A 57,671-nucleotide genomic window follows, 5' to 3' on the forward strand; every position below is an offset into this window, starting at 1 on the left:
TTGACTTTCGTTTGGCAAATATGAAGTGAATTATTCAGGCTTACACACAAGTAAAGCCCAAGTTGGGTGATTTTATCTACTCATTTTTAATGACTTACATTCATTTCATTTGATTTCGTAATAACATAATTTATCACATAAATAAGAGCAAAATATATGACATAAAGTTTCTTTCAAAAACACTCAACTTGGGCTTTACTCGTCTGCATAATCCATTCTAGAAATTATAGAATCTTTCATTTTGTCTAAAAACTTCGTTCGACTTGTCTTTCTAGAACGAATTTCTAAATAGGCTCTATAATAATCCCCTAAATCGATATTGAATAATTGTTCACAAGCCGTTGCAATTTCCTTAATGTCGGCTGTACCACTATTTACTGCACTACTACTGTGCAAGGCGTAAATAAGCTCTATCAAATCCGTCTTATTTGCTGTCCAAAACAGTCTTGATTGCTCCACACTTGTTTGGCATGATGTTTCCATATAGCTTTTGTTTTCGAGTCTATCTATCTCTTGTTTTAAATATACTATCAACATATCATAAGCTACAATGATTGCTACTGTAGAATCGTGGCTTGTAGAGAATTTTTCGTCAATAAAAAAATGGAAGTTGTCTGGATGCAACCTGATATCATCTTTTCCCCTTATAAAATATAAGGCATCCAATGATGTTCCTCCCCTTCTAAAGTATTGGTAAAACTCAAGGTTATCGTTAAAGTAATTTTGGAGTTTACATATATGATAATCTAAATACTTTTTTTGAGGTTTTGAACTGCCTCTAGGGCGTTTACTCTCAATATTAAATAGTATTACATAGTAGATTAACCGGCTATAGATTTGAGGTTTGATGTTTTTAAAAAACTGAATCTCATTTTTGGCGTTTTTAAACCCATTTTCAATAATTAGAATACGTAATCCTATCAATGCTTGCTTTGACAACTTAATACCTTTCTCTGCTTTGAATAAAACATCCTCTATATCTTTTTCAAGATTTTCTATCTCTTTATCAAAGTCTTTTAATATTTTATCGATTTTTATCAATTTTTAAAAAAACATAACATACGTTTCATCTTTAAATGCCCTGATCTATAGCATCCATAAAATGGTTGTGCTTAATTTTTGTCATAACTAATAATTTACTAATTATACAAATTTTTATTCCAACCACAGAATTCTGTTAAAAGCTATAAAAAAAATGAAAGCTCATAAAATGGTAAGAGACCTTTTCCTGTAATAAATCCCTAAGAGTGAAAAAGTTATCCCTATAAACAAAAACACACTAACAAAATGTCCAAATAAAGCCTAAAACAAATGACCTTCAATTAAATAAAAGCACTAATGATTATATTTTGTATAAATTAGATTGTCCTACCAACGCATTTGAGTTATGAAAGAAACTGCATACGCTAAGTTTTGGGTATCTGATGACATTTTGTTTTTCATTTATAAACCTATGATCTACTTAGACTATCCAACAGCAAAAAAAGTTGTTGACGACAGATTAAAATTTCAACAAGAGATCTGCTACCCCATTCTTTGTAATACTCAGGGTATTAAGAATACTGTAAAATCAGCTCGTGATTACCTTGCAAATGAAGGATCTGCGTTAACCAATGCTGTAGCTATAGTGGATAATAGACACATTTCAACAGTCATGCTTAGATTTTATCTCATGAAAAATAAACCTATTGTGCCTTCACAAATATTTAATTTACAAGAAGACGCCATAACATTTTTAAAATCATTGAAATAATGTTAAGACCTATTGACAAAAATAGATTGGAACACATTTATGAGCTATTACTTAAAATAGCAGACGGTGATTTCGCTTTCGAAATAGAACGAACGGATGAAGATGATGAAATTGAATCCATTTTAATACTGGTCAATCTATTAGCTGAAGAAATGAAAGAAACCTTACGATACTACAATTTCTTGAAAATCTCCGAATCTTCCAAAGAATATGTGACTATGTTAATTATCTTGGATAGCTCTTTCCAAATACAGTTTAGTAACCAACAAGTCCAAAAAAACTTGGGATGGTCAACCCTTGAAATAAGGCATAAATCTTTTGCTTCTCTTTTGAGTAATGACTCTCACCAAAACTGGACCAACATCGCTGAAAATGTCTTATTCCAACCAGAGTATCACATCATAACCAAATTGACATTTATATGCCCAAAACAACTCGCAAAAACCTTTACCACAGCCATCAATGTCATCCCAGGACATATTCATGGTTCACCTTTTATTATCATTTCTACTTTTGAAACACTTCTTAAAAGCCAGCTGATAGAAGAGGGCCTGAAACAAGCCTTAAAAACTGTGCATAACAAAGACCCTAATAAAACGAAAAGACCTAATGTCCTAGTCAAGAAACAAGACATTTACATCATGCAACAAATTAGGGAGCATATCTTACAAAACCTCGAACATCCCTTACCTAATTTGAGAACATTAGCCAACCAATTTGGAACTAATGAATACAAATTAAAATCCGGCTTCAAACAACTATATGGTATTACCGTCTTTCGATTTTTAACCCAGGAACGACTCAAACGAGCTAGTTTATTAATACAAAACACCTCCCTATCAATAAAGTCCATTGCTCAAATGACAGGCTTTAAAAATGTATCTCACTTCTCCAAAACCTTTAAAGACCGCTTCGGTGTTAAACCTATAGATCTTAAAAAAAGACAGGACTCCCTATAAACACAACCTGTAATTCTTTGATAAGATTTGGTCGATTTTAGTTATTAATCCCCTCCTCTAAAAAATTAAATCCCTCCAAGAAAACCACTTCTCCCTAAAAAACAAATAGAATCCCCGAATTTTATAGAGTATTAAAATAAGGAGATGCCATTCAAAAAACACATATCAAAAAAAGGAATAGTGGAAATCATTTCCATGCTGTTTATATTACTATTTGTATATGCCAGTATCAGCAAACTCTTAGAGTTTAAAGATTTTCAAACTCAATTAGGACAGTCGCCTTTATTAGGTGCCTTTGCTATTCCTATCTCATACGGTGTTATTTGTATTGAACTAGTCACCTCGATACTATTAGCCTTCAAGAAAACAAGAATACAAGGATTATATATAGCCTTTATGCTTATGGTTATGTTTACAACCTACATTATCATTATTCTAAACTTCACCTCCTTTACCCCTTGTTCTTGCGGTGGCGTTTTGGAAACTTTAGGATGGACTGAACATCTCATATTTAACACCGTTTTTATTGTATTGGCGCTTTGGGCACTTTATTTAATTGAACAAGTAACAACGAAACAAATAGCCTTAAAATCAATTTCTTTGGCCATAATCGGTTTTGCATTTGTATTAGGACTTTTTGTATCCTCTGAAAAGGAGATTAAGCGTAATAATGCTTTTCAAAGAAAATATATGCCACATCCTATTGAGAAAATAGGTGAGTTTGATTTAAAGTACAACTCATATTATATCGCAGGAATTGATGATAATACTATTTACCTTGGAAATTACACGACTCCCCTTTCTGTCACAGAACTTAATATTTCTCACAAACTATTCAAAGAATATAAAATTTCAATAGATAGTATGCATTTACCTTATAAAAGGGTAAGAATATCTATAAAATCACCACATATATTTTTAGGAGATGGTACGATACCAATAATGTTCCGAGGTAATATTAATGATAAAAATGCTAGTGTGTTTTCATATAATGATGCTTACTTTATGGAGTTTATTGTCATTGATTCTACAAATATTGGCATTACAACTAAAAGTAGTAAAAACTTATCCGATGTTGTAGGACGACTCTATAAAACAATTGAATCAAACAGTATTACATTAAATCATGATGTACTTACTCAACAAGGAAACTATGGTACATTTGACACTAATGGGATGCTACTTTGGAATGCGAAACATCAAATGTTTATTTATACATATTATTACCGAAACAGTTATGCCATAACTGACAAGAACTTTTCATATCAATTAACAAGTAAAACCATAGACACCATAAGTAGAGCCGTATTAGATATTGCCCATTATGCTAAAACAGATATATATAAATTGGGCGGAAAGTCTATAATGGTAAACCGAAAAAGTACTACCTATGATGATTTTCTGTATATAAATAGCGACCGGTTAGGAAAATTTGAAGATGATAAAGTATTACGTTCTGCTGGGATTATCGATGTGTATAATATTACAAATAACACCTATGAATTTAGTTTTTATCTCTACCACCAACCTGACAAAGATCTAAATCATATTCAAGTGTACAAAGATTTATTAGTGGCCATAGTAGATAATAAGTTATGGCTCTATCATTTAAAACCGAAGTATTTCAACAATGGTTTTAAAACAAAACATACTGTGCAGTATCAGGAATAAGACCGAACACCTGTAGAAAAAAGTAGGTCAAAAAACTCACTTTATAATTAAATATTATGAAAACTAAAATTTTAAAAATCGGAATGCCAATTATGGCATTTATGTTGGCAATAGTGTTTGCTTTTGCCACTGAAAAACCCATTACAGAGAATGAGTCCATGTTAATAACAGGATACATTTATAAGGATGGTAAATGTGAAAACTCTACAAGAAATTGTAGCAATTCAGGCCAATATCCTTGTACAGACGGGATCAATCAAGTCTATATGCACAAGCTTAGTGAAACTGTTTGTTCACAAGAGTTGTTTAATTGGACTCCTTAATTTCTAAATGAGTAGGGTGATTAAATTTACCCTACTCATTTTTATTCGCAATATTGGTTAAACCAATTAAAAACCTCTTTTGACAGTTGTTTTTGATTATCTCTCTTCATTATTACATGTGTTTCATTTTCAAACAACAATAATTTACTCTTTTTACCCTGTCTTTTCAATGCTAAAAACATTTCAACACTTTGTGTCCAATGTACTTGGTAATCCTTTTTACCCGTCCAAAGTAATAAGGGAGTCCTAACATTTTCTATATGTTGTAAAGGAGAATTTCTTAAATATGCATCCTTAATATTATAGTAAGAATCTCCCATACGCCACTGTTGACTTTCATAACGCCACATCTCAGGTTGTTTCCAATTCCATCCCACACTATGATAATGACTCGTGAAATTGGTTACGGAAGCGCCTGCAACAATCGCTGCAAACATATCTGTCTGTGTAGCTATAAAAGCACTTTCATAACCTCCAAACGAATGCCCTATGAGTCCAATTTTATTCTTATCAATAAATCCAGAATCCAAAACTTTATTTACAGCCGAAATAACACAATTCAATGCTGAAATTCCTGGGTCTTGAATAGTATAGGATATATCTGCATATAACACAAAATAATCATTGGTTGTATATTTTAGAGTATTAAACCCCATAAAATCATTATAAGTCGGCGGATTAAAAATATTTATTTTTCCAGATAATTTTTCATAAATAAAAACTATCATCGGATACTTTTTTTGAGGGTTAAAATTTGCGGGATATATTAAGGCTCCTGATAATATCTCTTCACCTACTTGATACTTTATAAGTTCAGCTCTCCCAAGATCATAATCCAACAGCTGTTCATTACTTTGATATATAAGGTATTCCTCATTTGTATTTAGATTTAATCCATAGATACCAGGTGGTTCATCAAATTTTTGTTTTCGTAAAACCATATAACTATAGTCTCTTGAAGTCAGTATACCATCCAAATTTCTTTGTTCAAAAATCATCTTTTTAATATTTTTATTCTTTTCCCATAGTGCATAACCTGTTTTATGAATTCTACTATCATACAATTCCAAAATTAATCCTTTGTTCATATTTAAAGGAGAGCTCGAAAAGTTCACATTTATTGTCAAAAAATAATATTCATTTCTGCGATAATCTTTGTTAATCCTATACTTGATTTTTTCCTCTCGTCCTTTCGTAATTCTTTTTTTATAATTACCGCTAGGGGATAACAACCAAATATCATGCTGGTCATAGATAATAATATACTCATCATTTTCTGCCCATCCTGGGTTTCCCGAAGGGAAAATATCGCCTGCTTTATCCCTTTCTAAATTTTCAAATGAACTCCCAATCTCTTTGGTTATGTTTAAAGTTTGTTTTTTCTTAATATCATATACCCACCAATGTTTGTTTTTAAAGTAAGAAACATACTTTCCATTCGGAGAAATAGTAACAAAGCCAGGACCTGTATACTGGTTTTCAACAACCAAATACTCATCCCCTGTTTCCATATTCTTTATGTATATATCCGTATTTGGAAATTCTTTATACAGTGGTTCGTATTTTATTTTATTAAATACTATCGCATAATCATGATTAACGTCTAAGGCAGAAGTAGACTTTTCTTTTGTCTCTATTTCTACAATTTTATTTGTTTTAGGATACCAAGCGGTCAATAAATAGTCTACCTCTCTTTCTTCAAAATCCTTCATTCTAGGATAAATCCAAGGGTCTTCTGTATTCCAGATTTCAATCGAATTAATATCTTCTTTATTACCCTTCTTAATTTGCCTATAAAAAAGAATCTTTTCACCATCTTTACTAATATAAGGAGCCTTATTGCTTATCTTAAACGCTGAGTTTTCTTGCTCTATTGTTGCATCATCTAAAGTTTTTAAAACACCATTGTTTGAATAATAATGAATGTAGTTCTCCTGGTTTATTTGTTCTGTAAACACTACATCATGCCCAGCATCACTCCAAAGTAAATGACTAAAGCTCCCATTTAAACTTTCCTTTAAAGCTTTAAACTTTAAATTTTCAACATGATAGAGTTCAATTTTGTTTAAATTCCCATCTTGATTGGTTATTAATAAACAGTTTTGTTTTGGATGCCACTCATATTTCTTTACATCTTTGATGGTAGTGGTAATATGGCTATTTAAGTTTACTACTAATAGAGTTCCCATCGCTTGGTTATTTTTCTGTAATGCAACCAAATAATCTCCTGTTTTTGAAAAACTATAAGATTCGATGTCTTGATAAATATCTTTAGTATATTTTTCTAAATCAATAATATGCAATTCCTTATTCGAAGTAATGCACCCAAACCATCGATTGTTATCCGAAATCCGGATCCATTCACCTCCATGAAACTTGAAGGTAATGGAATCCATGGTGTGTTTTAAAAATAACATATTTTCCTTGGTATCAAAATGTTCCGTAAAGACCAGCCATTTACCATCTGTAGTTAATTTATTTATATAAGTACTTCTACTCCATAAGGAGTCCAAATCTGAAGTGTATATTTTCTTTTTTTGTATTTGAGCAAAAACTTCGAATGAAGTAAGTAGAAGTACAAATATCCAAAAGACTTGTTGACACTTTATCAAGTTTGTTTTCATGTAAATCAATTTAATTAACTACTAATACCCAGGATTCTGTGGATTTAAATTTGGGTTCATCAAAAGTTCGGTCTCTGGAATAGGTAAAAGAGTGTCAGCAGCATCCCATCCTGGTTTAATAGGTGATAATATATCTTCGGCTAAACCAAGTCTTCGCAAATCAAACCAACGATGTCCGTGTTCTGTAAACAACTCAAAACGTCTTTCCTTAAGGATTTCTTCTAAAAACCCTTCTAATGTTGTAGCCACTGTATCTATCAATCCAGCACGTCCACGTATAATATTTAAATCCTGTTGAGCCCCCATTAAATTGTTTTGTCTAGCACGTGCTTCGGCACGAATCAAATACTGTTCTTCCAAACGGAAAACGACGGAGTATTGTGAACTACTGCCTTGTTTATATTTATTAGGATAATACCAAAAATTCGTACCATCAGTTACTACCCCCACCCAATGCAATCTTCTTAGATCATTACTTTCCATCTCTTCTACTAAATCTTCATTTAATGATCCAAATGGAGGGGGACTCGATGCGAATACAAAAGTCATCGCTTCTGTTGTACTAATGCCTTCCATCTTTGTTTTTAGCTGGAGAATTGCAGATGGGCTAGTGTTTAAAAACGTTTCATCTAGACTCGTAGGTAGATTATATAAACTAGTTGTATTAATAAGCAAACTACTCTCATTTTCAGCATGTTCCCATTGGCCTAGGTATAAATAAACCCTGGCAAGTAATGCAGATACCACATATTTATTTGCTCGTACACGTTCCCCAGTAACATAATCAGCGTCCAAAAGGTTTTTTGCTTCGTCTAAATCTGTCAAAATTTGACTGTAAACAAGTGTTTCTGACATTCTTAAAACCTCTCTGTTTATTTCATAATCTGTAGTTTTTATGTATGGAACATCTCCAAATAAATTAACCAAATAGAAATGCGTCAAAGCTCTTATAAAAAGAGCTTCTCCAAGAAGTTGATTTTTTATATTTTCAGATAATGTTTGTGAGGCTTCTAAACCTTCAATAGCAGTATTTGCTAAATAAATCAGATTATAACAGCTATTCCATGTATTTAAAACTAAAATATCACTTGCTATTATTTGATGATTAAAAAAATTTTCTAAAGATTCCCCAGGAATACCATAATAATCTAATTCATCGGCATAAAAACCCATCAAAACTCCAACCCCAAATGTTGTTCCTGTTACTAATACCTCATCTCGGAGCTTGGCATACATGGTTGTTACAGCGGCTGTGGCTGTAGCCTCATCTTCAAAAACATCTTCAGCTGGTATTTGTCCTGTAGGGTTATCTGTTTCTAGAAAGTTTTCACATCCTGACATCAGGAATAAACAAATCAACAAACTAAAAGTGTGTTTTATTTTTAAAAATCGAAGGTATATACTTATTGTATTCATAATATTGTTTTTTTAGTTTATAAATCAAATTGCACCCCAAGACTAATCCTTCTAAGAGGTGGCAAAAAACCAGTTATTTGCTCAGGATCTCCTCCATTAAATTTTGTAAAAGTTAATAGGTTTTGTCCTTGTAGGGATATCCTACAAGAGCTATCTCCGCCCTGCCCAAAAAAGAGTGAATAAGAAAGTGCCAGAGTCTTTAAACGAATGAAAGAAGCATCTGAAATAATTCCATTACTTTGAGTGAATTGTGAATAAGCCAATGTTGCACTCGGATTAGCCCCAGCGGTATACTGTTGCATCATTGTTTGATCTCCAGGTACCTGCCAATGTTCTAATACAGAAACTGGTTGATTAAACATAGTCCCTGGCGGTTGACTACCATAAAATTCATTAAACCCTTTTTGCTTTACAAATTGAAATAGAAAATCAAGACCCCAGTTTTTATAACTTAGGCTGTTAGAAATACCTCCATAAAATTTCGGATTTAAGTCGGCAACATATTGCTTATCTTCAGCACTTGTTATTAAGCCATCTCCATTGTAATCTTCAACCTCAAAAAGACCAGTATCCGGATTTACACCTTGCAAATGATACAACTTAAAAATGGACAAAGGTTTTCCTATAACATACTGATTGGCATACGAAGAATCTTCTAATCCCGGGAACTCTAATAATTTATTTTGAGGTAAAGACAAATTTATGGAGGTATTCAATTTAAAATTTGTGCTTCGAAAAACGGCTCCACTTAACTCAAATTCCCAACCTGAATTTTCTACTTTGGCATCTAAGTTTGCTTGAATGGAATTAAACCCTGTAGTACCAGGTAGGGCGTAATTTATCAACTGATTTGTAGAACGGTTATTGTAATAAGCAACAGATAAAGATAAACCCTGTTCAAAGAAACCTAGTTCCATGGCAACTTCTTTCTTAACATTCTCTTCCCATTTAAAATTCGGGTTGTATAAACGAGCAGGTACCAAGCCAATATTCCCATCATAAGGATAATCCCCAATGATATATGTTTGCAAATATTGATAATCCCCAATTTGGTCATTACCTGTAAGCCCATAACTTCCTCTTAGTTTACCAAGGTTTAACCATGGTAACTTCAATTCTTCTGAGAAAAGCCAAGCGACTCCAATAGCTCCAAAATTTCCAAACCTATTCCCAGGACCGAAACGACTGGAACCATCACGCCTCCCTGTAGCATTTATAAATATTTTATTCTTATATGCATAATTTATCCTAGCAAAAACAGATTGATAGTTGTATTCCTGTTCTGTCTCATTTAATATGATCAGATTTTTTGCTGCATTTAAATTCCCTAAAAAACTATTGTTGGCATAACCTATTCCTAAAAGAGTAAGCATATCCTGTTCTTGACTTTGAAAAGTAGCTCCCAATAAGAAGTTCCAGGTATGTTTCTCACCTTTTCTTGTCCAGTTTAATTGGGGTTCTACAATGAAAGAATGTCTATTTCCACTATGAGAATAAGATTGAGATACACTACTGTCCAACCCATAAGCAGGATTGTAAATTGTATGAGGAATGATTCTATGATCTTCAAGTTTAGTATTTGTATACCCCGCACTTAATTTTACTTGAAAATTTTCAAATAAGTTATAGCTGACTACCGTATTTGCAATTAAATTATTAGACTGATTTGTGTATTTCCCTTCTAATTGAGCTAAGGGATTTGTCCATGTACTATTCTCCCAATTTAAACTTCCATCATCATTGTACAAATTTGGAGCATTTGGTGACAACCTGTAAGCATCAGATGTTAAATCTTTTCCAGGGAGTAAATTGTCCTCTACAGTATACCCTGCGCTAAAATCCAATTGGATTTTTTTGTCTGTACTACTGTGACGGATGTTAGAATTAAACGTAATGCGATCATAATTAAAATCCCCAGGAAACACGGTCGTTTCATTTTGATACATCCCACTTAATAAAAACTGTGTGTTTTCACTACCGCCAGAAACAGAAGCCATGAATTGTCGTGTACTAGCAGTCCCACCTATCAGCTCCTCCTGCCAGTCTGTATATCGGTTTGGATCCCAAGTCCCATTCACATCATAAGCGTTTGCTGGGTATGCTGTAATCCCATCATTCTCAAAGGCTTCACGACGCATATCCAAGTATTGCTCGGTATTCATCAAATCTCTTTTTTGAGTAATATTGGCAATTCCTGTACTACTATTAATAGTAAATTTAGTTTTACTTTGTTGACCTTTTTTTGTGGTAATTAGAACCACTCCATTAGCCCCTCGCGAGCCATAAATAGCGGTAGCATCAGCATCCTTCAACACCTCTATACTTTCAATGAATGAAGGATTTATAGCGTTTAAAGGACTGATGTTTCCTCCGGGAATTATTGTACCAGATGAATTTCTTGACCCTAATGTTTGTTCATTAAAAGGCACCCCATCCACAATATAAAGAGGTGCATTACCAGCCATAATACTGTTCTGCCCGCGTATGCGTACCTCAAAACCACTTCCTGGTACGCCCGAAGTTTGGACGATGTCCACGCCTGTCATACGTCCTTCCATAGCTGCTAGTGGGTTGGTAACAGGCTGTGTTTCTATTTCTTTAGTCGTCATTCTAGCTATGCTTCCAGTTTTTGCTCTTTCAGTAGTGTTATAATACCCTGCATTAATAGTCACCTCCCCCAAAGCAGTGGCATCCTCCTGCAAAACCACAGCAATGGTCCGTCGGTTGCCAACAGCCAACTCCATAGGCTTGTACCCCAAATAAGAAATAAGTAAAGTGTCAGTTTTTTCGGCATATAACTCAAACCGTCCATCAAAATCCGAAACGGTTCCCTGCACCGTGTTTTTAACAAGAATACTAGCCCCAGATATGGCTGTTTGCCCATCTGTAATCTGCCCTGAAACTTGAATCTGCTGGGCATCTGCAGAAAAATAAAAAATAAAGAACATGAGGCAAGAGCTAAAAACCTGCCGTGGCTTAAACAAATAATAAAATTTTGTCATAACTTTGTAATGGTTAAATGGTTTATATAGTTTTAACTATCGACCTGCTCCTTCGTCGTCCAAAACTCAAGAGTGGGTCTTTTTTTTATTATAAATGGAGATAGATTTTTCTATCAGTACTTGCTAGACCAAGCCTGTACAGAGCGTACCAAAGCAGCTAGTAACAAGTAAACATCCATAATGCACACCCCTAAAAGGTTAGTGCTGTATATCGTAATTTTAAATCACATCATAGGCATCCAAGGGTTTTAATTAAATGGGGACAGGCCGTTTACTAGAGTCAAGTGTCCAACCAACCCAAACGGCCAGTAACTCCCCAAAAAAACTAATTCATTAAGGTTTAAATTGCAAGACTTTTTTAGAAGTATGGAAGTATCGCGAAGAATCAAAAGCCAGTATCAAGAACGCATAAAAAAGGCGTGGAACTCAACTTACCGAACTGGGGTACTGGTATACCTTGCAACGATAAGAGAGCCCACGCCCGGGTCGTGAGCATCTTACTTATCCTCTCGTTGCACAAAAATTACCAGTTTTCAGTTCGAGATTCAAAGCGAATGCTTCAATATTTTATTTGAAGAATCGCAAATTTATGTTATTGGGGTCTAATATAATAATTATTTTTTAATGTGGGCTATAACACCCACATTATTTTTTGAGAATTTAACCAATTTGCAGTTATATGATTAAAGATACTAATAAGGTTAATTTTCAACTTTTATTTGGAAAACGAATAAAAGAACTAAGAAAAATTAGAAACTTGAGTTTAAGAGAGCTTTCGCAAAGGTGTAATTTAGACTATAGTGATATTGCTAAATATGAAAAGGGTGAAGTAAATGTTCAATTATCTACAATTTATGAATTAGCTAAAGGTTTACAAATTTCCCCAAAAGAATTTTTCGATTTTGAATTTGATTCTCAAACTGACTATGTTTAAAATATTTTTATTTAATAAGTTTGACATCCATAACAATACTTTCAGGTAAGTAGTAGAAAAAAAAGCTAAATACAAACCAATTTAATCCTGTAGCAATTGACAATGATACTGAACCTATTATTGTAGAACATTACCGTTAACTAAATATGATTAAACTTTAGTTGTCTTTTGTAAAACACATTTAACTTCCTTAATAATAGAAATTATCTGACTAATTCACAGAAATAAGACATGAGCAATACAGAAACCCATAGCATCATAGTCTTACTTTTTAATTGACTTGTCTAATATTTGATTTATTATCTTTACTTATTAAAACACTTCTTAAATTGAGCATATCCTCACTCACTTTTCTTTCAATTACCTTTGCATAAATTTGAGTTGTGGCAATTTTTGAGATAGTCAACTACTATCAGCTTTATATTTTCTGGATTCTAAAGAGTCGCGAATTAAATTTTACCATATATCAATTTACACTTAAAGTCAGTGATTTTGACTGGTGGGATAGTTTGGAAAACTTTTACACTTGGATAATGTTGCTTTACAGTTTCTATTATTTGCTCTAAAAAGTCATTTTCTGCTTGGTCACCAATAATAATGCTTTGTAAGGCTTCTCTTTTAAATGGCATTCTTCCAATCTGGTCTTTCAAAAGTCTTAATTCCTTTTCGTAACTCCAAGCCTTTGTTTTCTTATAGAATAAATCAATGATATGGTTTGGTTTAGATATTGAATTATATTCTCGCTCAAAGATTTCTGGCACATAGTGAATAGGAAGCACATTGTGAAAAAATGTCTTGTCTTTGGTAATATCGAATTGCAAGCATAACCCACTATTATTTTTAGCATAGATTCCCCAAAGCTCTTCATTCATCGGATACATAGTAAAACAGGCTATGCCAAAACTATTGACAAATTGTTCCTGGTTTCTTCATTCTTAGGTCTTCTATAAAATTGAAAAGTTAAAAGATAAAAATATTTATTCGTTACCAGCTCGATTAGTACTAGAATTTTTATTTAGCTTAATTCTTAAATTAGACATATCATCACTTACTTTTTTCTCAATCACTTTAGCATAAATTTGTGTGGTTGAAATTCTAGAATGACCCAATAGTTTTGAAACTGTTTCAATAGGCACTCCGTTTGATAGTGTTATTGTGGTTGCAAACGTATGACGTGCTAAATGAAAAGTTAAGTTCTTTCTAATTTTACATAAATCTGCAATTTCCTTGAGATAGGAGTTTAATTTTTGATTGGACATTTTTGGGAAAATCGTCCCATTGGCTATGGATTTCGGGGTTTCTTTATATTTATTAATTAAATCCAATGCTTTAGGCAAAATTGGGATTCGTAAAGCATTATTTGTTTTCTCTCTTTTCATGATGAGCCATAGTTCACCATCTATTCCGTAATTGATGTCGTTAGTAGTCAAGTTAACAACATCTATATAGCTTAACCCCGTATAACAAGCGAATATGAATAGATCTTTGACTAATTGTAATCTTTCAATGGAATAATCTTTCTCTTCAATATTCAACAATTCAAGTTCTGTTAAAAACCCTCTTTCTACTTTTTCAAATTTGGATTGGAAATTAATAAATGGGTCTCTATCACTCCATTCTAACTTATAGGCAAGCGTTATTATTTTTCTAAAACGCTCGATATGTTTCATCACCGTATTATTGCCCATCGGCTTTTGATGGTCTGTTGGTATGTGGTTTCTTAAATAGGTTTCAAACTTTAAAATGAAGTTATAATCAAGTTGCTTTAAGTACATATCAGTTACTTTAAACTTAGTAAGTAAAAAATCTGTTATATAACCTTGAGTCGTGTAGTAATTTTTTTGAGTGCCCCACTTTAATTTCCCTACCATATCTTCATTATGATATTTTGTAATATCATTTAAAGAGTAGTTCTGCTCATCTTCCTTTAAATAGCGTGCCTTGATCATTAGAGCTGAAATAATTTTACCCTCTGATTTTAATTCGTTCTTGGATTTGTGAAGTTCTGCAGAAACCTGGTCCAAAAATTCATTAATAATTCGTGCATCTTGGTTGGTGCCTTTGACCTTATTCTTGGTCGAGCTCCAGCATTCAATAATGATTTTTCTTTTAAGGCTTATTTCTGCTCTTTTTCCATTTACTGTAATGCGAGCATAAAGGGGTGCTTTTCCATTATTGGCTTTCGAAAGTTTTAGCCAAAACAGAATACTAAACGTGGTTGAAGTTTTCATGTCTTTCGTCTTTTAGTTAAACATTTGTTTACTGACGAAAGTCAAATCAATTATTCGGTTACCTTTTCAATTAGTATTAAATGGTAACCGAATAGGTCACTTATTTAACCAAATAATATCAATTCTTATGATTGCCTAAAAACCATAAAACCTCGATAATCTTACGATTAACAAGGTTTTGATATTAATTGATTATTAATTTTGTCGGGGTGGCAGGATTCGAACCTGCGACCTCCGCGTCCCAAACGCGGCGCGATAACCGGGCTACGCTACACCCCGAAACAGTTATCTGTTATTAAAAAAAAGCGGAGAGACAGGGACTCGAACCCTGGCGACAGTTACCCGTCGACAGATTAGCAATCTGCTCCATTACCACTCTGGCACCTCTCCGAAATTAAATATGAACTTAGCAACAAAATTGCGGTTGCAAATGTAACACAACATCTTCAAGAACGCAACTATTTAATTCAATATTTTTAATAATTATTCAGGATATTCAATTCGTAAATGATAAATGTTTGCAAGCTTGCGCTTTAGCACTTTTTTTATTGTTTGAATTTCTTTAAAAGTTATGTCCGCATTTAAGAATTGTTCGTCAACCATTTGCTTATTTATAATATTTTCAACAAAAGCATCAATTTTGGTCGATGTTGGTTCTTTTAAACTTTTTGATGCCGCTTCTACACTGTCGCACATCATCAATATAGCAGTTTCTTTACTAAATGGCTTAGGTCCTGGATATTTAAAGAGACGTTTGTCTATTAAAGGATCTATATCTTTTTCCTTTTTATAAAAATAATAAACCAAACTGGTTCCATGATGGGTTCTAATAAAATCAATGACACGATCTGGCAAATTATATTTCTTACCTATTTCAATGCCATTAATAACGTGGTCTATAATAATTTTAGCACTTTCTTTAGAAGATAACTCGTCGTGAGGATTGATACCTGTAGACTGATTTTCCGTAAAATACGTAGGATTCAGCATTTTTCCAATATCGTGATACAAAGCCCCTACTCTAACCAACATGGCATTTGCTCCAATTTCGTTTGCAGAGGCTTCGGCCAAATTAGCCACATTTAAGGAGTGATGAAAAGTTCCTGGGGCTTTATTGGACAATTCCTTCAGCAGCTTTGTATTGGTGTCTGAAAGCTCCAAGAGGGACACGTCTGAAACCAATCCGAAGATTTTTTCGTAAGCATAAATTAAAGGCTGCACAAATAGGGTTGCCAAACCACAAAGTACAAACATTCCAAAGGTTTCCCATTTTAAGGTATCGACACTTCCTTCGTGAATTACAAAAAATGCAAAATATGCAATGATATAAATTAAAGTGATTTGACCCACCGAAATAAACAAATTCGCACGTTTATACAGCTCTGAAACCGTTAAAATAGTTACAATTCCCGCTATTATTTGAAGAAACATATATTCGTAACTATTGGGAACAATGGAGCCCAGTAATAGCACTGTTATTACGTGAGTGAACAATCCTAGCCTTGCATCAAAGAAAGCCTTTAAAACCAACGGCAAAATACACAGGGGAACAACATAAATATATTGTGAATTATAGTTGATAACCAAAGTGGTTAAAAAGACCATTAAAAATACATTGAAAAATATAAAAGTGACCTTCGTGTTGTTCTCAAAAATATCATTTCGATATTTTCTTAAAAATAAAAGCAACATCAATAATGCCAAGGAAACCAATAAGGTATAAGCGAAGACAATCCAATAATAATTGGATTTCGTCCAAATCTGGGATTCATATTCAGATTCCAGGGATTTTAATTTTTGATATTTATCGCCTTCTACAACTTCGCCTTTAGATATAATCAAGGTTTCCTTTTCCACACTGCCTCTTGTGAATGAGATTTTCTCCAAATCGTTTTGAACAGCTTTTTCTGTAAATGTTTTATCGAAAGTAAGGCTCGGCTCTACAATATCAAAAAACAGAGAGGTAATGGGAATTTGAAATTCACTTAAACCTTCATTGGTTAGTGCTTTTTCAACGATATCCTTAACATGGTTTTGCTTTATTAATTCGGAGTATTTTACAGTTTGTTTTTCAATTCTTCCTTCCAATAAAACAACTTTCTTATCGTCCGGAAAAATGTAATCTTCATCCAAAACACCATTGGCATAAAGTGTATTTATAAGGTTTAAACCAAATTTAAATAGTTTATTTTTATTTGAAGCAATTATAGAATCTGGTAATTCAATTTTAAATTTAGAATTAAATCCCGAGACAACTCTTTCTTTTGTTGTGGTATCCACATTAAAATAGAGAAGTGAATTATCTGTAATATTTTTCTTTTCTGCATTAATTTCTTCATCGGTTTTTTTTATGGCAAAATCGAAAGGCGCGTATAAATTTTCGGATTGCCAAGGCTTTCCTCTTTCAAAATTATATTTAAACTTACCGCTCTTAGGAAACAAATAAACAATTAAAAATGTGGCACTTATAAAGAGAATCACTTTATAAGCCAGGGAATGATTTCTATAAAAATAATTGATAAAGTCTTTCATTGATTAGGTTCAAGTATTCAAATGTAATAAAAATAACAGCGAAATTGATTACTTATATTGCTCTAAACATTCTAAATTCTCTGAAAAAATGATTAATTTTGCAAGAATAAAATTTAAACCCATAGAAAATGAGCAAAGAAGTTGTAATTGTATCTGCAGCAAGAACACCAATAGGAAGTTTTTTAGGAGCTTTATCTAGCATTCCTGCACCAAGACTAGGCGCAGTAGCTATAAAAGGCGCATTGGATAAAATAAACCTAGATCCCAGTTTAGTTCAAGAAGTTATCATGGGGAACGTGGTACAAGCTGGAACGGGTCAAGCACCTGCAAGACAAGCAGCTATTTATGCTGGGATTCCAAATACCGTACCTTGTACTACAGTTAATAAAGTATGTGCTTCTGGAATGAAAAGTGTGATGCTAGCTGCTCAAGCCATTGCTTTGGGTGAAGCTGATATTATTGTGGCCGGAGGTATGGAAAACATGAGTTTAATTCCACATTACTACCATGCACGAACAGGAACAAAATTTGGGCCTGCCCAAATGGAAGATGGGATGCAAAAAGATGGCTTAGTAGATGCTTACGATAATAATGCCATGGGTGTTTGTGCCGATACATGTGCTACAGAATACAAGTTTTCTAGAGAAGATCAAGATAATTTTGCCATTCAATCTTATAAACGATCTGCTGCTGCTTGGGAAGCTGGAAAATTCGACAACGAAGTAGTTCCAGTTGAAGTGCCTCAACGTCGTGGAGATGCTATTATCCTTTCTAAAGATGAAGAATTCAGCAATGTTAGAATAGATAAAATACCTGATTTACGTCCAGCCTTCACAAAAGATGGCACGGTAACTGCCGCCAATTCTTCAACCATAAATGATGGTGCTGGAGCTATGGTTTTAATGAGCAAGGAAAAAGCTTTGGAACTAGGTTTAAAACCCTTGGCAACAATTAAAGGATATGCCGATGCTGCCCATGAACCTGAATGGTTTACTACAGCGCCTGCAAAGGCTTTACCAAAAGCCTTGGATAGAGCTGGAATATCCTTGAGCGATGTGGAGTATTTTGAGTTCAACGAAGCTTTTGCTGTTGTTGGTTTAGCCAATATGAAAATTTTAGGTCTTAACGATCACAATGTAAATGTTAACGGTGGCGCTGTATCTTTAGGCCATCCACTTGGATGCTCAGGAGTTAGAATTTTAATTACTTTATTAAATGTATTAGAGCAAAACAATGCTAAAATTGGTGCAGCTGCTATTTGTAATGGTGGTGGTGGTGCTTCGGCCGTTATTATTGAAAGAAACTAATTAGTATTATTTTTTTATTGTTATTATTTATTGATTATGAGATTTCAATTAAATTATTTTTTTTGTTTTTATTTGTCTTACAAACTAAATAATTAATAGTAATAGCAAATAAAGAATCATTTTATGCAATACGGAATTTGTAATTTAAGCATTGTTCCTTTAAGATTAGAACCAACTGATACGAGTGAACTTGTTTCGCAAGTGTTGTATGGCGATTATTTTAAAGTATTGGAGCATCGTAAAAATTGGAGCAAAATTCGTCTAGGTTTCGATACTTACGAGGGTTGGGTTGACAATAAACAGTATTTCGAAATTACCGAAGAGCAATACAATGTTATTCATCAGGAAACTCCTATTCTTTCAACAGATTTAGTTGAATTTGTTGAGGATAAAGACCAACAACTCTATGCGATTCCTCTGGGCGCTTCGCTAAACGGACTTTCATTGCTAGGACATATACATGATGGTCAGGTTGTTAAAGCTCAAAAACCTAAGTCACACATCTTGGAGACAGCTTTTATGTATATAAACTCACCTTATCTATGGGGAGGAAAAACGCCTTTTGGGATAGATTGTTCTGGATTTACCCAAATGGTTTACAAATTGAATGGCTATAAGCTGTTACGTGATGCGTCACAACAAGCAACCCAAGGGGAAGCTTTAAGTTTTATAGAAGAAAGCGAACCTGGAGATTTAGCCTTTTTTGATAATAGCGAAGGACAAATTGTTCATGTCGGCATTATTATGGAAGACAATTATATTATTCATGCGCATGGCAAAGTACGAATTGATAGGTTGGACCATTCGGGAATCTACAATCACGACAAGCGAATGCACACACATAAATTACGAGTTATTAAAAAAGTGATATAATAAAAAAAGCTGCAAATTGCAGCTTTTTTTATTACGTTTATTTTTGAAATAAATTAATTACCTCCAAGAGATTCTACAGTAGCTTTCATAGCTTTAAACTTCACAGTATCGCCAGTTGCACTATAAATATTCATAAGGGTTATAGCGGCATCTATTTGGGCTGGATCTGTTTTCATTACAGCCTCCAAATATGGAATAGCGCTTTTATAAATTTCTGTACGTTGAGATTTTAGTTGGTCGTAACGCTTATTATCAGCTGCAGATCCACCAAGGTTATTCATTTCTTCAATTAAAGTTTTCTCTTTTTCCAATAACATGGCAGCCATGTTAATTTGAGCACTTACATAAGTTGGATCCAATTCTATGGCTTTGTCATAATATTTTTTGGCCATATCGAAATCTCCAGATTCCTGAGATAAAACTCCTAAATTAAATTGTAATTCCGGATTCTTAGGATCTTTTGCTGTAGCAACTTTTAATAACTCTTTAAATTTATCATTATCTCCTAATTCAAAATATAAATTAGCTTCAGAAATCAACAAACTTAAATCTTCAGGATTTTCTTTTCTTGCTTTAGATATCGCATTCAAAGCTTTTTCGTTTTCACCTTTACTTTTATAAATAGATGCTATAGCTTTTACTATTTCCTCTCTTTTAGATTCTGTAGTACGTTGTCCTGGCTTAATTACAGCGCCTCCTTTAACGGATAAGTCTCTAATAGTTTTACTTGAAAAAAGCTCCTCTACTCCAGTTGTTTTGTCTATTGCAAAATATTCTGTTTCAATACCAGTATAGCCTACGTCGTCCAATTCTTCATATAGAACCAATGCTCTATCGAATTCTTGTACTCCAGAAGCTGTTATTGCAGCATAATATAAATACAAAGTATCTTTAGGAGATACTCTGTAAGCATTTTCGAAATTCTTTGATGATAAGCTATAATCCTGACTCTCGTATGCTGCGTTTGCATTTGTAACGAAAGATTCGATCATGGTCTTCTTCAATGCGGCCGATTCTGCATCTAAGCTTCCTTGTACCAAGCCCAAACTTTTTAAGGCTTTTGATACATCGTCGTTATTTGCAGATCCATTGGCATATAAAGCTTCGGCATTTAGATAATAGAAATTGGCTTTATATTTATCTTCCATTGAATTAGGATCTAACTGACGCAAAATAATTTTAGCTTCTGCAAAATTATTTTTCTTAATGGCTTTCTCTGCATCTTTTAATTCCTTTTTTTGAGCAAACGAGAAAGTAGTGATTAGGATTGCAAAAGCAGCTATAAATTTTGTTTTCATAATTATTAAAAGTGTTAAATTATATGTTATTCTTCTTCTGAATTACCGATATTATCAAGAGTTGTGCCATCTTCATTCTGATTAGATTCCTCTGTAGACTCCGAAATAATGATATCGCCATTTTCATCTAATTCTACCTCATCTTCATCATGCATGACTTTAGCTACAGCTGCTATGGAATCGTTTCCTTTTAGGTTGATAAGTTTCACCCCTTGAGTAGCTCTTCCCATAACTCTTAAATCTTGAACAGCCATTCTAATTGCGATTCCAGATTTGTTTATAATCATTAAATCATCGCTATCTGTTACGTTCTTAATAGCTACTAAATTACCGGTTTTTTCTGTAATTGAAATGGTTTTCACTCCTTTTCCTCCACGGTTGGTAATTCTGTAATCTTCTAAACTAGAACGTTTTCCATAGCCATTTTCTGAAACCACTAGAATGTCGTTTTCCATATCGTCCACGGCAATCATCCCGATTACTTCGTCTGTTTTCTCATCAGCTAAACGAATACCTCTAACTCCAGAAGCATTTCTTCCCATTGGGCGAGTTTTAGCTTCTTCAAAACGGATGGCTTTACCAGATTTTAACGCCAACATTACTTGACTTTCGCCAGTTGTTAACTTCGCTTCTAATAATTCATCATCTTCTCTAATGGTAATGGCGTTAATTCCGTTGGCTCGTGGTCTTGAATACTGCTCTAAAGAGGTTTTCTTAACCTGGCCTTTTTTGGTTGCCATGATTACATAGTGACTATTGATATATTCTTCATCTTTTAAATCTTGTGTCGAAATAAAAGCTTTAACAGAATCGTCTTGCTCTATATTGATCAAGTTTTGAATAGCACGTCCTTTAGACGTTTTACTTCCTTCAGGGATTTCGTAAACGCGCATCCAGAAACATTTTCCTTTTTGAGTGAAGAACAACATATATTGGTGGTTTGTACCCACAAATAAATATTCTAAGAAGTCTTCGTTCCTAGTAGTCGAACCTTTTTGCCCAACTCCTCCTCTATTTTGAGTTTTATATTCTGTAAGCGAGGTACGTTTAATATATCCAGCATGCGAAATAGTAATAACTACTTTTTCGTCTGGAATCATATCTTCAATACTTAAATCACCTCCAGCATATTCAATTATAGATCGACGTTCGTCTCCATACTTGCTTTTTACTTCTTCAAGCTCTGTTTTAATGATTTCCATACGACGATCTTTTTTCTCAAGAATGTCTTTTAAATCTTCAATGGTCAACATTAACTCATCATATTCAGAACGCAATTTATCTTGTTCTAAACCGGTAAGCTGACGTAAACGCATTTCTACAATGGCTTTGGCCTGAATTTCTGAAAGCTTAAAGCGTTCTATTAATTTCTCGCGAGCTTCATCAGCATTTGAAGATGCACGAATGATTTTGATTACTTCATCTATATTATCTGATGCAATAATTAAACCTTCAAGGATGTGCGCACGCTCTTCAGCTTTACGCAATTCGTAAGTAGTTCTTCTAACAACCACCTCGTGTCTATGCTCAACGAAGTAATGGATTAGCTCTTTTAAATTTAATAACTGAGGTCTTCCGTTTACTAAAGCAATATTGTTTACACTAAAAGAAGACTGTAAAGCTGTAAATTTAAATAACCTATTTAATACGATATTAGGAATAGCATCTCGTTTTAAAACATAAACAATACGCATTCCGTTTCTATCGGATTCATCACGAATGGTAGCAATACCATCCATTTTCTTTTCGTTAACTAAATCGGCAGTCTTTTTAATCATATCTGCCTTGTTCACTAAATAAGGAATCTCTGTAACAATAATACACTCACGTCCTTGAACCTCTTCAATAACAGCTTTTCCACGCATCATAACACGTCCACGGCCAGTATGAAAAGCTTCTTTCACACCATCATACCCGTAAATGGTTCCTCCTGTAGGAAAATCTGGGGCTTTTATGTGCGTAATCAACTCATCGATGTCAATATCGCGATTGTTGATATAAGCAATGGTACCATCTACAACCTCACTTAAGTTATGAGGAGGCATATTAGTAGCCATACCAACGGCAATACCAGAAGCTCCATTAACTAAAAGTCCAGGGATTCTTGTTGGCAATACGGTAGGTTCTTGTAAAGTATCATCGAAATTCAACTTATGATCTACGGTTTCTTTATCAATATCTGCCAACATGTCTTCAGATATTTTTCGCATACGTGCTTCTGTATAACGCATAGCTGCCGGACTATCTCCGTCCACAGATCCAAAGTTACCTTGTCCGTCTACAAGCATATAACGCAAACTCCATTCTTGGGCCATACGTACCATCGCATCGTAAACCGAGGTGTCTCCATGTGGGTGATACTTACCTAAAACTTCCCCAACAATTCTCGCAGATTTTTTATGTGCTCCAGTCGCTCTAATTCCTAGTTCGTGCATTCCGAAAAGCACACGTCTGTGAACAGGTTTTAAACCATCTCTTACATCTGGTAAGGCACGTGACACAATGACTGACATTGAATAATCAATGTAAGCCGATTTCATCTCATCTTCAATATTAATTGGAATGAGTTTTTCTCCTTCTGTCATATATAAATTAAATTAGTTTTTCAAGTTTTTCAAATCGTGCTAATATAACCATTTCAGTAGTTATAGTAAGTCTTTCTTGCGCTTTTTTTGAAGTTTTTTATTAACAATACAAAGATAATTTATTTAATAAGTAAGCTGTTAAATATTTTGATATTGTAAAGAATTTTTTGTCTATTAGCACAAAACCTATATATTAAGGTACGGTTTTTGTCTTTAGTTAGTAGAATTTAGTATTTTTAATGAAGAAAGGAATAAAATATGGATGATAATTTTTCCCCAAGAGTAAAAGATGTGATTGCCTATAGCAAAGAAGAAGCCTTGCGCTTAGGTCATGACTTTATTGGTACTGAACATTTGATGCTTGGTTTACTAAGAGACGGAAATGGCAAAGCCATAAACATTTTAAATGCTTTGGACATCGATCTAAATCATTTAAGACGTAAAGTTGAAATATTAAGTCCTGCAAACCCTAATGTAGCAGTAATCTCTAATGAGAAAAAAAACCTACACTTAACCAGGCAAGCAGAACGCGCTTTAAAGACCACCTTTTTAGAAGCGAAATTATTTCAAAGTACTTCTATAAATACAGCACATTTACTGCTTTGTATTTTAAGAAATGAAAACGATCCTACCACGAAGCTTTTAAATAAGCTGAAAGTAGATTATGATAACGCAAAAGAACAATTTAAGTTTATGATAACTAACGAAGAAGATTATATAGAGCCAAAAGCAGAATCATTTCAAGATGATGATTCTAATATGGACGACGATACCTCTAAAGACAATTTATTTAATACCCCAACCTCTAAAGCCAATAAAAAATCCAAAACTCCTGTTTTAGATAATTTTGGACGCGATTTAACCGTCATGGCCGAAGAAGGCAAACTAGATCCAGTTGTTGGGCGTGAAAAAGAAATAGAGCGTGTATCTCAAATTTTAAGTAGAAGAAAGAAAAACAACCCGCTTTTAATTGGAGAGCCTGGAGTTGGTAAATCGGCTATTGCCGAAGGTTTGGCCATTAGAATTATAAAACGAAAAGTATCTAGAATTCTATTTAACAAACGTGTTGTTACTTTAGATTTGGCCAGTTTAGTCGCTGGAACAAAATATAGAGGCCAGTTTGAAGAGCGTATGAAAGCCGTAATGAACGAACTGGAAAAGAATGACGATATCATTCTATTTATAGACGAAATCCACACCATAGTTGGTGCGGGTGGAGCAACAGGAAGTTTAGACGCTTCAAACATGTTCAAACCTGCTTTAGCACGTGGAGAAATTCAATGTATAGGCGCTACAACTTTGGATGAATATAGACAATACATCGAAAAAGATGGCGCTTTGGAACGTCGTTTTCAAAAGGTAATTATTGAACCTACTACTGTTGAAGAAACCATAGAGATATTAAACAACATTAAAGACAAATACGAAGCTCACCATAATGTAGAGTACACTCCGGAAGCTATTGAAGCTTGTGTGAAGTTAACAAATAGATACATGACGGAACGCTTTTTACCAGACAAGGCCATTGACGCTTTAGACGAAGCTGGATCGCGTGTTCATATTAAAAACATCAATGTTCCTAAACAAATTTTAGAACTTGAAAAACAATTGGAAGCTGTTAAAGAATCCAAGACTTCGGTTGTTAAAAAGCAGAAATACGAAGAAGCAGCTAAGCTTCGAGACGACGAAAAACGTTTAGAAAAAGATTTGGCCATAGCCCAAGAAAAATGGGATGAGGAAACCAAATTGCATCGCGAAATCGTTACCGAAGAAAGTGTGGCCGACGTGGTATCCATGATGACCGGAATTCCTGTTAACAGAATTGCTCAAGCCGAAAGCTCGAAATTAGCGCAGCTACCAGAATTAATTAAAGGTAAAGTAATTGGGCAAGATGAAGCAGTAGCTAAAGTGGTAAAAGCCATTCAAAGAAATAGAGCTGGACTTAAAGACCCTAATAAACCTATTGGATCATTTATCTTTTTAGGACAAACTGGGGTTGGTAAAACCCAATTAGCTAAAGTACTATCTAAACAATTATTCGATAGCGAAGATTCTCTTATTAGAATAGATATGAGTGAATATATGGAGAAATTTGCTATCTCAAGATTGGTTGGAGCACCTCCAGGATATGTAGGATATGAAGAAGGCGGACAATTAACCGAAAAAATAAGACGCAAACCTTATGCGGTTGTTTTATTGGATGAAATTGAAAAAGCCCATCCAGACGTTTTTAATATGCTTTTACAAGTATTAGACGATGGTTACTTAACTGATAGTTTAGGAAGAAAAATTGATTTTAGAAATACCATCATTATAATGACTTCCAATATTGGATCTAGAAAACTAAAAGATTTTGGTGTTGGAGTTGGGTTTGGAACTGCTTCGCAAAAAGCACAGGAAGATTCCAATGCAAGAAGTGTTATTGAAAATGCACTTAAAAAAGCCTTTGCACCAGAATTCTTGAACAGAATAGATGACGTAATTGTTTTCAACGCTTTAGAGAAAGAAGATATCAATAAAATTATCGACATTGAATTAGATAAATTGATAGATCGTTTAAAATCTCTTGACTATACTTTAAAACTAAGTAAAAGTGCCAAAGATTATATTGCCGACAAAGGTTTTGATAAGCAATATGGCGCTAGACCTTTAAAGAGAGCCATACAAAAATATGTGGAAGACAAATTAGCCGAAGAAATAATAAGCTCTAATATTCAAGAAGGAGATACTATTATTATGGATTTGGACAAAAAGTCCCAAGAGTTAACAGTAAAAATTGAAAAGGCTAAAAAACCTACGGAATCGTAACCAAGATTTTTATACTAATTATAAAAACGCCATTGAAAATAATTAATGGCGTTTTTAATTTTATAATTTGTTTATTTACTAATTTTACTAGAGTTAACAAGCTAATTGTTACTAAAACGCTATGCCTAAAAAATTAATTTTACCATTTGGAAATGTCACTCTTTATTCTCAATATATGGTTGTGATTATGAATGAAGGCATTACCGTTACACCCAAATACAATTCCGTTTTGGAGGGTTTGGTGGAGAAATATTACAAGAATAAAAAACTGGTTTATATTACCTATAGGCTGAATTCATATTCCGTAGATCCAAATGTATATTTTAAAACCTCACAAATTTCAAATATATTAGGTTTTGCCGTTGTTACAGGAAACGAAATCCGACTAGACAATACCGCCATAGAAAAAATGTTTTACACAAAACCTTATCAAATCTTCGAGTCTATTGAGGACGCTATTGTATGGGCAAAAGAATTATGTGCTGAAAACAAGTAAGTTTTAAAACAACTCGTTACTATCAACACTTAAAGTATCTAAAAAAGCAATGGAATTTTCTATATCTTTATATAATTCTCTATCTACAGAAACAAAATCTACTTCAGCTCTATAGAAACTTAAAAAACTCTCTATAAATTCAGAAGATTTTAAATACGTTCTTAAGCTCAAAGCTTGAGACGCATTAAATAATTCTATGGCCAATACCCGTTTTACGTTAGTTACCAATCTATAAGCTTGAGTAGCTGCATTTGCTCCCATACTTACATGATCTTCTTGTCCGTTACTAGAAACTATGCTATCAATACTTGCTGGAGAAGCTAATTGCTTGTTAGCACTAACAATACTAGCAGCAGTATATTGAGGTATCATAAACCCGGAATTTAATCCAGGACTGTCTACCAAGAATGCCGGTAAGCCTCTTAAACCTGATACCAATTGAAAGACACGTCTTTCTGAAATATTTCCTAATTCTGCCATGGAAATTTTAAGGTAATCTAAAGCAAGAGCTAAGGGCTGTCCGTGAAAATTTCCTCCAGAAATAATTTTATCTTCCTTATAGAAAATATTGGGATTATCCGTCACCGAATTAATTTCAGTAATAAAAGTTTTTTCAACAAAAGCCAAAGTATCTTTAGTTGCACCATGCACTTGAGGGATACATCTAAACGAATACGGATCTTGAACATGAACTTTTTCCTGCTTGATCAATTCGCTTCCTTCTAAGAACTCACGAACACGTTCGGCAGTTTTTAACTGTCCGTTATGTGGTCTCACCAAATGTACCAATTCATTAAAAGGTTCTATTCTACCATCGAAAGCATCTAAGGAAATACTTCCTATTAAATCGGCAAAATAAGAAAGTTTATAAGACTCAAATAACAAATGAATGCCATACGCGCTCATAAATTGGGTGCCATTTAAAAGTGCCAAACCTTCTTTGGACTGCAATGTTATAGGTTCCCAGCCTAGTTTTTTTAGGATGGCATCTCCTGAATAACTTGTGCCTTTATAAGAAACCTCTCCTTTTCCAATTAAAGGCAACGCCAAATGTGCCAAAGGTGCTAAATCGCCCGAAGCTCCTAAAGACCCTTGGGTATATATTTTTGGATATACGTCCTGATTATAAAAATCTACAAGACGTTCCACCGTTTGTAATTGCACACCACTATGTCCATAACTTAAAGATTGAATTTTAAGCAACAGCATCAATTTTACAATAGCTTCTGGCACCTGGTCTCCTGTTCCACAAGCATGGGACATCATTAAATTTTCCTGAAGTTTTGTTAAATTATCTTTCGTAATCTTCACATCGTACAACGAACCAAAACCAGTGTTTATTCCATAAATTGGATCATCTTGATTCTTTAATTTTTCATTTAAATAGATTCTACAAGCAGTAATTTTCTCTTTGACTTCATCTGAAAGCAGCAATTGTTTATTTTCAGAAACAATGCTATAAAGTGTTTTTAAATCGAGTGTCTTTGTAGAAATATAATGAATGTTGTCCATGGTGTTTTTAAATTGATTTCAAAAATCAAAATTACAAATCTTTTATGCAAACATTTGTTAATAATTAACTGTAATGCTGAAAAATATAATTAATCTATTATTTTTGATAAAAATAAATAACTAACAATGAAAAAAATATTATTTCTATTAAGTGCCATTGCCATTTTCTCTTGTAAAGAAGAACCTAAAGATTATGTGACATTTTCGGGAAAAATAACAAACAAAAGTAGCGATTCGGTTGTTGTAAGATCACAAGACTACACAAAAACCATTAAACTTAATGAGGATGGTAGCTTTAGCGATACTTTAAAAGTTGAAACAGGCGTGTATAACTTTTTTGATGGAAACGAAAGCACCAATTTATTCTTGAAAAATGGTTTTGACCTTCATCTAACTTTAGATACTAAAGAATTTGACGAAACTATTATTTATACCGGAACTGGATCGGAGAACAGTAACTTTTTAGCTGAAAGATCCTTAAAGGAAGAAAAATTATTAAACCTGGACGAATTAGCCTCCATTACAGAAATGGAGGAACTAGACAAAGCCATGGACCATATTAAAACTGAATTAAATGAGTTTTATACGTCTAAAACCGGAATAGATTCATCATTAACTAAAGGTGGACTTAAAGACATTGAGCCTATGCTTAAGTTTTATAAAGGCTATTTGGCTGATGGTATTTCCTTGAAAAAAGATTTACCGGAAGGTGCTCCTTCTCCAACTTTTGTTGATTACGAGAATGTGGATGGAACAACTACTTCTTTAGAAGATTTAAAAGGAAAATATACCTATATCGATGTTTGGGCAACTTGGTGTGGACCATGTAAAGCTGAAATTCCTTCGTTAAAAGCTTTGGAAAAAGAATATCATGGAAAAAACATACATTTTGTAAGTCTTTCTATTGATGACGATAAGTCGCATGGAGGTTCATGGGATAAAGCCCGTGAAGATTGGAAAGCCATGATTGCTGATAAAGAATTAAGTGGCATTCAATTATTTGCTCCTGAAGGTTGGAAAACACCTTTTATTCGAGATTATAAAATCAACGGAATTCCAAGATTTATTTTAATTGATCCTAGTGGAAACATTGTAACTCCTGATGCTCCAAGACCTTCAAGTGAAAAACTTAAAGAGTTGTTTAACACCTTAAACATCTAAAAGTAAGTTATTATAAAACTGAAAAGCCACTTGAAATAAGTGGCTTTTTTTAATTTTCTTCTTGAACTGACTCTTCCCCTTCAACTAATTCTGGCTGCCTAAATAAATCTAAATAGGCCTCTCCTAAAGTTTCAATAACATGACTGGCAATTAAACTTTGGTAACCTGTAAGTTCCACAGCGATATCTGCCGATTTTCCATGTAAATAAACCCCAAAAATAGAAGCAATCAACGGATTATAACCTTGCGCTATCAAACCTGTAATGATTCCTGTTAGAACATCTCCTGTTCCTCCTGTTGCCAAACCTGGATTTCCAGTTGTATTTACATACAACTTATCTTCTAAAACAGTAATGGTATTAGCTCCTTTAATAACCACTATTATTTTATGTTTTTTTGAAAAGGCCTTTACTTTTTTAAGCTTATCGAAATCATCTTTCCACTTACCAATCAGGCGTTCCAATTCTTTTGGGTGTGGAGTTAAAACGGTACCTTCTGGTAGCAATTTAATAAGCGCTTTTTTCTTAGATAAAATATTTATGGCATCCGCATCTATAACTAATGGCGATTTGTTGGTTTTTAGAAAATCTTCAAATGCTTTTAAGGTTTTGTCGTCTGTTCCCATACCAACTCCTACTCCTACAACTGAAGGCGTAAAATCGATTTTGATATGAGTTATTAATTTTTCATCTTCGTCTGTCAAAACCATAGCTTCTGGAAAAGCAGCTTGAATGGCACAATACCCACATTTAGGAATATTAACGGTTACCAAACCTGCTCCTGTAGCTAAAGCCGCTCTACTAGCCAATGTAACAGCACCAATTTTCCCATAACTTCCACCAATTATTAACGCATGTCCGTAATGACCTTTATTGGAATATTTTTCTCTTGGTTGATAAAGCGCCAAAACTTCATTTTTACCTATTAATTCGGCCTCGGTTTCTGTTGCAATTAAAAACTCCCGATCAATTCCTATATCCAAAACTTCCCATTCTATTGTGTATTTTGCTGTATCCGGCAAAAAGAAAACCAATTTTGGAGACTGAAAACTCAAGGTATAATTTGCCCAAACAACGTCATTCTCATCTTTAGGAGCTTGATCTGTATGCAAACCCGATGGAATATCTATAGCCAAAGTAAAAGCCTTAGAGGCTCTAAAATGCTGAAACAGTTGCTTTATCCAGACACCTACTTCCCTATTCAATCCAATACCAAAAACAGCATCAATAATAATATCGTCTGTAGAAATAGGTGGAAAATCTTCTTTACAACTTAATAAAGTTGGCCATTCTTTTGTAACATGTTTTATTTGATCGTAATTATATAAAAACTCCTTCGATCGTTTGGTACTACAATTAATAACATAGGTATGTACATTATATCCATAAATTATTAAATGCCTAGCAACCACCAGTCCATCTCCACCATTATTGCCAATGCCACAAAACACATGAATAGGAACTTGCGCACCTTGCAACCTAACATGCAACCAGTTAAATATCTGGATACCTGCGCGTTCCATTAATTCTATGGAAGAGATGCTTTGCTTTTCAGCTGTTAATTTATCGCCTTCGTAAACTTGCTCTTTAGATAATATCTTCATGAGTAATTCTTGCTATTACAATTATGTATATAAACCTCTAGGTCTTTCAAAAATACAGTTAATTTTATAGGAAGTAAAATTATACTTTTGAAATTCTTAAAACCCATCAACTACAATTTTGAAATGATTACAATAGTAAAAGCAAGTATTAACGATTCTGAAACACTTTCAATCCTTGGAAAACAAACTTTTATAGAATCTCATGGCTTGAGTGCACCTAAAAAAGATGTTGCAAATTATGTGTCATCTAAATTGACTACAAAGGTCTTTGAGGTAGAATTATGTGATATCAATAACATTTTTCACATCGCTTATTTCAACAATAAACCGATTGGTTATTCTAAAATAATCTATAATAATTTACAAGAAAATATTCCTCTTAAAAGCATTACAAAGCTAGAGAGGTTATATGTTTTACAGGAATTTCATCATTTAAAATTGGGTTTGGAGCTTTTTAAGTTTAATATAAAATTATCTAAAGAAAACCATCAAATTGGGATGTGGTTATTTGTGTGGGTAGAAAACCAGAAGGCCATTAATTTTTATAGAAAAGCAGGTTTTGAAATTGTAGGTAAATACGATTTTAAAATTTCTGAAACACATTCCAACCCAAACCATCAGATGCTTTTACTCTATTAATTTTAACTGATTTTCGGAAAAAAAGTTTAATTTCGTTATAAATCAATCTTTTACATTCTGTTATCCTCATTTATTTAAAATCTGAAAAATGAAACATTTCGTACAACTGGTATTGCTATCTCTTTTTTTAGCCAACTGTTCTAATAAACCACAGTACAACGATCCGATTCCAAAACATGATAGTTTTAATATGGAATCCAGAGAAGTTGGAGAAACTAGAACGATTAATATTTGGACTCCTGAAGATTATAAAGAAAGTAATGTCTCATATCCTGTTTTATATATGCCAGATGGCGGTATTGAGGGAGAAGACTTTCCTCATATTGCAAATACGATTGCAGAATTGGTTAAAAACAAAAGTATTCCTCCTATTATTCTTGTAGGTATTGCAAACACAGATCGACGTAGAGATTTAACTGGGTTTTCTGAAACGGAATACGATAAACAATATGCGCCACAAACCGATGGCGCAAAAAACTATAGAGCTTTTATTTCTAATGAGTTATTTGCGGAAATAGAAAAACGTTATAGAGTAACTGATAAAAAAGGACTTATAGGCGAATCGTTGGCAGGACTTTTTGTGGTGGAAACCTTGTTTTTAAAACCTGAGTTATTTGATTTTTATATTGCGATGGACCCATCTTTATGGTGGAATAATAAACACTTAACACATACAGCTAAGGACGATTTAGTCAATTTTCCTGATAAGAACATCAGGTTTTGGTTTGCTGGTTCTAGTGCCGTGGATATTTCTGACAGTACAAACAAACTAGCTGAAATATTAAAAGCTCATGCTCCAGAAACTTTAATTTGGAAGTACTCCAATGAACCAAATGAAAAGCATAATACTATTTTTAGAGCCACCAAAGAGAAAGCTTTTATTTGGGCTTTGGGAAATAATAAAAACGAGTAAATACACGTATATTATAAAGATGACTGATTTTGGTTTATTTAACCCATTAATTTTAGTTAATACATCCAAAATCCCCTGTTATCTAATCCAAATTAGGCAACTTAAAACCATCTAAAACACTTTTTTCTTTCATAAGTTTTTCAATGTCTTCAGATTTTCTAGGTGCTTCAGCAGAAAGGTTTATTGGACCATTTTCAGTAATTAAAATATCGTCTTCAATTCTTACGCCAATTCCCCACCATTTTTCATCACAATCACTTCCTTTAGGAATATAGATTCCAGGCTCTACAGTAATTACCATATTTGCTTCAAAAGGACCGTAAAGTCCAGCATCATGAACATCCAAACCGATATAATGAGAAGTTCCATGTGGGAAATATTTTCTGGATTCTGCTTCAGATTTTATTATACCTAATTCCATCAAACCTTTGGTTATTATATCTCTCCCAACGGTATCCGTAATGTTATGGGGATTACCAACTACTGCTGCTGCAATTCCTGCTTCTTGAGCTTCGTAAACTAAATCGTAGATAATTTTTTGTTCTTTGGTAAATTTCCCATTTGCCGGAATGGTTCGGGTTACATCGGCCGTGTAGCCGCGGTATTCTGCACCTAAATCCATCAAAACCAACTCGTTTTCAACCTGCATTTTACTATTGTCTATATAATGTAACACACAGGCATTGTTTCCTGCGCCAACGATGCTTGGATAGCCTTCAAATTCGCTTCCGTATTTTTTATATACAAATTCGTGAATGCCCTGAATTTCTGTTTCAGACATTTTTGGATGTATCGCTTTCATAACTTCACGTTGTCCCATAGCCGAAATTCTAACGGCTTTTGTCAATAGCACCATTTCCTCAGGCGTTTTAATCTGTCTTAATTCCCCCATAATGGTGGTAAGGGTTTTAATATCTAAATTGCTTTTAGGCGTTTCGGCTTCTATTTTAATAACTTGTTGCTTTAGTTCAATTCTTGTGTTGTTATCTGTTGTGTTTACATATTCAGAAATAATTTTGTCTTCTTTTAACTCTGGATAATATTGTAAAGCACGATTTAAATCCTGGGCAACATTATTGCTGTTTTCAACACCACTTTCTTTAATCATTTCGTAAGCTCTCTCTTTCATAGGGTTTGAAAAGGCTTCTTCGCTATAATTTGCTTGCTCTTTAAACGTTTCAACCAAACTGTATAAATCGCCTTTTTCTCTTTTGGATTTTCTATAATCGTTTTCAAAATTAAAAAACATCACTTTATCAAAAGAGGCATAATTTATTCCTGAATTCTCAAAATCTACTCCAAAATAAGCCACATCGAAACCCAATTTGTTTTTCGCACCATCCACACCTAAACGGGCTCCATCAAAAAGTTCCATTCGAGCGTTTTTTCCTCTAACATATAGAATTTCATTATAACTTTTTCCTTCAGCATTGGTTTGATTTTCAGAAAATATAACTAGCACAGAATGTGGCTCTTTATAACCTGTTAAATAATAAAAATTTGGGTCTTGGTGATAGATATAATCCACATCGTTTGCACGATTTCTAATAGGATTTGCAAATAAAACAGCCACACTGTTCTCTGGCATTTTATTTCTAAAAGCGTCTCTTCTACTTTTATGAAATTCTGGAGTTAAATAATCGGTTGGGTTGCCATCTTGAGCAAAAAGCAACATGGAAAACAAAAAAACACTTAGGGTGGTTAATAGAAATTTCATAAGGAACTATTTTTAGATGTATCTAAAATAATACTTTATCTATTGTTTAGAAGAAACCCATCAAAAATTAACAAATTTTTAATGATATAATATCGCTCTCTTGCTTGAACAAAATAGATTTAATTCAATACTTTTGTGTTTTAATCAAAATTTAATTAATTACATACCTAACATACTCTCTAACCCTAGTCAGTTGTGGGAACAAAATAATATTTTCAATGAAAGACATAGCTTTAAAATCAACCCACGAAGCTCTTGGAGCAAAAATGGTTCCTTTTGCAGGATTCAACATGCCAGTTCAATATGAAGGCGTTAATATAGAACACGAAACCGTTAGAAAAGGTGTTGGCGTTTTTGATGTCTCACATATGGGTGAGTTTTTTATTGAAGGCCCTCATGCCTTAGAACTTATTCAAAAAGTATGTAGTAACGATGCCAGTAAATTAGAGATTGGAAAAGCACAATACAGTTATTTACCAAATGAAGATGGCGGAATTGTGGACGATTTAATTATTTATCGTTTAAAAGAAGAAAGCTATTTATTGGTTGTTAATGCTGGAAATATCGAAAAAGATTGGAAATGGATTTCTTCTAAAAATGATGTTGGCGCCACTTTACGCGATTTAAGTGATGAATATGCTTTACTTGCCATTCAAGGTCCTAAAGCTATTGAAGCCATGCAAAGCTTAACCAGTAAAAATTTATCTGAAATCAACTTTTACAATTTTGTAGTAGGTGATTTTGCAGGAATAGAAAATGTCATTATTTCGGCAACCGGTTATACTGGTAGTGGCGGATTTGAAATCTATTGTAAAAACAACGAAGTAAAACAAGTTTGGGATAAAGTGTTTGAAGCTGGAGCTGCTTATGGTATTAAACCTATTGGCTTAGCTGCAAGAGACACACTAAGACTTGAAATGGGATACTGCTTATACGGAAACGATATAGATGATACCACATCTCCTTTTGAAGCTGGTTTAGGTTGGGTAACTAAATTCACCAAGGAATTCACAAATTCTAAAGCTTTAGAAGCTGAGAAAGCCCGTGGTTTAGAAAATAAATTAATCGCTTTTAAAATAGACGACCGTGGTATTCCTAGACAAGGTTACGATATCGTGGATGGACAAGGCAATAAAATTGGTCATGTAACTTCTGGAACCATGTCTCCATCTTTAGGAATAGGTATTGGTTTAGGTTATGTACCAAAAGTATTTGCCGATGTGGATACAAAAATCCATATTCAAATTAGAAAAAACGCTGTTGCTGCAACAGTTGTAAAACTACCTTTTTATAAGGTTTAACATATGATTGATTACCAAGCTGTTTTAAATACCATCTATCAAGACATTGTTCAGGAAACGGATAAAGGCGAAATAGCCAGCTACATTCCCGAATTGGCCAACGTAGATAAAAACATCTTTGGAATCCATTTACTGTTAAAATCTGGAGAAACATTTTCCGTAGGGGATTCTGATAAAAAATTCTCCATTCAAAGTATTTCCAAAGTATTAAGCTTGGCTCTGGCTATGTCTAAGGTCGGTACAGATATTTGGAAGCGAATGGATGTAGAACCTTCTGGAAACCCGTTTAACTACTTGTCTTTATTGGAATTGGAAAAAGGAATTCCAAGAAATCCGTTTATTAATTCCGGAGCCATTGTTATTGCAGATATGTTAGTTTCTCTTTTAAAACATCCTAAGGAAGATTTTCTAGCTTTTGTAAGAGATTTAACGGAAGACACTTCCATTGATTACAATTCTAAAGTTGCCGAATCTGAAATGCAAACGGGTTTTAATAATTTTGCTGCTGCAAACTTGTTAAAATCTTTTAACAATCTGGAAAATGATGTTTCTGAGGTTCTGGATTTCTACTTTCATCAATGTTCCTTAGAAATGACTTGTGCCCAATTAACAAAAGCATTTTATTTGCTCGCAAATAAAGGTAAGTGTTTAGCCAATAAAAACAGACTCACTAAAAGTCAATCCAAACGTATTAACGCCATTATGTTAACTTGTGGTTTTTACGATGAAGCTGGAGAATTTGCTTTCGAAGTAGGTCTTCCAGGGAAAAGTGGTGTTGGTGGTGGCATTGTAGCACTTCTACCAAACGAATTTATCATATCGGTGTTGGCTCCTGGTTTAAATGAAAGAGGAAATTCCAAACTTGGAATGCAAGCTTTGGAAAAATTCACCACTTTAACCAAGCAATCCATATTTTAATTAGAAATCTTCCGTTTTAGAGTGATATGAAAGAAAGAGAAGATAAACATCGTATATTAATATTAGGTGCAAGTGGATTTTTAGGAAATGCCCTTTACAGGGAACTCTGCTCCTATTTTAAAACCTTTGGTACCTTTAATAGATCAAATACGTTTTTTGAAAAAAACAGGCATTTTTTTCAATATAATGTGGAAGAAGACGACGTGTTTGAAATTTTGGAAGCCGTTAAACCAACGATAATTATTTCGGCATTACGAGGCGATTTTTCAGCTCAAGTAATTGCTCATACACATATTTGCGAGTATTTAAAATCGCATCGTACAAGTAAAATTATTTTTCTGTCATCCGCCAATGTATTTGATGGTTATAGTAAATATCCCAGCTACGAGCAAGACAAAACCTTAAGTCATAGTGTTTATGGGCATTTCAAAATTAAAATTGAAAACATGCTCATGCGCTTGCCAAAAAGACAAGTAGCTCTTGTTAGATTGCCCATGGTATTTGGAGCACAATCTCCCCGAATTCAAGAAATAAAGGATTTATTAAATGTACACGAAGCTATTGAAGTGTTTCCAAATTTAGTCATGAATGTCACCTCAGATTATAAATTAACACAACAAATCCACTACATTATTAATCGAAATAAAACAGGAATTTTTCATTTAGGAAGTACCGATTTAGTGCATCATGACGAGTTTATAGAGGATATTATTAAAACCATAGGGAACTTTGGAAACTTCCAGCCAATTATAAAACGAGTTTATACGACTAACGACGAACGTTATTTGGCCGTGTTACCACAAAGCAACTTATTGCCAAAACATCTACAAGTAAAAAGCGAGGATATTTTAACAGAATTAGCTGTTTAGTTGACGGTCTCCTTCAAATTGATTAAATTTAGAACTAATTAAAATCAAAAAAACATGAGCAAATTATCAGAACAAGACATAGAAAAAAAATTATTGCGTTTTCCAGATTGGGAATATTTTGACAATGCCATTCATGCAGAATTCGAATTCGATAACTTTAAAGATTGCTTTAGCGCCATGAGCCGAATTGCTTTTGAATGTGAAGCATTAAACCATCATCCAGATTGGTCGAATACCTATAATATTTTGTCTATTTCGTTATCCACTCACGATGCAGATGGCGTAACTGAAAAAGATTTTAAATTGGCTGAAGCTATTGAATTGATTGTAGAAGTACAGGAGTAAATCCAGTATTCAGTTTGCAGTCGCAATTGGCAATAATAATATATGTAAGAATTGAGATTTTTCTACAAACAATCTCATGGAATTATCATATTTTTTTAAATTTGCCCAATAACTTTCAATATTAAATTTTAAACTTTAAATTAAGAAATGGGAAGAGCTTTTGAATTTCGTAAAGCACGTAAAATGAAACGTTGGTCTGCCATGAGTAAAGCCTTTACTCGTATTGGTAAAGACATTGTAATGGCTGTAAAAGAAGGTGGCCCAGATCCTGATAGCAACTCGAGATTACGAGCGGTTATCCAGAACGCCAAGGCTGTTAACATGCCAAAGGACAATGTGGAACGTGCCATAAAAAAAGCAAGCGATAAAAGCCAAGGCGATTATAAAGAAGTTGTTTTTGAAGGTTATGCCCCTCATGGAATTGCCATTTTAGTTGAAACCGCAACAGACAACAATACAAGAACCGTTGCCAACGTTCGAAGTTATTTCAATAAATGCGATGGTAGTCTAGGAACATCTGGATCTGTAGTGTTTATGTTTGACCATACTTGTAATTTTAGAATTCCAAACGAAGGATTGGATCCAGAAGAATTAGAACTGGAATTTATAGATTTTGGAGCTGAAGAAGTTTTTGCTGATGATGACGGTATCTTAATTTATGCTCCTTTTGAAAGCTTTGGAGCCATTCAAGCCGAATTAGAGTCTCGGGACATAGAAATTTTATCCTCAGGTTTTGAGCGCATTCCACAAGTTACAAAAACCCTATCTGCAGAAGATATGGAAGATGTAGAAAAACTTCTTGAAAAACTGGAGGAAGACGACGATGTTCAACATGTCTATCATACCATGGAAGAAAGCACCGAATAACTGGCTTTTTAAATTAAATTCATAAATATTTCTAAAAATCCTGAACAAATCGTTTGGGATTTTTCATCTTTATAGGTAACATTATAAACAATTTGTCGTCTTAAAAATAAAATCTATGTGTAAAAATTATTTATTACTACTCTTAACTCTAGGGTTTATGTCTATCACTTTTGCACAGCAAGTCTCTGGGAAAGTTCTTACAAAAACCAATGAGCCTATACCTTTTGCTGCTGTTGTTATTGGCGAAAGTCATGGTGTTATTACAAACGAAGAAGGTGGTTTTTCCATTGAAACGGTAGGTTTTAAACCTACAGATTCTGTTCATATTTCTTGTTTAGGTTTTGAAAAACTAGGCCTTGAACTCCAAGATTTTTCTTCTAAAACATACAAATTGGACGAACAAGTAAACGAGCTTCGTGAAGTTTATTTAACCAACAAGCCTTTAACCATAGATTCTATTATGTACTATGTAAATAGAAACTTAAAAAGCAATTATAAAACAGACTTGGTGTCCTATGATATTTTTAGTAGAAGAACCGAATATATAGAAGGAAAAGATGCCGATTTTAAAATAGATAAATCCTCGGGCTTTAAAAAGAAACAGTTGGAAGCTTTTAATGATGATTTAGATGAACTAAGTAGTTCTCTATTAAAAAACAAAGCAAAACAATACACCGAATTTGTTGGGAATTTAAAGATTAAAAATGAAGAAAATTCCAAATTAGAAGTTACAAAAGCCATTAGATTATTGGATGAACGCAATGATCAATCTGTTGAAAAACTAACTGAAAAAGCCAAGGATATTGTACTAAAACACCTAGATAAAGACAAGGTATATACCGTTAAATCTGGATGGTTTAAAATGTCGGACTCAGTGTCTTTAAAGGAGAATAAAAACAACATGGAAGACACCATCAATTCTTTAAAGTTTATTAGAAAAATGGTTCATAACAAAATAAACGACAACAGCTTTTCTTCTAAAACCATTTTAAATTTCATTACAGATACTAAAAAGTATAAATACGAAATCAAGGATATTACTTTTATAGGTCCTGAAATGGTTTATGTTATAGAATATGAACCAAGAAGAGGTTCGGCAGATTTTGAAGGCACCTTTTACGTATCGCATGAAACCTTTGCTGTTTTAAGAGCAGATTATAAGTTTGCCAAAGGACGTAAGGGAGAAAAATTAAATTTAAAATTTCTTTTAGGTGTTAAATATGTAGAGCAAAACAAAAGAGGTTCTGTTATTTATAAAAAATATGAAGATGGTCATTACTATCCAAATTACATGATTGATCAATTGGACAGATATTTCTATGTAGACAGACCAATAAAATTTAAAGATAATGACAGTCGTGATAAAGTAGCCTTCAATTTTAAAGTAGAGGGGATTTTTAAAGAAAAGAACGAGATTTTAATTATGAATGAAGAATCCATTTCAACTGCAGAATATAATGCCACTACAGAAAAACGAAAAATAGATTATGAAACCCTTAAGGCTTTCGATGCCAATTATTGGAAAGATTATAATGTATTGGAACCTTTAAAAGAAATGAAGGAGTTTAAAGTGGTAGATTAAAGTATATAAATGGGTGTTCTACTAAGATCGGTAACTACCATTTCCAAACCAATATAGAACACGATTAAAATCGAGTTATTCATTATTTAAAAAACAAAAGCTACTTAAAAAATAAGTAGCTTTTTTGTTATTAGTAAATGTTTCTTTTTAGGGACAAAAGTTTACTTTATGTTTCATTTACTAAGTTGTTTTAACATTAGCAATATGTGTGCCGTTATTCTACGAGTTTTCTGACACTTTACCAACCACACCTTCAAAAAACTGTTTCATAAACTCAAAATCTGCTTCCATATCATCTGTTGGATAAAAGGGTTCTGAAACCTTATTTTGTTTATTCTTAAAATCAAGGGTAAACATAATAATAGGCACATTTGCAGCTTTGGCGATGTAATAAAAACCCGTTCGCCACTCAGACACCTTTTTTCTGGTGCCTTCGGGGGCTATATTTAAACGAAATTCATCATGACTTTCAAAAAGCTTAGCTATAGCTTCTACTTTGTTTTGTCCAGATGTTCTATCTATGGCTCTACCACCAATAGACCGCATATAATAACCTAGAGGCCAAGTGAATAATTCTTTTTTAGCAATAAAATTTGCCTTTATTCCAAGAACAGTTCGCAAGAGCAAACCGATATAGAAGTCGTGCCAACTGGTATGTGGTACAGCTATTAAAACTGCTTTTTTAACAGTGTCTTTAGACATGTTGGTGTTACCAACCACTTTCCATCCTAAAACCTTATAGTAAATAAAATTAGCGAATTTTTGCATCTTACATTTTCAAGTAGAGTTCTTTTAACTTATCACGAGTAATGGTTTTTTGCCAATGTTTTCCTAAGGCATTTTCCCATAAAGGTTCTAAACCTAAAGCAACATCAATCATAACATCAAACTCTTTGTCTGACAAATTGGCGCAAACTCCTTGCGGTAATTCGATTCCATGTTTTGCTTTCATTTTTTTAAAGATCCTCACTCCTTCTGGATAAAACTCTTCTAAATGATCAAAAACAATACAATTTCCAATACCATGTCTTGTGCCTAACAAATAACTTAGCCCGTAACTCATAGCATGTGCTACTCCTACTTGAGAATAAGCAATACTCATCCCACCATGCCAAGAAGCCATCATAAGTTTGTCTTGCGCCTCTTCTTCGGTTAAATTGTTGTCTAAAAACAGTTCCACACAAAGTTCGTAAGCCTTCTCACCATAACTTTGGCTAAAAGCATTTAAAAAAGTACCTTTTAAGGATTCGACACAATGAATATAACAATCCATTCCGGTATAAAACCATTGATCTACTGGTACATCTTTAGTTAGTTCTGGATCTAAAACCACTTGATCGAAAGGTGTATAATCTGAATTGATACCTAGTTTTTTATCTGGTCCAGTTAAAACCGTGGTTCTTGATACTTCGGCACCAGTTCCAGAAATTGTTGGAATTCCAACATGATAGATAGCTGGTTTTTTAACCAAATCCCAACCCTGATAATCTTTAGATTCTCCTTTATTGGTTAGCATGATTGCAACAGCTTTGGCTAAATCTAATACGGTACCTCCTCCAATTCCAATTATACCCGAAGGCAAGGCTTTGAATTTTAAAATAATTTCTTCTACCATCTCATCAACCTGAGAGGTTTTAGGCTCTTCATTGGCAGATATGAAATATATCTTATCATCGTAAGACAATGGAATTCTTGAAGTTATCCAAGAGTTACCTTGAAAAACATCGTCCACAATATAAATAAATGGCGCTTTTACATTTAATCGTTTTGGAGAAAGAATCTCTTCTAATTGATTAAAGCTACCTCGTCCGAAAACTACTTTGGACACCATTGGAAAATTTTTATAACTCATGAATATGTAATAACAATAATTATCTAATTAGTTTAACAAAGGTAAAATATCCAACAAGCTAACAGTTGTTCTATATTTTTTACCGTTGGTTTCTTTTTGATCCACTTGCTCATGGATCCAAGTTGTATGAAATGGCACATGAATGGCATGTGCTTTAATATTTATTAATGGTAACACATCTGATTTTAATGAGTTTCCTATCATTAAAAATTCGGAAGGTTTGATTTCCAAATGATTTAAAAGCTTGGAGTAATTAGCTTCTTGTTTATCTATTAATACTTCAATATGATGAAAATAATCTGTTAATCCAGATTTTTCCAATTTTCGTTGTTGATCCAACAAATCGCCTTTGGTTGCTAAAATAAGTTTGTACTTTCCAGAAAGGGTTTGTAAAACTTCTTCCACGCCGTCCATTAATTCCACAGGTTTGTTTAACATATCCTTTCCTATATCCAAAATAGCCTGAATGGTTTTGTTAGGCACACTGTTATTGGATAATTCTAAAGCCATTTCCACCATAGATAATACAAATCCTTTAACACCATACCCATAAAGTGGTAAATTATCTATTTCTCTTTTAAATAGTTCTTGGTCTATTTTATTTAAGGTTTCGTATTTAGATAAAAGAATAGCAAATTGTTTTTCTGCATCGCGAAAATAAGTTTCGTTTACCCAAAGGGTATCGTCTGCATCAAAACCAATGACTTTTATGTTTTTATATTCTTTTATCAATTTTCTTTAATTCTTAATATCACATTAAATAATTTCCTTTTCTATGGGTTAATAGATCATTCATAAGGAATGACTTTGTTATTTCCAAAGTTTTTTAGCACGTTCCAAATCTTCTGGGGTATCTATTTCCACACCTTGAACATCTGTTTCCACCATTTTAATTTTCTTTCCGTATTCTAAATATCGAATGCATTCTATTTTTTCTGATGCCTCTAAAGTCATCATAGGAAGTCTGTAAAAATCCAATAAGGCTTCTTTTCTAAACGCATAAACCCCTTTATGTTTATGGTAAACCACTTGAACGGTTTCGTCTCTTGGGTATGGAATCGGGCTGCGCGAAAAATAAAGCGCAAAATTGTTGTTGTCTACGATGACCTTGACAGTATTTGGATTCTTAATTTCATCCCAATCCGTGATTTTCACCATTAATGAAGCTAAATCAATTTCCTGTTGATCATCGTTTTTAAACACATCGATGAGTTTTCGTAATGCAGAAACTTCTGTAAAAGGTTCATCTCCTTGCACATTTACAACAATATCTATATCCATAAACTCGATGGCTTCGGCAATTCTATCGCTTCCACATTCGTGTTCTTTTTTACTCATTATGGCTTTTCCTCCATGATTTGTAATTTCATCAAAAATAACCTGGCTATCGGTAACTACGTAAACGTCGTCAAATAAATTAGTGTTTACTGTAGCTTCGTAAGTCCTTCGAATAACAGATTTGCCTCCCAAATCTTGCATAAGCTTGCCTGGAAAACGAGATGCACTATAGCGTGCAGGTATCATGGAGATTATTTTCATATATGTTTAATATGTGTTTTCAAAAATAGGGTTTTTAAAAGATATTAACCACTTCCAGCTTGAAACTTTTTCTGTTTTTAACTTGTCGCAAATAGATGGTTTTAACTCGGCTATTCTTCAGTGAAGAATTCATCTTTAAAACCAATAAGATACAGTTTTTCCTTAGCTCGGGTAACAGCTGTATACAACCAGCGCAAATAATCTTTTGTAATGCCTTCTGGTAAATATGGCTGTTCTACAAACACGGTGTTCCATTGACCTCCTTGGGATTTATGACAGGTTATGGCATAAGAAAATTTAACTTGTAACGCATTAAAATACTTGTTATTCTTTACGCTTAAAAACTTTTTATAATTGCTGGATTCATTTTCATAATCCTTCATTACTTCTTGATAGAGCCTATTGGAATCTTCGTAGGTAAGCGAAGGTGTTTCAGCAGAAATAGTATCTAAAAGCAAAACAGTTTCAAAAGGACTCATTTTAGGATAATCGACCATTCGGATTTTCACTTCAGCAAAACGAAATCCATATAAATCTAAAATATTAAATATTTCTAAAACTTCAACAATATCTCCGTTGGCAATAAATCCTGCTTCGGTGGTTGGCTTGATCCAGAAATAATTATTTTTAACTACCATTAAAAAATCGCCGGTAGTCAACTCGTTTTCATTAAATAAGATTCTACTTCTTATTTGTTCATTATACATATTGGCACGTTTGTTACTTCTAACAATAATCGTTGTTTCTTCGTTACCCAATTGGCTATATGCATCGTTTATGGCATCCATAATGTCATGGCCATCAATAAGCCTAACAATGTCGGTATAGTTGTTTAAATTGAATTTAAAGTTCTCGAAAAAAGTATCTGTTAAGCTTTCCCGTAAGTTAGTAGCATTCGCCAAAATGCCAGAGTCTTGCTCTTGTCTTACAACTTCGTCCAATTCCATTTTAGTAACCTGCTTGTTATAATTAAGCTCTAAAGTATTGGCATCTAAAGCTGGGCTTAAATCCAATTTTACTGGAGGTAATTGTGCCGTATCTCCAATCAATAGCAATTTACATTTAAATCCAGAATATACATATTGCATTAAATCGTCGAGTAGGGAACCATTTTCAGAAAATTTCGATTCGCTAGGAGTATCAGGAATCATGGACGCTTCATCTACGATAAAAATGGTGTTTTTATGTTTGTTTGGCTGCATAACGAACTTTACACCTCCTCCTTTTTCCTTTTTAGGAAAGTATATTTTTTTATGGATGGTAAAAGCTTCTTTTCCTGAATAATTTGATATCACTTTTGCAGCTCGACCTGTTGGCGCCATTAGTACAGCGCTCTTTTTTATCTTCCATAAATTTGAAACCAAAGTACCAACAATAGTTGTTTTTCCAGTTCCAGCGTACCCTTTTAGTAAATAAAGAGCATTTGGATCATCAGATAAAATAAACTCCGAAAGTTGCAATAACACGATTTCTTGTTTTGAGGTTGGTTTAAAGGGAAATTGCTGTCTTATAAGAGAATAAAATTCTGAAGATGTCATGAAAGTGGGCTGTTTTTGAAATTTCATCAAAGATAAGAATGATTTTTCCTTGCTTTGGTTTTTACGATTAAAAAAAAATTGTAGATTTGCGTGGTACCTTAAATAAATTTAATAACTGACACTATGTTTAAAATAATTCTTATAGCTGTTGCTGTAATAGTACTTACCATTGGTTTAGTATGGCTAATTGACAAGTTTATCCCTGCTAAAGTTAAACCAGTATTGTCCATTGCCCTTTGGGCGTTGATTTTCTATTTGGGATATCTAACCTTTATGTCTGTTTACGAACCTATTCAATTTAACAAAGTAAAGAACAAACGTTACGCACAGGTTATTGAAAGGCTTATAGATATTAGAGATGCTCAATTGGCACACCAACAAGTAACAGGAGTATTTGCCCCAAATTTCGATGATTTGGTTAAGTTTATAGATACTGCCCATTACACCATTACACAACGTAGAGATTCTACCGTAGTTGATCAGGAACTTACAAAACGTTATGGAGGTGTTGAAATGACTAAAGAAATTAGAATTATTGATACTTTAGGAACTAAATCGGTTAAAGATTCGTTATTTAAGAGTTCTGACAGATATAGAACCATGATGAATGTGCCTGATACAGACCAACAATTTAAAATGGAATCTGGATTTTTAGATCAAAACGATATAAAGATCCCTGTTTTTGAAGCTAGCGTCAAGAAAAGAGTTATTTTACACGATCAAGACAATGATCTAATTGTTCAAGAAAACCAAGTTGTTTCTGTGGATGGTGTGAATGGAGATGCATTAAAAGTAGGATCTATGACTGAGGTTAAAACCAATGGAAATTGGCCAAAAACTTATGGAGATAGCGAATAAAACTCAAAATAAACAAACTAATCTAGAGTTGTCCATTCAAATAAGTTTGAATGGACTTTCTTTTTGTATCCTAAACAAGGAAACAAATACCATTTCTTATTTAAAGCATTTTGAGACGGATAAAAAGCTCTCTCCTTTTGATGCTTTAGATTTTTTAAAACATCTTTTTAATACTGAAAAAGAACTCCAGGAAATCTTCGACAAAGTACATGTTATTTATATAAACGAGTTGGCAACCATAGTTCCAAAAGCGTTATTTAATGAAGATTATTTGGCCGATTATTTAAAGTTCAATTCAAAAATCCTTAAGTCGGATTTTATAGCTTACGATAATTTGGACATTAACGACAGCGTTAGTGTTTACGTGCCTTACGTAAACGTAAATAATTACATTTATGAAACGTTTGGAAGCTTTACTTACAGCCATTTCTCCACTATTTTGGTTGATAAAGTTTTACAACTTGAAAAGCATGCAGAAGCTGTTATGTTTTACGTAAATGTAAATAAAGACCATTTTGAAATTGTAATTACCAACCAAGGAAAGCTCAAGCTTTATAATACCTTCGATTATTCCAGTAAAGAAGATTTTCTTTATTATATCTTGTTTACCATGGAACAATTAAAACTAAATCCCGAAAAAATAAATGTCGTACTTTTGGGAGATATCGAAAAGGAATCCGATTTATATACCATCTTATATAAATACATAAGACATATAAGTTTTGGAAAACGTACAGATACTTATACATACCTTAACAAACCAAAATCAGATTATTCCGATTTTGTACTAATACAAAGTTTTTAATGCGCATTGTTTCTGGACAATTTAAAGGCAGACGAATTACTGCTCCAAAAAAATTACCTGTTCGCCCAACTACAGATATGGCTAAGGAAGCCCTATTCAACATTCTTAACAATCAATTTTATTTTGATGATGTCTCGGTATTGGATCTGTTTGCTGGTACAGGAAATATCAGTTACGAATTTGCGTCCAGAGGAACTACAAATATTACATGTGTAGATGCAGATTATGGATGTATTAAGTTTATAAACGAAACAGCTCAAGCTTTCGAAATGCCCATAAAAACCATTAAAAGCGATGTGTTTTTGTTTTTGGAAAAAACCACTCAGAAATCGGATATTATATTTGCCGATCCGCCATACGAGTTTACTGTTGAAGATTTTATACGAATCCCAGAACTCATTTTTAAAAATAATTTATTGGAAAAAGCCGGCGTTTTAGTTGTTGAACACTCCAAGCATACCAACTTATCGAACATAGAGCATTTTAGTTATTCTAAAAATTACGGAGGAAATATGTTTAGCTTTTTTGAGATAAAAAACGATGACGAAGAAGAATAAACTATAAAACAAATCCCAAATAGCATACACTAATTGGGATTGTTTATTTGAGCAAATCTATAAGCCGAATTCTGTACTTTTATATTTTTAGAAAATAAATTCTAAAAAAAAGCCCTTATCATTTATCTGAGTGTCCTGTTACCAGAACACTTTAGCTGTCTACCCTCCAACATCAAGCGTGCCGCCTTCAAACGTTGGTTTACATGACATTGCACCACATAGAGTTTACCTGGTTTCACTACAGCATGACCTGTACATACTTTCTGTTGCACTTTTCCTAGCCTCACGACTGGTGGTTATTAGCCACTATGTTGCACTTTGGTGTTCGGACTTTCCTCCACCCCGAAAAATCGGGGCAGCGATAAGGCGATTTACTAGATACAAAAGTACGTAAATAAGTTATAAGTGTCTAAAGTTGTGAATTATTTATATTTCTAAATTAGCCCAACTTTAGGCACTTTAAGTACTTTCGACACTCTAAGTACTAATAAGATTTTGTTAATAACTCCTATTAAATTTAGACAGGAATAGCTTAAATTACAAACCTTATTTTTAACTTTGTTACTTAACCGTTTGGCATTAATAAAATGCTAAAATAAACTTAGTAAAATTGGAGCACTTTGTAGTATCTGCGCGTAAATATAGACCTCAAACATTTAAGGATGTTGTAGGTCAGCAGGCTATTACAAATACGTTATTGAATGCCATTGAAAGTAATCATTTAGCACAAGCACTTCTCTTTACTGGACCTCGTGGTGTTGGTAAAACAACTTGTGCCAGGATTTTGGCCAAAATGATTAATAGCGATGGCACTGAAAAAGAAGACGAAGATTTTGCCTTTAATATATTTGAACTGGATGCAGCCTCTAACAACTCGGTAGACGATATTAGAAACCTGACGGATCAAGTTCGTATTCCACCTCAAGTTGGAAAATATAAAGTCTATATTATCGACGAGGTCCATATGCTTTCCCAAGCGGCTTTCAATGCTTTTTTAAAGACTTTAGAAGAACCACCAAAACATTGCATTTTTATTCTTGCTACTACTGAAAAACATAAGATTATCCCAACCATCTTGTCACGGTGCCAGATTTTCGATTTTAAACGAATCACCGTAAAAGATGCTAAGGATTATTTAAAATTTATTGCTAAAGAACAAGGAATAGAAGCTGAAGATGATGCTCTGCACATTATAGCACAAAAAGCTGATGGTGCCATGCGTGACGCGCTTTCTATATTTGATCGTGTGGTAAGTTTCTCTGGGAAAAATTTGACTAGACAAGCGGTTACGGAAAATTTAAATGTACTAGATTACGAAACGTATTTTACCAGTACAGATTACATTCTCGAAAACAATATTCCAGGACTATTAATTCAGTTTAATAGCATTTTGGCCAAAGGTTTCGATGGCCACCATTATATTGCTGGTCTGGCTTCGCACTTTAGGGATTTAATGGTTTGTAAGAATTCTGAAACTATAGAATTATTGGAAGTTGGAGAAGAAACCCAAGAAAAATATCTTATTCAATCTAAAAAAGCTTCACAACCTTTCTTATTGCAAGGAATTGAATTGGCAAACGATTGCGATCTCAAATTTAAATCCAGCAAAAATCAACGGTTACTCGTCGAATTATGCCTTATGCAGCTTGCCTCTATCACTTTTGATGGAGAAAAAAAAAATAGTAAAAACTTCATAATTCCTGCCAGTTACTTTATTAAAAAAGGAATTAAGCCAGTTCCGGTAACTATACCGGAAAAACAACAAACTTCAATCCAAGAACCAAAACAAGAAACTTATAACAAGCCTGTTCCAAGCCATGCCACAACTCAAGTTAAAGTTGAAAAAACAGTTTCTGAAACTAAAGCCGAAACTCCAAAAATTTCTTTAAACAGCGGCAAAAAAGCTACTTCAGGTTTATCTTTAAAAAGTATTCAAGCAAAAAAGGAACATCTAATTAAGCAGATGGAAGTAGTTATTGATGAAGATAATTTACCAACTGATGCCTTTACGGAAAATGAATTTATGTTATTTTGGAACGCCTTTATAAAACAATTGGAAGAAAAGGGACAATATAATTTGGCTTCTATTCTCTCCATCGACACTCCAAAATTAAAAGGAACATCTATTTGTCTAGAACTTCCAAATTCTACAAATAAAGTAGAGCTTGAGCGTCAGCAATACGATTTAATGATGTTCTTAAAAAAATCCCTGAACAATTACGATCTAAATTTATCCATTGAAATCAATGAAGAAATGGAAAAACAATATGCGTACACAACTCGGGAAAAATATGAAAAGTTGTTAGAGAAAAATCCAGCTATAGAAACTTTAAGAAAAACCTTCGATTTGGATATTTAAACTTAGAAATCAGTAATTAAGACCTAGATAACGGACTTATCTAAATAGAACATTTTATGAGAAAACTATTTTTTTTACTTGCTTTAATTGGAGTGGTTTCTATAAGCTGCGATGGTAGAGATCGGGTTTTTAAATCCAATTCCAATGTTTTAAAGCAAAAGTCTTTTTCTGAGAACATAAGTTATATTCCTGAGAACTACACAGAAGTTGTTACTGACACCATTTTAAGCAATGGTTTTCATATAAAGTTGAAAACTTACACGGATATGGAACAGAGTGTTTTAAACGAATTTAAACAAGACACCATAAATTATAAAGAATATTATAGAGAGATTGTTTCGGAAGTTACTATCACTAAAAACTCAAAGGAAATTTTTAACGATACCATTGATAAACAGTTTTTATATAAAATAAAAAATGATCTTCAATTGGACAACGCCATTGTAAACCTTATGTTTGACCAAGCTGCTTCTATGGAAACCAATTCCATCGTTTTGTCAGCAATGATCCAAAAAACAGATAGCAAAAAAGTAAGCTTTTGCAATATCATTATAGATTCTGAAGGCAACTATAAATTAGAAGAAAACAGTACACTTTACGCTTTTATAAACTAGTTAATTTTGAGAAAATGACTAAACAAAAAATCATGCTAGGATTGAAATTACCAACAGATCCACGTTGGGTAAATATTGTAGAAAAAAATATTGAAGAGATATTAACAGATCATGCTTATTGCGAGCAAAAAGCTGCTAGTACAGCTATTTCGTTAATTGTAGGTTTTCCTGAATATACAGAGCTTGTTCAAGAAATGATTGCCTTGGTAAAAGAGGAAATCAGTCATTTTAAAATGGTACACGATCGTATTTTGGAAAATGGCTGGACTTTAGGACGTGATAGAAAAGATGACTATGTTTTAAAACTCATTACCTTCTTTCCAAAAGGAGGTAGCAGAACGACACAACTTGTTCATAGATTGCTTTATGCAGCATTAATTGAAGCTAGAAGTTGTGAACGTTTTAGACTACTTTCTGAAGAATTGGAAGACAAAGAACTTGCTGAATTCTATAGGAAATTAATGGTAAGCGAAGCCAATCATTATACCATGTTTTTAGGTTTTGCCAGACAGTATGGAGATAGAAAAGAAGTGGATGAAAAATGGCAACAACTTCTTGAATTTGAAGCAGGCATTATGAAAGATTTGAGTAAATCTGAAACCATTCACGGTTAGTATCAATTCGTGTTCTGATAGTATTTCAAACAAAAAACTCCGATAATCTTAAAATTTATCGGAGTTTTTTTAATGTGTGTGTTTATTAAATTTTGAAACCAACACCTATTTGTATGTTGCTGTTTTTAGCTTCGAAAGTAGAGTCATCATCAATCACATTTGTTAATCCATAATGATATCTAGCATCGATAAAGATATCGCTTGTAATAAATACCTCTATACCTCCAACCACGGAAAAAGCAAAATTTTTCATACCATCTTCAAATTCCCATATTTTAACTCCAGCCATTGGGCCGGCTCCAACAGAAAATGTATCATTAAATCTATATTTCATTAAAATAGGTATCTGGATGTAATCTATTCTTAGGTCCTGGGCTTTAGCACCTTCGGCAGAAAATTGAATTTCTGGAGCAATTGCAACTTTTTTAGATAGATCGTATTCACCAAAAACTCCAATCGCAAAACCATTTCTGTGGTTATTGTCGAAATTAGGATGTGGTTCAAAATCCAAATTAGAAATATTTAAGCCTACACGTATACCGTGCATGCTATTTTGTGCATAGCTTAGAGTAGAAATTATAATAAAAGCTAATAGAAGTAATGTTTTTCTCATAATAAAGTTTTTAAAAAATTCGTTTTCAGTTATTAAAGGTACTAATATATATATATTGTCAAGAATTAAAATATATTAAAGACCAAATGTATCATATTTACTGTATGTTGCTTGAAACCGTTTTAAGATAGATGCTTTTTATGATTCCGTCAGACAATCCAATTTTTGGCACATAAATATCTTTGGCGCCACTCCATTTCATAGAAGACAGATAAATTCGGGTTGCTGGAATAATTACATCCGCACGATCTTGGTTTAAATCCAATTCTGTAATACGTTCTTCGTAAGAATAAGATTGTAAGGTGTTGTAATAAGAGGTTAGATAAAAATAGGTTAAAGGTTTGCCCATAGGTTTACCCGAAATTTTAAAAATTTTATTAATGTTTCCTCCTGAACCCATAACATCAATTTTTTCGTAAGCTTCGGTATTTCGCTTGATCCATTCTTCAAGTTCGAGCCAGGTTTCCTTTTTCACAATATCGTTTAACAACCTAACAGTACCAATTTTAAAAGATTTTGAAGTAATGGTTATTCCTTTATCAATAACCGTAAACTCACTACTTCCTCCACCAACATCAACATATAGATAGGTTTTACTAGTATCTATATAGGAGTTTAGGTCTGTTGCTGCAATTATGGCTGCTTCTTCTTCGCCTTCAATAACATCTATTCTAATTTTGGTTTTTTTGTACACCAAATCTGTTATTTCTTTTCCATTAACAGCTTCTCTCATGGCAGAAGTTGCACAGGCTTTATACTTAACTACATTATGGGTTTTCATTAATAATTTAAATGCCTTCATGGTATCAATTATTCGTTCCTTATTGTAATCTGAAATGTTTTGTTCTAAAAAAACATCGGCGCCTAAACGAACAGGGACACGCACTAAAGAGCTTTTTTTGAAACGTGTTTCTTTACCTTTTTCTTCAATAATATTGGCAATGAGAAGTCTAATTGCATTGGACCCAATATCTATTGCCGCATATTTTTTTATGGTAAGCATATTAATTTTCAAGTTTTTTTAAGTAGTAATCGTACAAGACAAACTGAGAGCGAATTTCTGGTCCTTTGGTCTTTCTATATTCATTTTTTTGAGCTTCGTTTAAAATTCTAGCTTTTACATTGTCGCTCCAACAAATATTAAAGGTTTCTATAAGTTCTTTTTTAATATCTTCATCATAAATAGGACAACTTACTTCCACTCTATTTTCTATGTTTCTTGTCATCCAATCGGCCGAGGAAATATAAACCTTAGGTTCATTATTATTACAAAAAATAAAGAGCCTTGTATGTTCTAAAAATTTATCGACCACGCTAATAACTTCAATATTCTCACTCATGCCTTTAACTCCAGGGATTAAACAACAAATTCCTCGAACAATCATTTGTATTTTCACACCTGCCCTACTAGCTTCATATAATTTGTCCACCATTTTAAAGCTAGAAAGACTGTTCATTTTTAACCTAATATATGCTGGTTTTCCCGCTTTTACATTTTGTATTTCAAAATCTATTAACTTAAAAAAAGCTTTTAGTGTATAATGTGGAGAAGTAATAATGTGTTTATATCTATAAATTCTATAGTTAATCTCAAAGAAATTAAAGACCTTATTAAGGTCTTTCAATATTCTTTGATCTGAAGTAAACAACGTGTAATCTGTATATATTTTTGCTGTCGATTCGTTAAAGTTTCCAGTACTTATAAATCCGTAACGTTTTAATTTTTTATTCTCTTCTCGTTCTATAACACACATTTTACTATGTACTTTTAATCCTTGAACCCCAAAAATTAAATTAATGCCTTCATTTTCCATTTGTTGGGCATAATCTATATTGGCTTGTTCGTCAAAACGAGCTTGAATTTCTATGGAAACCGTTACTTTTTTACCATTTTTGGCTGCATTTATCAAAGAACTGGCCACATGCGAGATTTGAGCCAATCTGTAAATAGTGATTTTTATGGTAATAACTGTTGGATCTAGAGCTGCTTCCCTTAAAAACTTAACCACATAGGAAAATGTTTGATAAGGTGCATGAAGTAAATAATCTTTTTTAGCAACACTGTCAAAAATACTAGCTTCTAAACTAAGGTCCTTAATTGGTAAAGGTTCAATTTTATTATAGAGTAAATCGGTTCTTCCCAAACTAGGAAAAGCCATATAGTCTCTACGATTGTGGTATCGTCCTCCAGGAATAATACTATCGTGGGAGTCAATTCCCATTTTAGACATTAAATAAGATAAGGTTTCTAAGTCTATGGTTTTATCGTACACAAAACGAACGGGTTCTCCCATTTGTCTGTGTTTAACGCTATCGGAAATTTTTTCCATAAAACTTTTACTTAAATCACTTTCAAAGTCTAACTCGCCATCTCTAGTAATTTTTATCATGTGAGCCGAAATATGCTCGTAATGGAAGATATTAAAAATATCGTCTAAGCAATACCGCAATAAATCGTCCAACATAATAATGTAGCTCTTCCCGTCTTGCACAGGTAAAACTACAAAACGATCCATGGTTTTAGAAATTTCAATTAAAGCATATCGATTTTCTTGTCCGTTACTTAAAGACATTTTTACCGCTAAGTAAGAAGCGCTGTCTTTTAAGTTAGGTAGATCTACTTGATTGCTTAAAATAATGGTTACTAACGCAGGACTTACTTTTTGAATAAAATACTGTTTGATGAATTTATGCTGATTTTCATCTATTTCATCTTCATTAATAATAAAGATATTTTCTTTTTCAAGCTCTTTTTCAATATTGCTTAAAATCTCTAAACTTTCACTTTGTTGGATGATTACTATTTCGGTTATTTCTTCAAGCAGTTCTTTCGCCTTTATGCCGCCCAGTACACTTCTGGCATCCTTACCAGCTTCCACTATCCGTTTTACTGTGGCGTATCTTACTTTAAAAAATTCGTCCAAATTGTTAGAGAAAATTCCTAAAAACCTTAATCTTTCAATTAATGGCACATTCTTGTCTGCAGTTTCCTGCAATACTCTTGCATTAAACTGCAACCAGCTAATTTCTCTATTTATATAATTATTATTAGGCTTTTCTCTTTTCGTCATTAAAAGGTTAATTTAAGTGGTACAAATATATTCCATTAATATGTAATATTGAATAGATTGCTAGCATACTTCTGTTCATGTTTTTAATTATGAATATATGATTATATAGGAGTTGGTAAATTTTAAAGTGTGCATAATTTATTTGAAGTCTCTTACCGTAAATTATGGTTTTAGCATCATCCTATAATATGGATTATAAGTTAATAAAACTCTATAATCTTAGTGTCTAAGATGCTACTAAATAAGTAAAAAAATATTTAGATGTGCTTTTAGCTAACCTATTCTCTTAAATCTCGGGGAAATATTACTTTTAAAGTTTGTCCTTTATATATGTGTTTCCATGATTCTGCAAGAAATTCGATAACTACAAGTCCGCTAGTTGGCACATTTTCAATAGACATATCACCAAAGGTATTAACAAAGTCTGTTAAGGCGTTATTATGACCAAATATCATTAAAACATTAAAATTATCAGGAATTTCTTTAATGGTTTTAATAAGGTTTTCTCCAGAGAAATCATAAAGCTTTTTGTTCAATTCTAACTTTGCGGAATCTATTTCTAGGTTTTTCAGAAATATCTGAGCAGTAGTTTTCGCTCTTTTTGCCGTACTGGAAATCACTTTATCGGGTATTAACTGAAAATCCTTGAATTTTAACGAAACTAGTCCTGCGTCAGTAAAACCTCGCACTTCTAACCCTCTATCGTGATCTTTCACGTCTTCATCCCAAGACGATTTGGCATGTCTAACAAGTATTAATTTCTTCATTTATACGATTAAAAGCGTTTTTTTATCGACAAAGTGTTGTTTTTATCGATATAATAATATATTTTGGTTCCTCCAAGTTAAGCTATTATAAATTTATAAAATTAAATTATCAAACTTTATAAACTGTAGGAAAAATTTCCGAAAGTTTATGAGTCTCTCAGATTTGGGTATTAATCCGGTCGGTTAATCATGTTTTTTCATCGACAAAGCGATTGCAAAAAGCCTCTTGTCGAATTTATGAGTTATTTAACATTTTTATTTGATAAGGTTAAAGAATCGCTATTTATTTGTTGTGTAAGCTATTAATTAAAAATATACCCAAAAATCAAAAGACAACACTTAATCCATGATGCGCTGATGTATCAGTGTACTTCCCTCAACAAACATACATAGAATGTATTTTTAGACATTAAGTTCACGCTTAAGATTTTACGTATCTAACATTTAAGGTTTAAACATTTAAACTTGACCCATTATGAAAAAAATAACTAAACGATCGTTTTCAAACTTTCTAGTACTTTGTGCTATTACATTTCTCTTTTCAAGCAGCAGTTTTGCTCAAGGAAATATTCAGAGGATATTTGATGATAATTCTGAAAACAGAAATTCAAGAACTACAGGAACCATTCCTGATGAATTATTACACGGAAAAAACCCGACCATTTACATTGAAAATTCTATAATTATTAATGTTACCGGAGACGAAAGCCCTAAAGTACTTCAACTTCTGGACGGTACTTCCAATCTTTTGTTACAAGATAATAACAGTTTATATAGTAATGTAGAGGTTATTACCATAAAACTGAACCGACTGTCTGATTTAAATTCCAGATTAGATCTTTCACATATTAATGGATTTTCGTCCTTAAAGTATGTCTACATACAATGTTTATTTGAATGTACAGACCAACAAATAAACAATTACTTGTTAAATGCAGATTCTGTAACAACAGTGTTTTATAAAGTTGTTAACCCATCCTAAATAAAATTATAATATTTAATTATTATACAGATGAAAAAAATATACGCTATTAAATTTCAAGCTAATAAAAATCTTATACAACTTGTCTTATTAACTGTTGTGTTATTAAGTGCTAGTTTTATTGGCTACAGTCAAGTAAGAGTTCCTTTTACTCCTAGGACTTCCGATTATTCTCCTAATCAAACGGTTTATAACGTTAAAGGTGACTTTACAATGGTTGGAAACACCAACCTTACCTTGGTGAATTATAACAGCTCAAGAGACAACAGCAGTAACGACATGAGGTTTGTAGATGTCGACGGAGATCCAAGCACGGCCAACTCGTCCATGTCAACTCTTGCGCTATCAACCGAAAACGGTGCAAACCCTGAGTGTTCTAATATTATTTACGCTGGTCTTTATTGGACTGGTAGAAATAGAGGAGCAAGTTATACCGACCTAAGACGAAGAACCATAAAATTTAAAGGTCCTGGACAATCTTACCAAACGCTAATTGCAGACGCTACTGACATTAGATATCCTGGAGACAATGATATGTTTGCAGGTTATAAAGAAGTGACCGATATAGTAAAAAACGGTGGTTTAGGTGACTATTATGTGGCCGACATTGCACTTACCGAAGGTAATGGTGGTAGCACTGGTTACTACGGTGGCTGGGGAATGGTGGTTGTTTACGAAAACTCTAAAATGAATTGGCGTGACGTAACCGTTTTTGATGGTTATGCTTATGTTGTAGGTTCAACGACTGCAAGTCATACAATTGATGTTTCTGGTTTTAATACAGTACAAAACGGAGATGTAAAAATAAAACTTGGAATGATGGCTGGAGAAGGTGATGTTGGTATTTCCGGCGATTACTTTCAGATTAGAAGAAATTCAGATAATCAATACCAAAGTTTAACTCATTCTGGAAACAGCACGAATAACTTTTTTAATTCATCTATTCAGACCGGTGGCAATAGTCGACTCCCTAACCTTAGTAACAATACAGGGTTAGATATTGCAATGTTCGACGTTCCCAACCCGAACAATAATGTAATTGGTACCAATCAAACTTCTACACGATTTAGATATGGTACCACACAAGATACCTATATTGTTTTTAACGTAACTTTTTCTGTGGATGCTTATATTCCTGAATCGGAAGGGTTATTATCTGCGAATTCTATTAACGGACTTCCTCCAATTCAACCTTATGTTGTAGAACCTGGAGATGTTGTGGAATATGGTGTAGAAATAAGAAACTTAGGAACAGAAGCCATT

The 57,671-nt window shown here is 33.3% G+C and carries 47 protein-coding genes, 2 tRNA genes and 1 other RNA gene (1 of these 50 running past the window's edge); 26 read left to right on the plus strand and 24 right to left on the minus strand.

Annotated elements, in window-relative coordinates:
- Window positions 1-195: 195 nt before the first annotated feature.
- A complete protein-coding gene (locus tag VKY47_RS03765; protein ID WP_324310484.1) occupies window positions 196-1,041 on the minus strand; it encodes an RteC domain-containing protein in 846 nt (281 codons plus the stop codon).
- A gap of 346 nt (window positions 1,042-1,387) precedes the next feature.
- Between VKY47_RS03765 and VKY47_RS03770 the strand changes: the two genes are divergently transcribed.
- The 4 genes from VKY47_RS03770 to VKY47_RS03785 all read left to right on the plus strand — a co-directional run bounded on the left by VKY47_RS03770 (window position 1,388) and on the right by VKY47_RS03785 (window position 4,706).
- Window positions 1,388-1,753 (plus strand): DUF7793 family protein, encoded by a 366-nt coding sequence (locus tag VKY47_RS03770; protein ID WP_324310485.1) that lies wholly within the window; start codon window positions 1,388-1,390, stop codon window positions 1,751-1,753.
- Complete coding sequence (locus VKY47_RS03775) at window positions 1,753-2,712, plus strand: helix-turn-helix transcriptional regulator (protein WP_324310488.1); 960 nt, start codon at window positions 1,753-1,755, stop codon at window positions 2,710-2,712. The genes VKY47_RS03770 and VKY47_RS03775 overlap by 1 nt, the downstream gene beginning before the upstream one ends.
- A 144-nt stretch (window positions 2,713-2,856) precedes the next feature.
- Window positions 2,857-4,383, plus strand: a complete 1,527-nt coding sequence (locus tag VKY47_RS03780) for a MauE/DoxX family redox-associated membrane protein (protein ID WP_324310490.1) — start codon at window positions 2,857-2,859, stop codon at window positions 4,381-4,383.
- 56 nt (window positions 4,384-4,439) lie between these two features.
- Window positions 4,440-4,706 carry a DUF6520 family protein gene (locus VKY47_RS03785; RefSeq protein ID WP_324310492.1) on the plus strand — a complete coding sequence of 89 codons (267 nt, stop codon included), beginning with the start codon at window positions 4,440-4,442 and terminating at the stop codon, window positions 4,704-4,706.
- Between the two features lie 41 nt (window positions 4,707-4,747).
- Here VKY47_RS03785 and VKY47_RS03790 read toward each other — a convergent pair whose 3' ends face one another.
- The 3 genes from VKY47_RS03790 to VKY47_RS03800 form a co-directional block, all read right to left on the minus strand.
- Window positions 4,748-7,102: a S9 family peptidase gene (locus VKY47_RS03790; RefSeq protein ID WP_324310493.1), complete on the minus strand. Its 2,355-nt coding sequence runs from the start codon at window positions 7,100-7,102 to the stop codon at window positions 4,748-4,750.
- A 249-nt stretch (window positions 7,103-7,351) separates the two neighbouring features.
- Window positions 7,352-8,746, minus strand: a complete 1,395-nt coding sequence (locus VKY47_RS03795) for a RagB/SusD family nutrient uptake outer membrane protein (protein WP_324310494.1) — start codon at window positions 8,744-8,746, stop codon at window positions 7,352-7,354.
- 17 nt (window positions 8,747-8,763) lie between these two features.
- Window positions 8,764-11,694, minus strand: coding sequence for a SusC/RagA family TonB-linked outer membrane protein (locus VKY47_RS03800; protein WP_324310495.1), 2,931 nt, complete (start codon window positions 11,692-11,694; stop codon window positions 8,764-8,766).
- A gap of 733 nt (window positions 11,695-12,427) precedes the next feature.
- On the opposite strand from VKY47_RS03800, the gene VKY47_RS03805 reads away from it, so the two are divergent.
- Window positions 12,428-12,682: a helix-turn-helix domain-containing protein gene (locus VKY47_RS03805; protein ID WP_324310496.1), complete on the plus strand. Its 255-nt coding sequence runs from the start codon at window positions 12,428-12,430 to the stop codon at window positions 12,680-12,682.
- A 449-nt stretch (window positions 12,683-13,131) separates the two neighbouring features.
- Here the strand turns inward: VKY47_RS03805 and VKY47_RS03810 are convergent, their stop codons facing one another.
- From VKY47_RS03810 to VKY47_RS03830, 5 genes are all read right to left on the minus strand, one after another.
- Window positions 13,132-13,554, minus strand: a complete 423-nt coding sequence (locus VKY47_RS03810; RefSeq protein ID WP_324310497.1) for a DUF2971 domain-containing protein — start codon at window positions 13,552-13,554, stop codon at window positions 13,132-13,134.
- Window positions 13,555-13,659: 105 nt separating this feature from the next.
- The gene (locus VKY47_RS03815) at window positions 13,660-14,913 is read right to left on the minus strand and encodes a site-specific integrase (RefSeq protein ID WP_324310498.1); all 1,254 of its coding nucleotides are present in this window, start codon (window positions 14,911-14,913) and stop codon (window positions 13,660-13,662) included.
- A gap of 204 nt (window positions 14,914-15,117) precedes the next feature.
- Window positions 15,118-15,192 (minus strand) — tRNA-Pro (locus VKY47_RS03820).
- Window positions 15,193-15,219: 27 nt separating this feature from the next.
- A tRNA-Ser gene (locus tag VKY47_RS03825) sits at window positions 15,220-15,303 on the minus strand.
- Window positions 15,304-15,396: 93 nt separating this feature from the next.
- Entirely contained in the window at window positions 15,397-17,445 is a 2,049-nt protein-coding gene (locus VKY47_RS03830; protein WP_324310500.1) for an HD family phosphohydrolase, read from the minus strand.
- A 128-nt stretch (window positions 17,446-17,573) separates the two neighbouring features.
- Between VKY47_RS03830 and VKY47_RS03835 the strand changes: the two genes are divergently transcribed.
- Window positions 17,574-18,752, plus strand: a complete 1,179-nt coding sequence (locus VKY47_RS03835; RefSeq protein ID WP_324310502.1) for an acetyl-CoA C-acyltransferase — start codon at window positions 17,574-17,576, stop codon at window positions 18,750-18,752.
- 123 nt (window positions 18,753-18,875) lie between these two features.
- The gene (locus VKY47_RS03840; protein ID WP_324310504.1) at window positions 18,876-19,625 is read left to right on the plus strand and encodes a C40 family peptidase; all 750 of its coding nucleotides are present in this window, start codon (window positions 18,876-18,878) and stop codon (window positions 19,623-19,625) included.
- A gap of 53 nt (window positions 19,626-19,678) precedes the next feature.
- On the opposite strand, the gene VKY47_RS03845 is transcribed toward VKY47_RS03840, so the two are convergent.
- Window positions 19,679-20,923 carry a tetratricopeptide repeat protein gene (locus tag VKY47_RS03845; protein WP_324310506.1) on the minus strand — a complete coding sequence of 415 codons (1,245 nt, stop codon included), beginning with the start codon at window positions 20,921-20,923 and terminating at the stop codon, window positions 19,679-19,681.
- A gap of 26 nt (window positions 20,924-20,949) precedes the next feature.
- Window positions 20,950-23,508, minus strand: coding sequence for a DNA gyrase subunit A (gene gyrA, locus VKY47_RS03850; protein ID WP_324310508.1), 2,559 nt, complete (start codon window positions 23,506-23,508; stop codon window positions 20,950-20,952).
- Between the two features lie 258 nt (window positions 23,509-23,766).
- Here gyrA and VKY47_RS03855 point away from each other — a divergent pair, with 258 nt between their 5' ends.
- Window positions 23,767-26,316 carry an ATP-dependent Clp protease ATP-binding subunit gene (locus VKY47_RS03855; protein WP_324310510.1) on the plus strand — a complete coding sequence of 850 codons (2,550 nt, stop codon included), beginning with the start codon at window positions 23,767-23,769 and terminating at the stop codon, window positions 26,314-26,316.
- A 121-nt stretch (window positions 26,317-26,437) separates the two neighbouring features.
- The gene (locus tag VKY47_RS03860) at window positions 26,438-26,812 is read left to right on the plus strand and encodes a hypothetical protein (RefSeq protein ID WP_324310512.1); all 375 of its coding nucleotides are present in this window, start codon (window positions 26,438-26,440) and stop codon (window positions 26,810-26,812) included.
- 3 nt (window positions 26,813-26,815) lie between these two features.
- On the opposite strand, the gene hutH is transcribed toward VKY47_RS03860, so the two are convergent.
- Window positions 26,816-28,324 carry a histidine ammonia-lyase gene (gene hutH / locus VKY47_RS03865; protein WP_324310514.1) on the minus strand — a complete coding sequence of 503 codons (1,509 nt, stop codon included), beginning with the start codon at window positions 28,322-28,324 and terminating at the stop codon, window positions 26,816-26,818.
- A gap of 126 nt (window positions 28,325-28,450) precedes the next feature.
- On the opposite strand from hutH, the gene VKY47_RS03870 reads away from it, so the two are divergent.
- Window positions 28,451-29,485 carry a TlpA family protein disulfide reductase gene (locus VKY47_RS03870; RefSeq protein WP_324310516.1) on the plus strand — a complete coding sequence of 345 codons (1,035 nt, stop codon included), beginning with the start codon at window positions 28,451-28,453 and terminating at the stop codon, window positions 29,483-29,485.
- 49 nt (window positions 29,486-29,534) lie between these two features.
- Here the strand turns inward: VKY47_RS03870 and VKY47_RS03875 are convergent, their stop codons facing one another.
- The gene (locus VKY47_RS03875) at window positions 29,535-31,088 is read right to left on the minus strand and encodes an NAD(P)H-hydrate dehydratase (RefSeq protein WP_324310518.1); all 1,554 of its coding nucleotides are present in this window, start codon (window positions 31,086-31,088) and stop codon (window positions 29,535-29,537) included.
- An 87-nt stretch (window positions 31,089-31,175) separates the two neighbouring features.
- On the opposite strand from VKY47_RS03875, the gene VKY47_RS03880 reads away from it, so the two are divergent.
- Window positions 31,176-31,727 (plus strand): GNAT family N-acetyltransferase, encoded by a 552-nt coding sequence (locus VKY47_RS03880; protein ID WP_324310520.1) that lies wholly within the window; start codon window positions 31,176-31,178, stop codon window positions 31,725-31,727.
- 88 nt (window positions 31,728-31,815) lie between these two features.
- On the plus strand, window positions 31,816-32,640 hold the full coding sequence (locus tag VKY47_RS03885; RefSeq protein WP_324310522.1) for an alpha/beta hydrolase: 825 nt from the start codon (window positions 31,816-31,818) through the stop codon (window positions 32,638-32,640).
- Between the two features lie 82 nt (window positions 32,641-32,722).
- Here VKY47_RS03885 and VKY47_RS03890 read toward each other — a convergent pair whose 3' ends face one another.
- Window positions 32,723-34,357, minus strand: coding sequence for an aminopeptidase P family protein (locus tag VKY47_RS03890; RefSeq protein WP_324310523.1), 1,635 nt, complete (start codon window positions 34,355-34,357; stop codon window positions 32,723-32,725).
- A 218-nt stretch (window positions 34,358-34,575) separates the two neighbouring features.
- On the opposite strand from VKY47_RS03890, the gene gcvT reads away from it, so the two are divergent.
- The 6 genes from gcvT (at window position 34,576) to VKY47_RS03920 (ending at window position 40,239) form a co-directional block, all read left to right on the plus strand.
- The gene (gene gcvT / locus VKY47_RS03895; protein ID WP_324310525.1) at window positions 34,576-35,658 is read left to right on the plus strand and encodes a glycine cleavage system aminomethyltransferase GcvT; all 1,083 of its coding nucleotides are present in this window, start codon (window positions 34,576-34,578) and stop codon (window positions 35,656-35,658) included.
- 3 nt (window positions 35,659-35,661) lie between these two features.
- The gene (locus VKY47_RS03900) at window positions 35,662-36,576 is read left to right on the plus strand and encodes a glutaminase (RefSeq protein WP_324310527.1); all 915 of its coding nucleotides are present in this window, start codon (window positions 35,662-35,664) and stop codon (window positions 36,574-36,576) included.
- 26 nt (window positions 36,577-36,602) lie between these two features.
- Window positions 36,603-37,445, plus strand: coding sequence for a sugar nucleotide-binding protein (locus VKY47_RS03905; protein ID WP_324310529.1), 843 nt, complete (start codon window positions 36,603-36,605; stop codon window positions 37,443-37,445).
- 54 nt (window positions 37,446-37,499) lie between these two features.
- On the plus strand, window positions 37,500-37,790 hold the full coding sequence (locus VKY47_RS03910; protein WP_324310530.1) for a 4a-hydroxytetrahydrobiopterin dehydratase: 291 nt from the start codon (window positions 37,500-37,502) through the stop codon (window positions 37,788-37,790).
- 147 nt (window positions 37,791-37,937) lie between these two features.
- Window positions 37,938-38,657, plus strand: coding sequence for a YebC/PmpR family DNA-binding transcriptional regulator (locus tag VKY47_RS03915; RefSeq protein WP_324310531.1), 720 nt, complete (start codon window positions 37,938-37,940; stop codon window positions 38,655-38,657).
- A 115-nt stretch (window positions 38,658-38,772) separates the two neighbouring features.
- Entirely contained in the window at window positions 38,773-40,239 is a 1,467-nt protein-coding gene (locus VKY47_RS03920; protein WP_324310533.1) for a carboxypeptidase-like regulatory domain-containing protein, read from the plus strand.
- A 219-nt stretch (window positions 40,240-40,458) separates the two neighbouring features.
- On the opposite strand, the gene VKY47_RS03925 is transcribed toward VKY47_RS03920, so the two are convergent.
- The 5 genes from VKY47_RS03925 to VKY47_RS03945 form a co-directional block, all read right to left on the minus strand.
- Window positions 40,459-41,007 carry a 1-acyl-sn-glycerol-3-phosphate acyltransferase gene (locus VKY47_RS03925; protein WP_324310534.1) on the minus strand — a complete coding sequence of 183 codons (549 nt, stop codon included), beginning with the start codon at window positions 41,005-41,007 and terminating at the stop codon, window positions 40,459-40,461.
- A 1-nt stretch (window position 41,008) separates the two neighbouring features.
- Complete coding sequence (locus tag VKY47_RS03930; protein ID WP_324310536.1) at window positions 41,009-42,091, minus strand: iron-containing alcohol dehydrogenase family protein; 1,083 nt, start codon at window positions 42,089-42,091, stop codon at window positions 41,009-41,011.
- 27 nt (window positions 42,092-42,118) lie between these two features.
- Window positions 42,119-42,823, minus strand: coding sequence for an HAD family hydrolase (locus VKY47_RS03935; RefSeq protein ID WP_324310537.1), 705 nt, complete (start codon window positions 42,821-42,823; stop codon window positions 42,119-42,121).
- Window positions 42,824-42,901: 78 nt separating this feature from the next.
- The gene (gene kdsB / locus VKY47_RS03940) at window positions 42,902-43,630 is read right to left on the minus strand and encodes a 3-deoxy-manno-octulosonate cytidylyltransferase (protein WP_324310539.1); all 729 of its coding nucleotides are present in this window, start codon (window positions 43,628-43,630) and stop codon (window positions 42,902-42,904) included.
- A 110-nt stretch (window positions 43,631-43,740) separates the two neighbouring features.
- Window positions 43,741-45,168: an ATP-dependent DNA helicase gene (locus VKY47_RS03945; RefSeq protein WP_324310541.1), complete on the minus strand. Its 1,428-nt coding sequence runs from the start codon at window positions 45,166-45,168 to the stop codon at window positions 43,741-43,743.
- Window positions 45,169-45,291: 123 nt separating this feature from the next.
- On the opposite strand from VKY47_RS03945, the gene VKY47_RS03950 reads away from it, so the two are divergent.
- The 3 genes from VKY47_RS03950 to rsmD are packed head-to-tail and all read left to right on the plus strand — an operon-like array spanning window position 45,292 to window position 47,388.
- The gene (locus VKY47_RS03950) at window positions 45,292-46,026 is read left to right on the plus strand and encodes a hypothetical protein (RefSeq protein ID WP_324310542.1); all 735 of its coding nucleotides are present in this window, start codon (window positions 45,292-45,294) and stop codon (window positions 46,024-46,026) included.
- Window positions 46,010-46,831 carry a DUF3822 family protein gene (locus tag VKY47_RS03955; RefSeq protein WP_324310544.1) on the plus strand — a complete coding sequence of 274 codons (822 nt, stop codon included), beginning with the start codon at window positions 46,010-46,012 and terminating at the stop codon, window positions 46,829-46,831. The genes VKY47_RS03950 and VKY47_RS03955 overlap by 17 nt, the downstream gene beginning before the upstream one ends.
- Complete coding sequence (gene rsmD / locus VKY47_RS03960) at window positions 46,831-47,388, plus strand: 16S rRNA (guanine(966)-N(2))-methyltransferase RsmD (RefSeq protein WP_324310546.1); 558 nt, start codon at window positions 46,831-46,833, stop codon at window positions 47,386-47,388. Before VKY47_RS03955 ends, rsmD begins: the two co-directional genes overlap by 1 nt.
- A gap of 44 nt (window positions 47,389-47,432) precedes the next feature.
- On the opposite strand, the gene rnpB is transcribed toward rsmD, so the two are convergent.
- An RNA gene (rnpB, locus tag VKY47_RS03965) (RNase P RNA component class A) lies at window positions 47,433-47,766 on the minus strand.
- Window positions 47,767-47,998: 232 nt separating this feature from the next.
- On the opposite strand from rnpB, the gene VKY47_RS03970 reads away from it, so the two are divergent.
- Genes VKY47_RS03970 through VKY47_RS03980 form a run of 3 tightly spaced genes read left to right on the plus strand, consistent with a single transcriptional unit; the run spans window position 47,999 to window position 50,975 of the window.
- Window positions 47,999-49,747: a DNA polymerase III subunit gamma/tau gene (locus tag VKY47_RS03970; protein WP_324310548.1), complete on the plus strand. Its 1,749-nt coding sequence runs from the start codon at window positions 47,999-48,001 to the stop codon at window positions 49,745-49,747.
- A 56-nt stretch (window positions 49,748-49,803) separates the two neighbouring features.
- Entirely contained in the window at window positions 49,804-50,361 is a 558-nt protein-coding gene (locus VKY47_RS03975) for a hypothetical protein (protein WP_324310550.1), read from the plus strand.
- A gap of 32 nt (window positions 50,362-50,393) precedes the next feature.
- Window positions 50,394-50,975 (plus strand): MiaE family protein, encoded by a 582-nt coding sequence (locus tag VKY47_RS03980; RefSeq protein ID WP_324310560.1) that lies wholly within the window; start codon window positions 50,394-50,396, stop codon window positions 50,973-50,975.
- A gap of 85 nt (window positions 50,976-51,060) precedes the next feature.
- On the opposite strand, the gene VKY47_RS03985 is transcribed toward VKY47_RS03980, so the two are convergent.
- The 4 genes from VKY47_RS03985 to VKY47_RS04000 form a co-directional block, all read right to left on the minus strand.
- On the minus strand, window positions 51,061-51,588 hold the full coding sequence (locus VKY47_RS03985) for a porin family protein (RefSeq protein WP_324310552.1): 528 nt from the start codon (window positions 51,586-51,588) through the stop codon (window positions 51,061-51,063).
- A gap of 97 nt (window positions 51,589-51,685) precedes the next feature.
- Window positions 51,686-52,591: a Ppx/GppA phosphatase family protein gene (locus tag VKY47_RS03990; RefSeq protein ID WP_324310554.1), complete on the minus strand. Its 906-nt coding sequence runs from the start codon at window positions 52,589-52,591 to the stop codon at window positions 51,686-51,688.
- Window position 52,592: 1 nt separating this feature from the next.
- On the minus strand, window positions 52,593-54,659 hold the full coding sequence (gene ppk1, locus VKY47_RS03995) for a polyphosphate kinase 1 (protein ID WP_324310556.1): 2,067 nt from the start codon (window positions 54,657-54,659) through the stop codon (window positions 52,593-52,595).
- A 278-nt stretch (window positions 54,660-54,937) separates the two neighbouring features.
- Complete coding sequence (locus tag VKY47_RS04000; protein WP_324310557.1) at window positions 54,938-55,426, minus strand: SixA phosphatase family protein; 489 nt, start codon at window positions 55,424-55,426, stop codon at window positions 54,938-54,940.
- A 475-nt stretch (window positions 55,427-55,901) separates the two neighbouring features.
- On the opposite strand from VKY47_RS04000, the gene VKY47_RS04005 reads away from it, so the two are divergent.
- Together VKY47_RS04005 and VKY47_RS04010 are read left to right on the plus strand one after the other, a co-directional pair.
- Entirely contained in the window at window positions 55,902-56,408 is a 507-nt protein-coding gene (locus VKY47_RS04005; RefSeq protein WP_324310558.1) for a hypothetical protein, read from the plus strand.
- Window positions 56,409-56,438: 30 nt separating this feature from the next.
- The coding region annotated (locus VKY47_RS04010) for a SprB repeat-containing protein (RefSeq protein ID WP_324310559.1) crosses the window boundary (this coding region is incomplete at its 3' end): on the plus strand, window positions 56,439-57,671 show 1,233 of its 6,774 nt. 5,541 nt of the annotated region lie beyond the right edge of the window.

This window comes from Xanthomarina sp., assembly GCF_035306705.1.
GTDB lineage: Bacteria > Bacteroidota > Bacteroidia > Flavobacteriales > Flavobacteriaceae > Xanthomarina.

Excerpts from the sequence above, each read along its gene's own strand:
- VKY47_RS03770 (WP_324310485.1), top strand. The coding sequence starts at position 1,388 with ATGAAAGAAACTGCATACGCTAAGTTTTGGGTATCTGATGACATTTTG.
- VKY47_RS03775 (WP_324310488.1), top strand. The coding sequence starts at position 1,753 with ATGTTAAGACCTATTGACAAAAATAGATTGGAACACATTTATGAGCTA.
- VKY47_RS03780 (WP_324310490.1), top strand. The coding sequence starts at position 2,857 with ATGCCATTCAAAAAACACATATCAAAAAAAGGAATAGTGGAAATCATT.
- VKY47_RS03785 (WP_324310492.1), top strand. The coding sequence starts at position 4,440 with ATGAAAACTAAAATTTTAAAAATCGGAATGCCAATTATGGCATTTATG.
- VKY47_RS03790 (WP_324310493.1), bottom strand. The coding sequence starts at position 7,102 with ATGGATTCCATTACCTTCAAGTTTCATGGAGGTGAATGGATCCGGATT.
- VKY47_RS03795 (WP_324310494.1), bottom strand. The coding sequence starts at position 8,746 with ATGAATACAATAAGTATATACCTTCGATTTTTAAAAATAAAACACACT.
- VKY47_RS03800 (WP_324310495.1), bottom strand. The coding sequence starts at position 11,694 with ATGTTCTTTATTTTTTATTTTTCTGCAGATGCCCAGCAGATTCAAGTT.
- VKY47_RS03805 (WP_324310496.1), top strand. The coding sequence starts at position 12,428 with ATGATTAAAGATACTAATAAGGTTAATTTTCAACTTTTATTTGGAAAA.
- VKY47_RS03810 (WP_324310497.1), bottom strand. The coding sequence starts at position 13,554 with ATGAATGAAGAGCTTTGGGGAATCTATGCTAAAAATAATAGTGGGTTA.
- VKY47_RS03815 (WP_324310498.1), bottom strand. The coding sequence starts at position 14,913 with ATGAAAACTTCAACCACGTTTAGTATTCTGTTTTGGCTAAAACTTTCG.
- VKY47_RS03830 (WP_324310500.1), bottom strand. The coding sequence starts at position 17,445 with ATGAAAGACTTTATCAATTATTTTTATAGAAATCATTCCCTGGCTTAT.
- VKY47_RS03835 (WP_324310502.1), top strand. The coding sequence starts at position 17,574 with ATGAGCAAAGAAGTTGTAATTGTATCTGCAGCAAGAACACCAATAGGA.
- VKY47_RS03840 (WP_324310504.1), top strand. The coding sequence starts at position 18,876 with ATGCAATACGGAATTTGTAATTTAAGCATTGTTCCTTTAAGATTAGAA.
- VKY47_RS03845 (WP_324310506.1), bottom strand. The coding sequence starts at position 20,923 with ATGAAAACAAAATTTATAGCTGCTTTTGCAATCCTAATCACTACTTTC.
- gyrA (WP_324310508.1), bottom strand. The coding sequence starts at position 23,508 with ATGACAGAAGGAGAAAAACTCATTCCAATTAATATTGAAGATGAGATG.
- VKY47_RS03855 (WP_324310510.1), top strand. The coding sequence starts at position 23,767 with ATGGATGATAATTTTTCCCCAAGAGTAAAAGATGTGATTGCCTATAGC.
- VKY47_RS03860 (WP_324310512.1), top strand. The coding sequence starts at position 26,438 with ATGCCTAAAAAATTAATTTTACCATTTGGAAATGTCACTCTTTATTCT.
- hutH (WP_324310514.1), bottom strand. The coding sequence starts at position 28,324 with ATGGACAACATTCATTATATTTCTACAAAGACACTCGATTTAAAAACA.
- VKY47_RS03870 (WP_324310516.1), top strand. The coding sequence starts at position 28,451 with ATGAAAAAAATATTATTTCTATTAAGTGCCATTGCCATTTTCTCTTGT.
- VKY47_RS03875 (WP_324310518.1), bottom strand. The coding sequence starts at position 31,088 with ATGAAGATATTATCTAAAGAGCAAGTTTACGAAGGCGATAAATTAACA.
- VKY47_RS03885 (WP_324310522.1), top strand. The coding sequence starts at position 31,816 with ATGAAACATTTCGTACAACTGGTATTGCTATCTCTTTTTTTAGCCAAC.
- VKY47_RS03890 (WP_324310523.1), bottom strand. The coding sequence starts at position 34,357 with ATGAAATTTCTATTAACCACCCTAAGTGTTTTTTTGTTTTCCATGTTG.
- gcvT (WP_324310525.1), top strand. The coding sequence starts at position 34,576 with ATGAAAGACATAGCTTTAAAATCAACCCACGAAGCTCTTGGAGCAAAA.
- VKY47_RS03900 (WP_324310527.1), top strand. The coding sequence starts at position 35,662 with ATGATTGATTACCAAGCTGTTTTAAATACCATCTATCAAGACATTGTT.
- VKY47_RS03905 (WP_324310529.1), top strand. The coding sequence starts at position 36,603 with ATGAAAGAAAGAGAAGATAAACATCGTATATTAATATTAGGTGCAAGT.
- VKY47_RS03910 (WP_324310530.1), top strand. The coding sequence starts at position 37,500 with ATGAGCAAATTATCAGAACAAGACATAGAAAAAAAATTATTGCGTTTT.
- VKY47_RS03915 (WP_324310531.1), top strand. The coding sequence starts at position 37,938 with ATGGGAAGAGCTTTTGAATTTCGTAAAGCACGTAAAATGAAACGTTGG.
- VKY47_RS03920 (WP_324310533.1), top strand. The coding sequence starts at position 38,773 with ATGTGTAAAAATTATTTATTACTACTCTTAACTCTAGGGTTTATGTCT.
- VKY47_RS03925 (WP_324310534.1), bottom strand. The coding sequence starts at position 41,007 with ATGCAAAAATTCGCTAATTTTATTTACTATAAGGTTTTAGGATGGAAA.
- VKY47_RS03930 (WP_324310536.1), bottom strand. The coding sequence starts at position 42,091 with ATGAGTTATAAAAATTTTCCAATGGTGTCCAAAGTAGTTTTCGGACGA.
- kdsB (WP_324310539.1), bottom strand. The coding sequence starts at position 43,630 with ATGAAAATAATCTCCATGATACCTGCACGCTATAGTGCATCTCGTTTT.
- VKY47_RS03945 (WP_324310541.1), bottom strand. The coding sequence starts at position 45,168 with ATGACATCTTCAGAATTTTATTCTCTTATAAGACAGCAATTTCCCTTT.
- VKY47_RS03950 (WP_324310542.1), top strand. The coding sequence starts at position 45,292 with ATGTTTAAAATAATTCTTATAGCTGTTGCTGTAATAGTACTTACCATT.
- VKY47_RS03955 (WP_324310544.1), top strand. The coding sequence starts at position 46,010 with ATGGAGATAGCGAATAAAACTCAAAATAAACAAACTAATCTAGAGTTG.
- rsmD (WP_324310546.1), top strand. The coding sequence starts at position 46,831 with ATGCGCATTGTTTCTGGACAATTTAAAGGCAGACGAATTACTGCTCCA.
- VKY47_RS03975 (WP_324310550.1), top strand. The coding sequence starts at position 49,804 with ATGAGAAAACTATTTTTTTTACTTGCTTTAATTGGAGTGGTTTCTATA.
- VKY47_RS03980 (WP_324310560.1), top strand. The coding sequence starts at position 50,394 with ATGCTAGGATTGAAATTACCAACAGATCCACGTTGGGTAAATATTGTA.
- VKY47_RS03985 (WP_324310552.1), bottom strand. The coding sequence starts at position 51,588 with ATGAGAAAAACATTACTTCTATTAGCTTTTATTATAATTTCTACTCTA.
- VKY47_RS03990 (WP_324310554.1), bottom strand. The coding sequence starts at position 52,591 with ATGCTTACCATAAAAAAATATGCGGCAATAGATATTGGGTCCAATGCA.
- ppk1 (WP_324310556.1), bottom strand. The coding sequence starts at position 54,659 with ATGACGAAAAGAGAAAAGCCTAATAATAATTATATAAATAGAGAAATT.
- VKY47_RS04000 (WP_324310557.1), bottom strand. The coding sequence starts at position 55,426 with ATGAAGAAATTAATACTTGTTAGACATGCCAAATCGTCTTGGGATGAA.
- VKY47_RS04005 (WP_324310558.1), top strand. The coding sequence starts at position 55,902 with ATGAAAAAAATAACTAAACGATCGTTTTCAAACTTTCTAGTACTTTGT.